This window comes from Methylobacterium aquaticum (assembly GCF_001043915.1).
Classification (GTDB): domain Bacteria; phylum Pseudomonadota; class Alphaproteobacteria; order Rhizobiales; family Beijerinckiaceae; genus Methylobacterium; species Methylobacterium aquaticum.
This window is the reverse complement of record NZ_LABX01000002.1, coordinates 1-56,973: the sequence shown is the minus strand read 5'-3', so window position 1 is coordinate 56,973 and position 56,973 is coordinate 1. Positions and strand designations below refer to the sequence as shown.

At 70.8% G+C, this 56,973-nt stretch carries 50 protein-coding genes (1 of these 50 only partly in view); 38 read left to right on the top strand and 12 right to left on the bottom strand.

The features are described 5' to 3' along the window. The 5 genes from VP06_RS00425 to VP06_RS00405 all read left to right on the top strand — a co-directional run. Positions 1-142 carry the final stretch of a D-alanyl-D-alanine carboxypeptidase family protein gene (locus VP06_RS00425; RefSeq protein WP_048461855.1) on the top strand. 1,100 nt of this gene lie to the left of the window's left edge, so 142 of the gene's 1,242 nt are visible here — the last part of the coding sequence; its start codon lies beyond the left edge, outside the window; the stop codon is at positions 140-142. A 35-nt stretch (positions 143-177) separates the two neighbouring features. Beyond that, complete coding sequence (gene tmk / locus VP06_RS00420; RefSeq protein WP_197093093.1) at positions 178-897, top strand: dTMP kinase; 720 nt, start codon at positions 178-180, stop codon at positions 895-897. Continuing rightward, positions 887-1,924 (top strand): DNA polymerase III subunit delta', encoded by a 1,038-nt coding sequence (locus VP06_RS00415; protein WP_048461854.1) that lies wholly within the window; start codon positions 887-889, stop codon positions 1,922-1,924. Before tmk ends, VP06_RS00415 begins: the two co-directional genes overlap by 11 nt. 3 nt (positions 1,925-1,927) lie before the next feature. Then, positions 1,928-2,779 (top strand): metallophosphoesterase, encoded by an 852-nt coding sequence (locus tag VP06_RS00410; RefSeq protein ID WP_048461853.1) that lies wholly within the window; start codon positions 1,928-1,930, stop codon positions 2,777-2,779. 444 nt (positions 2,780-3,223) lie between these two features. Continuing rightward, on the top strand, positions 3,224-4,642 hold the full coding sequence (locus VP06_RS00405; protein WP_048461852.1) for a sensor domain-containing diguanylate cyclase: 1,419 nt from the start codon (positions 3,224-3,226) through the stop codon (positions 4,640-4,642). 36 nt (positions 4,643-4,678) lie between these two features. On the opposite strand, the gene VP06_RS00400 is transcribed toward VP06_RS00405, so the two are convergent. Further along, the gene (locus VP06_RS00400) at positions 4,679-5,047 is read right to left on the bottom strand and encodes a 4a-hydroxytetrahydrobiopterin dehydratase (RefSeq protein ID WP_156295377.1); all 369 of its coding nucleotides are present in this window, start codon (positions 5,045-5,047) and stop codon (positions 4,679-4,681) included. 212 nt (positions 5,048-5,259) lie between these two features. Between VP06_RS00400 and VP06_RS00395 the strand changes: the two genes are divergently transcribed. The 5 genes from VP06_RS00395 to VP06_RS00375 all read left to right on the top strand — a co-directional run bounded on the left by VP06_RS00395 (position 5,260) and on the right by VP06_RS00375 (position 9,683). Next, the gene (locus VP06_RS00395) at positions 5,260-6,258 is read left to right on the top strand and encodes an ABC transporter substrate-binding protein (RefSeq protein ID WP_048461850.1); all 999 of its coding nucleotides are present in this window, start codon (positions 5,260-5,262) and stop codon (positions 6,256-6,258) included. 18 nt (positions 6,259-6,276) lie between these two features. Then, a complete protein-coding gene (locus VP06_RS00390; protein ID WP_048461849.1) occupies positions 6,277-7,011 on the top strand; it encodes an ABC transporter permease in 735 nt (244 codons plus the stop codon). Between the two features lie 2 nt (positions 7,012-7,013). Beyond that, positions 7,014-7,745, top strand: a complete 732-nt coding sequence (locus tag VP06_RS00385; protein WP_048461863.1) for an ATP-binding cassette domain-containing protein — start codon at positions 7,014-7,016, stop codon at positions 7,743-7,745. A gap of 98 nt (positions 7,746-7,843) precedes the next feature. Continuing rightward, positions 7,844-9,070, top strand: coding sequence for an MFS transporter (locus VP06_RS00380; RefSeq protein ID WP_156295375.1), 1,227 nt, complete (start codon positions 7,844-7,846; stop codon positions 9,068-9,070). A 334-nt stretch (positions 9,071-9,404) separates the two neighbouring features. Continuing rightward, positions 9,405-9,683, top strand: a complete 279-nt coding sequence (locus VP06_RS00375; RefSeq protein WP_048461848.1) for a hypothetical protein — start codon at positions 9,405-9,407, stop codon at positions 9,681-9,683. A 515-nt stretch (positions 9,684-10,198) separates the two neighbouring features. On the opposite strand, the gene VP06_RS00370 is transcribed toward VP06_RS00375, so the two are convergent. Then, entirely contained in the window at positions 10,199-11,848 is a 1,650-nt protein-coding gene (locus VP06_RS00370) for an MFS transporter (protein ID WP_048461861.1), read from the bottom strand. Positions 11,849-12,456: 608 nt separating this feature from the next. Here VP06_RS00370 and VP06_RS00365 point away from each other — a divergent pair. The 6 genes from VP06_RS00365 to VP06_RS00340 all read left to right on the top strand — a co-directional run bounded on the left by VP06_RS00365 (position 12,457) and on the right by VP06_RS00340 (position 17,438). Continuing rightward, on the top strand, positions 12,457-12,882 hold the full coding sequence (locus VP06_RS00365; protein WP_048461847.1) for a DUF4279 domain-containing protein: 426 nt from the start codon (positions 12,457-12,459) through the stop codon (positions 12,880-12,882). Between the two features lie 143 nt (positions 12,883-13,025). Beyond that, a complete protein-coding gene (locus VP06_RS33545; protein ID WP_053081469.1) occupies positions 13,026-13,502 on the top strand; it encodes a hypothetical protein in 477 nt (158 codons plus the stop codon). A gap of 180 nt (positions 13,503-13,682) precedes the next feature. Next, on the top strand, positions 13,683-14,480 hold the full coding sequence (locus tag VP06_RS00355; RefSeq protein WP_048461846.1) for a sensor histidine kinase: 798 nt from the start codon (positions 13,683-13,685) through the stop codon (positions 14,478-14,480). A 76-nt stretch (positions 14,481-14,556) separates the two neighbouring features. Further along, a complete protein-coding gene (locus VP06_RS00350) occupies positions 14,557-16,041 on the top strand; it encodes an RAD55 family ATPase (RefSeq protein WP_245290996.1) in 1,485 nt (494 codons plus the stop codon). A gap of 10 nt (positions 16,042-16,051) precedes the next feature. Then, positions 16,052-16,420 carry a response regulator gene (locus tag VP06_RS00345; protein WP_245290997.1) on the top strand — a complete coding sequence of 123 codons (369 nt, stop codon included), beginning with the start codon at positions 16,052-16,054 and terminating at the stop codon, positions 16,418-16,420. 70 nt (positions 16,421-16,490) lie between these two features. Next, a complete protein-coding gene (locus VP06_RS00340) occupies positions 16,491-17,438 on the top strand; it encodes a bifunctional helix-turn-helix transcriptional regulator/GNAT family N-acetyltransferase (RefSeq protein WP_048461843.1) in 948 nt (315 codons plus the stop codon). Between the two features lie 136 nt (positions 17,439-17,574). Here VP06_RS00340 and VP06_RS00335 read toward each other — a convergent pair whose 3' ends face one another. Both VP06_RS00335 and VP06_RS00330 read right to left on the bottom strand, forming a co-directional pair. Continuing rightward, positions 17,575-18,075, bottom strand: coding sequence for a CinA family protein (locus VP06_RS00335; protein WP_048461842.1), 501 nt, complete (start codon positions 18,073-18,075; stop codon positions 17,575-17,577). Then, positions 18,072-19,277 carry a bifunctional 2-C-methyl-D-erythritol 4-phosphate cytidylyltransferase/2-C-methyl-D-erythritol 2,4-cyclodiphosphate synthase gene (locus VP06_RS00330; RefSeq protein WP_048461841.1) on the bottom strand — a complete coding sequence of 402 codons (1,206 nt, stop codon included), beginning with the start codon at positions 19,275-19,277 and terminating at the stop codon, positions 18,072-18,074. The genes VP06_RS00335 and VP06_RS00330 overlap by 4 nt, the downstream gene beginning before the upstream one ends. Before the next feature lie 446 nt (positions 19,278-19,723). Here VP06_RS00330 and dusB point away from each other — a divergent pair, with 446 nt between their 5' ends. The 10 genes from dusB to VP06_RS00280 all read left to right on the top strand — a co-directional run bounded on the left by dusB (position 19,724) and on the right by VP06_RS00280 (position 33,277). Further along, positions 19,724-20,812: a tRNA dihydrouridine synthase DusB gene (dusB, locus tag VP06_RS00325; protein WP_048461840.1), complete on the top strand. Its 1,089-nt coding sequence runs from the start codon at positions 19,724-19,726 to the stop codon at positions 20,810-20,812. Beyond that, entirely contained in the window at positions 20,809-21,969 is a 1,161-nt protein-coding gene (locus VP06_RS00320; protein ID WP_425350873.1) for a two-component system sensor histidine kinase NtrB, read from the top strand. Before dusB ends, VP06_RS00320 begins: the two co-directional genes overlap by 4 nt. Before the next feature lie 5 nt (positions 21,970-21,974). Then, positions 21,975-23,429 (top strand): nitrogen regulation protein NR(I), encoded by a 1,455-nt coding sequence (gene ntrC / locus VP06_RS00315; RefSeq protein WP_048461838.1) that lies wholly within the window; start codon positions 21,975-21,977, stop codon positions 23,427-23,429. A 782-nt stretch (positions 23,430-24,211) separates the two neighbouring features. After that, positions 24,212-24,649, top strand: a complete 438-nt coding sequence (locus VP06_RS00310) for a Ros/MucR family transcriptional regulator (protein ID WP_048461837.1) — start codon at positions 24,212-24,214, stop codon at positions 24,647-24,649. A 109-nt stretch (positions 24,650-24,758) separates the two neighbouring features. Next, positions 24,759-27,068, top strand: coding sequence for a sensor histidine kinase NtrY-like (locus tag VP06_RS00305; RefSeq protein WP_082167070.1), 2,310 nt, complete (start codon positions 24,759-24,761; stop codon positions 27,066-27,068). A gap of 145 nt (positions 27,069-27,213) precedes the next feature. Then, on the top strand, positions 27,214-28,584 hold the full coding sequence (ntrX, locus tag VP06_RS00300) for a nitrogen assimilation response regulator NtrX (protein ID WP_048461835.1): 1,371 nt from the start codon (positions 27,214-27,216) through the stop codon (positions 28,582-28,584). A 321-nt stretch (positions 28,585-28,905) separates the two neighbouring features. Next, entirely contained in the window at positions 28,906-29,160 is a 255-nt protein-coding gene (gene hfq / locus VP06_RS00295; protein ID WP_048429571.1) for an RNA chaperone Hfq, read from the top strand. A gap of 236 nt (positions 29,161-29,396) precedes the next feature. After that, positions 29,397-30,776: a GTPase HflX gene (hflX, locus tag VP06_RS00290; RefSeq protein ID WP_048461834.1), complete on the top strand. Its 1,380-nt coding sequence runs from the start codon at positions 29,397-29,399 to the stop codon at positions 30,774-30,776. A gap of 307 nt (positions 30,777-31,083) precedes the next feature. Further along, positions 31,084-32,049, top strand: a complete 966-nt coding sequence (locus VP06_RS00285; RefSeq protein ID WP_048461833.1) for a PLP-dependent cysteine synthase family protein — start codon at positions 31,084-31,086, stop codon at positions 32,047-32,049. 67 nt (positions 32,050-32,116) lie between these two features. Then, positions 32,117-33,277 (top strand): AAA family ATPase, encoded by a 1,161-nt coding sequence (locus tag VP06_RS00280; RefSeq protein ID WP_048461832.1) that lies wholly within the window; start codon positions 32,117-32,119, stop codon positions 33,275-33,277. A 37-nt stretch (positions 33,278-33,314) separates the two neighbouring features. On the opposite strand, the gene VP06_RS00275 is transcribed toward VP06_RS00280, so the two are convergent. Beyond that, entirely contained in the window at positions 33,315-34,532 is a 1,218-nt protein-coding gene (locus tag VP06_RS00275; protein ID WP_048461831.1) for an MFS transporter, read from the bottom strand. A 716-nt stretch (positions 34,533-35,248) separates the two neighbouring features. Here VP06_RS00275 and rho point away from each other — a divergent pair. The 6 genes from rho to VP06_RS00245 all read left to right on the top strand — a co-directional run bounded on the left by rho (position 35,249) and on the right by VP06_RS00245 (position 43,070). Further along, complete coding sequence (gene rho, locus VP06_RS00270) at positions 35,249-36,562, top strand: transcription termination factor Rho (protein ID WP_048461830.1); 1,314 nt, start codon at positions 35,249-35,251, stop codon at positions 36,560-36,562. A 773-nt stretch (positions 36,563-37,335) separates the two neighbouring features. Further along, complete coding sequence (mnmE, locus tag VP06_RS00265; protein WP_048461829.1) at positions 37,336-38,649, top strand: tRNA uridine-5-carboxymethylaminomethyl(34) synthesis GTPase MnmE; 1,314 nt, start codon at positions 37,336-37,338, stop codon at positions 38,647-38,649. Positions 38,650-38,735: 86 nt separating this feature from the next. After that, positions 38,736-40,619, top strand: a complete 1,884-nt coding sequence (mnmG, locus tag VP06_RS00260) for a tRNA uridine-5-carboxymethylaminomethyl(34) synthesis enzyme MnmG (RefSeq protein ID WP_048461828.1) — start codon at positions 38,736-38,738, stop codon at positions 40,617-40,619. Further along, complete coding sequence (gene rsmG / locus VP06_RS00255) at positions 40,616-41,257, top strand: 16S rRNA (guanine(527)-N(7))-methyltransferase RsmG (protein ID WP_048461827.1); 642 nt, start codon at positions 40,616-40,618, stop codon at positions 41,255-41,257. Before mnmG ends, rsmG begins: the two co-directional genes overlap by 4 nt. After that, positions 41,254-42,102, top strand: a complete 849-nt coding sequence (locus VP06_RS00250) for a ParA family protein (protein WP_048461826.1) — start codon at positions 41,254-41,256, stop codon at positions 42,100-42,102. Before rsmG ends, VP06_RS00250 begins: the two co-directional genes overlap by 4 nt. Before the next feature lie 80 nt (positions 42,103-42,182). Next, entirely contained in the window at positions 42,183-43,070 is an 888-nt protein-coding gene (locus VP06_RS00245; RefSeq protein ID WP_048461825.1) for a ParB/RepB/Spo0J family partition protein, read from the top strand. A gap of 54 nt (positions 43,071-43,124) precedes the next feature. Here the strand turns inward: VP06_RS00245 and holA are convergent, their stop codons facing one another. The 3 genes from holA to leuS all read right to left on the bottom strand — a co-directional run bounded on the left by holA (position 43,125) and on the right by leuS (position 47,569). Then, positions 43,125-44,153, bottom strand: a complete 1,029-nt coding sequence (gene holA, locus VP06_RS00240; protein WP_048461824.1) for a DNA polymerase III subunit delta — start codon at positions 44,151-44,153, stop codon at positions 43,125-43,127. A 28-nt stretch (positions 44,154-44,181) separates the two neighbouring features. Further along, positions 44,182-44,718 carry an LPS assembly lipoprotein LptE gene (locus VP06_RS00235; protein WP_048461823.1) on the bottom strand — a complete coding sequence of 179 codons (537 nt, stop codon included), beginning with the start codon at positions 44,716-44,718 and terminating at the stop codon, positions 44,182-44,184. Positions 44,719-44,977: 259 nt separating this feature from the next. Continuing rightward, positions 44,978-47,569, bottom strand: a complete 2,592-nt coding sequence (gene leuS, locus VP06_RS00230; RefSeq protein WP_048461822.1) for a leucine--tRNA ligase — start codon at positions 47,567-47,569, stop codon at positions 44,978-44,980. Between the two features lie 182 nt (positions 47,570-47,751). On the opposite strand from leuS, the gene VP06_RS00225 reads away from it, so the two are divergent. Beyond that, positions 47,752-48,435, top strand: coding sequence for a YggS family pyridoxal phosphate-dependent enzyme (locus VP06_RS00225; RefSeq protein ID WP_048461821.1), 684 nt, complete (start codon positions 47,752-47,754; stop codon positions 48,433-48,435). Positions 48,436-48,457: 22 nt separating this feature from the next. Here the strand turns inward: VP06_RS00225 and VP06_RS00220 are convergent, their stop codons facing one another. Then, complete coding sequence (locus VP06_RS00220; protein ID WP_048461820.1) at positions 48,458-48,658, bottom strand: hypothetical protein; 201 nt, start codon at positions 48,656-48,658, stop codon at positions 48,458-48,460. A 272-nt stretch (positions 48,659-48,930) separates the two neighbouring features. Continuing rightward, positions 48,931-49,464, bottom strand: a complete 534-nt coding sequence (locus tag VP06_RS00215; RefSeq protein WP_048461819.1) for a L,D-transpeptidase family protein — start codon at positions 49,462-49,464, stop codon at positions 48,931-48,933. A gap of 104 nt (positions 49,465-49,568) precedes the next feature. Here VP06_RS00215 and VP06_RS00210 point away from each other — a divergent pair, with 104 nt between their 5' ends. Next, entirely contained in the window at positions 49,569-50,231 is a 663-nt protein-coding gene (locus tag VP06_RS00210) for a 3'-5' exonuclease (RefSeq protein WP_048461818.1), read from the top strand. A 158-nt stretch (positions 50,232-50,389) separates the two neighbouring features. Beyond that, positions 50,390-51,076, top strand: coding sequence for a response regulator transcription factor (locus VP06_RS00205; RefSeq protein WP_048461817.1), 687 nt, complete (start codon positions 50,390-50,392; stop codon positions 51,074-51,076). A gap of 244 nt (positions 51,077-51,320) precedes the next feature. On the opposite strand, the gene VP06_RS00200 is transcribed toward VP06_RS00205, so the two are convergent. Then, positions 51,321-52,409, bottom strand: a complete 1,089-nt coding sequence (locus VP06_RS00200) for an alanine racemase (RefSeq protein WP_048461859.1) — start codon at positions 52,407-52,409, stop codon at positions 51,321-51,323. A gap of 255 nt (positions 52,410-52,664) precedes the next feature. On the opposite strand from VP06_RS00200, the gene VP06_RS00195 reads away from it, so the two are divergent. From VP06_RS00195 to dapD, 3 genes are all read left to right on the top strand, one after another. Next, positions 52,665-54,188 (top strand): GGDEF domain-containing protein, encoded by a 1,524-nt coding sequence (locus VP06_RS00195; protein WP_048461816.1) that lies wholly within the window; start codon positions 52,665-52,667, stop codon positions 54,186-54,188. Between the two features lie 322 nt (positions 54,189-54,510). Beyond that, complete coding sequence (locus VP06_RS00190; protein ID WP_048461815.1) at positions 54,511-54,963, top strand: Crp/Fnr family transcriptional regulator; 453 nt, start codon at positions 54,511-54,513, stop codon at positions 54,961-54,963. 61 nt (positions 54,964-55,024) lie between these two features. Further along, positions 55,025-55,870, top strand: coding sequence for a 2,3,4,5-tetrahydropyridine-2,6-dicarboxylate N-succinyltransferase (dapD, locus tag VP06_RS00185; RefSeq protein WP_048461814.1), 846 nt, complete (start codon positions 55,025-55,027; stop codon positions 55,868-55,870). A gap of 254 nt (positions 55,871-56,124) precedes the next feature. Here the strand turns inward: dapD and panC are convergent, their stop codons facing one another. Beyond that, positions 56,125-56,961, bottom strand: a complete 837-nt coding sequence (gene panC, locus VP06_RS00180; protein WP_048461858.1) for a pantoate--beta-alanine ligase — start codon at positions 56,959-56,961, stop codon at positions 56,125-56,127. Positions 56,962-56,973 lie beyond the last annotated feature (12 nt).

Below are 56,973 nucleotides of genomic sequence, written 5' to 3'. Positions count from 1 at the left end.
GCAGGTGGTGCTCGACATGCCGCTCTACACCGCCGAGGCGGTGCCGGCCGGCACCATGACCCAGCGCGCCCTCGACGCCGCGATCGAGGTCGGCACCGGCTGGTTCCGACAGGCCCTCAGCCGGCTCACCAGCAAGTCGTGACCGACGCTCTCATGGACGGTCTCATGGACGCGCGGATGGATGCGCGCAGGCCGGCCACGGTGGCCGAAGCCGGGCTTCCCGGCTGCTTCATCACCTTCGAGGGCGGCGAGGGCGCCGGCAAGTCGACCCAGATCGCGCGGCTCGCGGCCTGGCTGCGCGCCGGCGCGGCGGGCCTGAGCCCCCGCGAGGTGGTGACCACCCGGGAGCCCGGCGGCACGCCCCGGGCCGAGCGGATCCGCGCCGCGGTGCTGTCCGGCGCCGGCAAGCCCTACGGCCCCTTCGCCGAGGCGCTGCTCTTCGCCGCCGCCCGACTCGACCACCTCACGACCCTGATCCGGCCGGGCCTCGCCCGCGGCGCCATCGTGCTGTGCGACCGCTTCAGCGACTCGACCCGGGCCTATCAGGGCGCCGCCGGCGGGCTCGACGCCGAGACGCTGGCCGCTCTGGAGCGGGTGGTGGTGGGGGCGACCCGGCCGGACCTGACCCTGATCCTCGACCTGGCCCCCGAGATCGGGCTGTCCCGCGCCCGCCAGCGCGACCGTGCCGCCAGCCGCGGCCCCGACCGGTTCGAGGCCGAGGCCCTGGGCTTCCACCAGCGCCTGCGGACGGCCTTCCTCGCCATCGCGGCCGCCGAGCCGGCGCGCTGCGCCGTCATCGATGCGCAGGGGTCCCCCGAGGCCGTCGCGCAGGCGGTCCGCGCCACGGTGGCGACCCGGCTGCCCCATCTCGTCGGCGGAGCCTCCGATGCCGCCTGAGAGGGGGGACGACGACCTCGAACCGGGCGAGATCCCGGGCGTGCCGCGCCCGCGCGAGCGCCAGGATCTCGTCGGCCAGGAGGCGGCCGAGCGCGCCTTCCGCGAGGCGATCGGCGCCGGGCGGCTGCACCATGCCTGGCTGCTGGGCGGGCCGAAGGGCATCGGCAAGGCGACGCTCGCCTTCCGGGTCGCCCGGCACCTGCTCGCCCGCGGCGACGGCGCGGGCGAGCCCGACAGCCTGGCGCTGCCGCCGGGCCATCCGGTGGCGCGCCAGGTCGCGGGCCTGTCGCATCCCAATCTCGTGCTGCTGCGCCGCCAGAAGGCTCCTGGCGCCAAGACGGTGCCGACCCAGATCGGGGTCGACGCGGCGCGACGCGCGCTCCACCTCTTCGCCGAGACCTCGGCTGACGCCGGCTACCGGATCTGCATCGTCGACTGCGCCGACGACTTGAACCTCGCCAGCGCCAACGCGCTCCTGAAGGTGATCGAGGAGCCGCCGCCGCGCTCGCTGTTCCTGATCGTCAGCCACGCCCCCGGGCGCCTGCTGCCGACGATCCGCTCGCGCTGCCGCCGCCTCGCCCTGACGCCGCTCCCGGCCGGGGAGGTCGCCCGGGTGCTGCGGAGCCTCGGGCCGGCGCAGGCCATGATGGCGCCGGAGCTGATCGAGCGGGCGGCCGCCTTGAGCGAGGGCTCGGTCGCCCGCGCCCTCGACCTCCTCGACCCCGACACGATCGCGGTGGTGGACGAGGTCGAGGCGCTGCTCGACCAGGGCGACCGGCCGGATTGGCGCCGGGCCCTGCGGCTGGCCGAGCGGCTCGCCAGCCGCGACGCCGACGCGCTCTACGCTACCGCCCTCGACACCGTGCAACGGCGGCTCGCCGCCGAGATCGCGCGCCGCCAGGGCGAGCCGCCGGCCCGCCTCGTCGCGCTCGCCGACGCCGCCGAGCGCGCCGCCCGGGCCGCCCGGGAGGCGCAGGTCTACAACCTCGATCGGCGGCCGGTGGTGCTGTCGCTGTTCGGTGCCTGAGCGATGCGCCTCTTCCCGCTCTCCGACCTGCATCTCGAGCGCCGGCCCCTCGCGGCCGTGCCGCCCCCGACGCGGCCCTTCGACGTGATGGTCTGCGCCGGCGACGTCTGGGAGGGCGCGCCGGACCGGGGCCTTCCCGCGCTCCTGCACCTCGCCGGCGAGCGGCCGGTGGTGCTGGTGCCGGGCAACCACGAGCGTTACGCGCCCGCGGGCGATCCCCGCACCGCGCCCGAGCTGCTGGCGGCGCTCCGGGCCGGGGTGGAGGCGATCAACCGCGAGGCCGGCCGCGAGCGAGTGAGGCTGCTCGAGAGCGGCGGGACCTGCATCATCGACGGCGTGCGCTTCGTCGGCGCCACCCTGTGGAGCGACTGGCGGCTCGCCGGGCGCTGGCTTGCCGCCAATGCGCCGGACCGGCCCGACGACCCGGTCGCCTTCGCGGCCGCCCGCATGACCGACCCGGCGACGGGCTCGCGGGAATACCGGGCGATCCGCCAGGGCGACGGCACGCCCTGGACGCCAGAGGCCGCGATGGCGGCCCATGCGGCCGACCGGGACGCCATGATGGCGGCGCTCGCCCGGCCGCATCCGGGCCCGACCGTCGCGGTCACCCATCATCCGCCGACGCCTGAGGCCGCCGACCGGTTCCGCGATGCGCCCGGCGTGCCCTGGTGGGTGCCGGCCTTCTACGCCACCACGCTGCTCGCCGACTTGGCCGATGCCCACCGGCCGGCCCTGTGGATCTCCGGCCACTTCCATGCCGCACACGACCTCACGCTCCACGGCACCCGCTGCCTTGCCAACCCGGTCGAGGGCCGCACCTTCGATCCGGGGCTGGTGGTGGAGGTTCCGGCCTGAGACCGGGGGCAGCGGCTGGCCCGAATGCGGCCGCTCGGCCAAGGAGGAGGCCGCGCCGGGGAGACAGTCGCTGCGCGACGGGCCGTCAGGGGATCATCGCCTCCTTCCGGGATCCGTGCGGATCCTGGGCCGCCAGGCTCTCTCGCAACACAGGACCGGCAGACGAGGGCGGGCGGATGACCCAGGCCTGCACGGTCCTGACCCACGCTGCACCGCCGTCATCACGGCAGAAGACCAATGAAACCTGTGACTGTCGATCACGGCGGCGAGCGAACACAACGTCAAGAGAATATCCTTCGCCTGGGACAATCACTGTGTCCGCCGGACTCGATTGAGCACCTCCCGCTTCGTTAGACAGTCCTCAACGAATTAACTATCATGCATGGACCCGAGACGTCGGCCCGCCACGGCCCGTGACGGGACGTCCAGCCGGGTGGGACATCCGTGACAGCCAGACAGGCAGAGTGCATCGTCGGCCTCCTCTATGCCGCGCTCGCCCTCGGCACGCTGCGCCTCGCGAGCGACGGGCGCACGATCGCGGCCGTGTGGCCGGCCAATGCCGTCCTCCTCGCCGCGATGCTCGACCGCCGCCCGGCCCAATGGCCGGGCCTGCTCGTTGCCGGCTTCCTGGGCAGCGTGACCGCGGGCGTGGCGGTGCGGGGCCTCGGCCCCGGCCCGTTCCTGTTCGGCCTCTGCAACCTCGTCGAGGCCTCCATCGCGGCCCGCCTGCTCCAGCCCACCCTGCGCGACGGCGTGCTGCTGGGGACGCCCGCCATGGTCGGGCGCTTCCTCCTCGTCTGCGGTCTCGTCGCCCCGGCGATCAGCGGGCTCGGCGGTGCGGCCACCGCCTGGTGGCTGCTCGGGCAGGCGCCGTGGGCCGCGTTCCGCGCCTGGCTCACCTGCGACGGCCTCGGCCTCCTGGTCTTCACGCCGTTCCTCTTCGCCCTCCTGCGCGGCGACTACCGGCGCTTCGTCGCGGACAAGGACTGGCGGCAGCGGGTGGAAGCGCTGGGGCTGCTGGGGCTGACCGCCGCGACCGCCGGCGTGGTGTTCTTCCTCACCACGCGGCCGCTGCTGTTCGTGCTGTTCGGTCCGGCGATGCTGACGACGTTCCGGGTCGGGCGGCTCGGAACGAAGATCTCCGTGATGGTCATCGCGGTGATCGGCTCCGTCGCGACCCTGCACGGCGACGGCCCGATCGCCGCGCTCGTGCCCGAGCCCCGCGAGCAGGCCGCCCTGCTCCAGATCTTCCTGGCCGCCCTTCTGCTGACCTGCCTGCCGGTGGCGGCAGCGCTCGCCGCCCGGGGGGCGAGCTTCGCCTCCCTGTCCCGGCGGGCCGAAATCCTGCGGGAGCGGGAGGTCGAGCTGGCGCATCTCGCCGCCACCGACGCCCTGACCGGGGCCCTCAACCGCGCGGCCTTCCGCGACGCGGCCGAGACGGCGATGCGGGAGACGGGTCCCGCGCCGCTGAGCCTCATCGCCCTCGACCTCGATTTCTTCAAGCAGGTCAACGACCGGCACGGCCATCTTGCGGGCGACCGGGCGCTGGTCCACCTGGTCTCGGTGCTGCGCGCCCACCTGCGCCGGCCGGACGTGATCGGGCGCGTCGGCGGCGACGAGTTCCTGGTCCTGCTGCCCGGAACCGACCTCGACCAGGCGGGCCTCGTCGCGGCCGGCCTGCGCGACGCCGTGCGCCGCACGCCCCTGGCGCTCGAGGACGGCACCACCCTGCTGCTCTCGATGTCCTGCGGCACCGCCCGGCACGAGCCGGGGATGCGCTTCGACGACGTCGTGCACGCCGCCGACATGGCGCTCTACCGGGCGAAGCGCGCCGGGCGGCCCGGCCTGGAGCGGCTGGCATGAGCCGGGGCTTGTGTCAGCAGGCCGACGCGAACCGGTTCAGCGATCGTACTTGATGTAGGCGAAGCGCGGATCGCCCGGCGTGCCCTCGAGCGCGCCGCCCTCCAGCCCGGGCTGCCAGCCGACCACCTCCTCGATCTTTCGCGCCAGGGCGAAGTCCTTCTCGGTCAGGCCCTTGGCCGAGTGGGTGGTGAGCCGCACCTCGACCCAGGCATAGGAGGCGGTGAGGTCCGGATGGTGCCAGGCGGCCTCGGCGAGGTGCCCGACGGTGTTGATCACCATCAGGGTGCCCTTCCAGCTGTTCGTCCGGTAGGTGCGGGTGATCCAGCCATCGGCCTCGTTCCAGGCCGGCAGGTCGGCGAGGCGCGCGGCGATCACGTCGGGGCTGAGGACTTCGTCCCTCGGCATGGCGTCCATCTCCCTGAAAAGCCCGCCCGACGAGAGTACAAGTGACCGCCGGGCCGGGTCCGCCCAGGGTGCGGCCTCGCATCCCCGCACGCAAGCGGTGGACGCCGCTGGCCGCGCCGCCTACCTCTGGGCGACGGCCGGCGAACACGGCCGGGTCCGAGGGCGGGCTTGAAGGGCCGAATCCAACGGCCGGGCAACAGGGAGAGGCATCCATGCTCTCACGGCGCGGAGTGATGGCGGCGGCCGGGCTGTGGCCGCTCGCACGCGGTGCGGCCGAGGCCCAGCCGGCCCCTGCGCCGCCCGCCGCCCTGAAGGTCGGGCTCCTGCCCTTCGGCACCGTGTCCTGGGAGGCGGCAGTCATCAAGGCGGAGGGGATCGACGCGGCGGAGGGGCTGACGCTCGAGGGCGTGCGCCTGGCCGGGAGCGACGCCGCCCGCATCGCCTTCCAGGGCGGCCAGGTCGACACCATCGTGTCCGACCTGCTCTGGGCCGCGCGCCTGCGCGCCGAGGGACGCCCGGTGAAGTTCCTGCCCTATTCCTCGACCGAGGGCGCCCTGATGGTGCCGGGAACCAGTTCGCTGACCACGGTCGCCGGCCTCGCCGGCAAGCGCCTCGGGGTGGCGGGGGGCCCACTCGACAAGAACTGGCTGCTCCTGCGGGCCCGCGCCCGCGAGAAGGACGGGCTCGACCTGGAGCGCGCGGCGCAACCGGTCTTCGGCGCGCCGCCGCTCCTGATGCGCAAGCTCGAGACCGGCGAACTCGACGCCGCGCTGCTGTACTGGACCTTCTGCGCGAGGCTCGAGGCGCGGGGCTTCCGCCGCCTGATCGGCGCCGACGGCATCGCCGCGGCCTTCGGGGTCGAAGGCCCGATCGCGCTCCTCGGCTACGTCTTCGACGAGGGCCTGCTGCAACGCCAGCCCCGCACCGTCGCGGGCTTCGCCCGGGCCTCGTCCAAAGCCAAGCAGGCGCTCGCCGCCGGGGACGCCGCCTGGGCTCCGGTGCGCCCGCTGATGGCGGCGGAGGACGAGGCGACCTACGCCACCCTCAAGCGCGCCTTCCTGGAGGGCATCCCGCGCCGGACGGCGGCCGCCGAGCGGACGGATGCCGAGCGGCTCTACGCGGTGCTGGCGCGGCTCGGCGGCGAGCGCCTGGTCGGGGCGGCCACGACCCTGCCGGAGGGGCTGTACTGGGATGGCGGGCCGAATGGCTGAGCGGCGTCCGATCGCCTGATGGCCCTCCTCGCCCGCCTTGGATCGCTCGTCCTGCTCCTCGCCGCCTGGTGGCTGGCGAGCCGCGCCGCCGATCCCCGCACCCTGCCGTCGCCGGAGGCGGTGGCGGCCTTCGTGGTGCGGGAGGCCGCCAGCGGCGATCTCCTGCGCAATATCGGCATCACCCTGTGGCGGGTCGCGGCCTCGTTCTGCCTCGCCATGGCGACCGGGGCGGTGCTCGGCATCGCGCTGGGCCGCTCGCGGACAGCCGACCGGCTCCTCGACACGCCGCTGCTCGTGCTCCTCAACACCCCGGCGCTGATCATCACGGTGCTGGCCTATATCTGGCTCGGCCTGACCGAGACCGCGGCGATCCTGGCCGTCGCCCTCAACAAGATGCCGAACGTCGCGGTGATCCTGCGCGAGGGCGCCCGCGGGCTCGATCCCGGCCTGGAGGAGATGGCCCAGGCGTTCCGGTACGACCGCCGCACCTGGATCCGCCACGTGCTCCTGCCCCAGCTCGAACCCTTCGCGGTGGCGGCGGCGCGTTCCGGCATCTCGCTCGCCTGGAAGATCGTGCTGGTGGTCGAGCTGCTCGGCCGGCCGAACGGCGTCGGCTACGCCATCTCGTATTATTTCCAGCTCTTCGACGTCGCGGCCCTGATCGGCTACAGCCTCGTGTTCAGCGCCGTGATGCTGGCGGTCGACGCCCTGCTGCTCCAGCCCCTCGACGCCCGGGCCCGCCGGTGGCGCTGACCATGTCCGACGCCCTTCTCGCCCTGACGATCCGCCGCAAGGTCTACCGCCCGGCCGGCGCCGAGCCGGTCGAGGCGGTGCGCGACCTCGCCGTGTCGATCCGGCCGGCCGAGACCCTGTGCCTGATCGGCCCCTCGGGGGCGGGCAAGACCACGACCTTGCGCATCCTGCTCGGCCTCGACCGCGCCTTCGAGGGCAGCCTCGCCGCGCGCCCCGGCTTGCGCATCGGCATGGTGTTCCAGGAGCCGCGGCTCCTGCCGTGGCGGACTGTCGAGGACAACGTGCGCCTGTCCCTGCCGCGGGCCGAGCGCGGACAATCCCTCGACGCTTTGTTCGAGGAACTGGGCCTCGGCCCCTGGCGCGGGCGCTATCCGCGGGCGCTCTCGCTCGGCATGGCCCGCCGGGTGGCGCTCGCCCGCGCCCTGGCCCTGGCCCCCGGGCTCCTCGTCCTCGACGAGCCCTTCGTCTCTCTCGACGACGCCGCGGCCTCGTCGTTGCGGGCCGCGGTGTTCGGCAGCGCGGCCTCCCGCGGCGCGGCGGTCCTGATGGTGACCCACAACGTGCCGGAGGCCCTTGCGGTGGCCGACCGGCTGCTGCTCCTCTCCGGCCGGCCGGCGAGCCTGGTGGCCGAGGTGCCGATCCCGACGGAGCGGGCGGAGCGCGGCCGCGACTGGGCGGAGGCACTGCGCCGCGACCTCGCGGCGCGGTATCCGGGGACGATCGCCGAGGGATAACCTCGCACAGCGGGGCAGGGGGTTGCAGTCCGGTCGCTCCTCGGGCGCCGGACCGGCTGCTACAGCAGGCGTCAATCCAAGAACGCGAGGAAACGCCCGTGACCCGCCCGCTGCCCGCCGACGGGCTCGATTCCGCCGCCGCCTGGCGCCGCCTCGTCGTCTCGGTGCTGCTCACCACCATCGGGGGCGTCGGCATGTGGTCGGTGGTGGTGGTGCTGCCCGCCGTGCAGGCGGAGTTCGGCGCGGCCCGCGGCGCGGCGTCCTTGCCCTACACCCTCACCATGGTCGGCTTCGCCTTCGGGGGCGTGCTGATGGGGCGGCTTGCCGACCGGTTCGGCATCCTGGCGCCGCTGGCGCTCGGCGGGGTGTGCCTGTTCCTCGGCTACGGCGCCACCGCGCTCTCGACCAGCCTGTGGCAGTTCGCCCTGGCCCACGGGATCCTGATCGGGCTCCTCGGCTCCTCCGCCGCCTTCGGGCCGCTGATGGCCGACATCTCGCTGTGGTTCGCCCGCCGGCGCGGCATCGCGGTCTCGGTCTGCGCCGCCGGCAACTACCTCGCCGGCACCCTCTGGCCGCCGCTGGTCCAGCACGCGGTGTCGGCCCATGGCTGGCGCGCCACGCAAGCCGGCATCGGCCTGTTCTGCCTCGCCACGATGCTGCCGCTGGCCCTCCTGATGCGCCGGCGCCCGCCGGTCGCGGCCGTGGAGCGGAGCGGGGCCGCGGGGGCGGTCGGCACGCTGGGGCTCCCGCCCTCGGTGCTCCAGGGCCTGCTGGTGGTCGCGGGCCTCGCCTGCTGCGTCGCCATGTCGATGCCGCAGGTCCATATCGTCGCCTATTGCGGCGATCTCGGCTACGGCGTCGCCCGCGGCGCCGAGATGCTGTCGCTGATGCTCGGCTTCGGCATCGTCAGCCGGGTGGCCTCCGGCTTCCTCGCCGACCGGATCGGCGGTCTGCCGACGCTCCTCGTCGGCTCGGTGCTCCAGGGCGTCGCGCTCCTCCTTTACTTGGCCTTCGACGGGCTGACCTCGCTCTACGTGATCTCGGCCCTGTTCGGCCTGTTCCAGGGCGGCATCGTCCCGGCCTACGCGATCATCGTGCGCGAGCTGTTTCCGGCGAGCGAGGCCGGAGGGCGGGTCGGCCTCGTCCTCATGGCGACCCTGTTCGGCATGGCGCTCGGCGGCTGGCTCTCCGGCGTGATCTTCGACCTCACCGGCTCCTACGCGGCGGCCTTCGCCAACGGCCTCGGCTGGAACCTGCTCAACGTCGCCATCGCCCTCTGGCTGGTGCAGCGCCGGGCCGGCCAGGGGCGGGCGCTTCCCGCCTGACGCGAGGCCGGACCGGGCCAGTCGAGGCCCGGTTGGTCTGGGCGACTTTGCGGCAGGAACCCGCCGGGATTTTGGCCCTCCGAAGTCCATTGCAGTCCTGGCAAAATTCGATATCAATCCAGCACCGATTCGACACGGTTGCTCCGCCAAGTGAGCGCCCCGGTGCGAAATGTCACCGCGGCGTCGCGCCCGCGTGTTTACCGTTTTCGCAACGGACACGTTTCGGCGACGCAACTCTTCGAGCCCTGGCGACTTATCCATGGCAAGAGAGTGCGGCGCCGGAGCCACTGCGCCGGACGTGCAGCTCCGCCTTCAACCGATGGGATCACCGACCATGCGTGCGCGCGCCTGCGCCCGACTGCCCCTTCTCGCCCGCGCGGCGGTCCTCCTGGCCGCCCTGGCCACGGCCGGCGCCCCGCTCTGCGCGAGCGCCGCCCCCGCGGTCGACAAGGCGCCGAAGGCAGGACCCGGCACCACCCGCGACGTCGCCGCGACGGCGAGCGTCGCCGCCCCCGCCGCGGAGGCCGACGATGCCCATTGCTCCACCGCCCGCAAGCGAATGTTCGTCGACGGCGAGGGCTGGATCGTGCGGCGGGTGACGATCTGCCGGTGATCGCACCGGACTGAACGGTGTTCGGGGCCCGTCTCGGTCGAGGCGGGCCTTTGTCGTTGGGTCACGGGCTCGTGAGCGCCTGTTCGACGTGCGAGGACGGTGCCGCGCAGGCGTTGCCCCGATACCACCCGCGACCTCATCCTGAGATGTGAAAGGGATAACGATCGACCGATACGGTTTCCGAACGATCCGTTCGGAAACCGTATCGGCAAGCCCACGCGGCGATGGAGTGAAGCCGGTTTCCGCATCGCGAAGCGATCCATCGGAAACCGTATGATCCACCAAACAGGCGCTGCGCGAAGCGAGGCGCAAAGGAGGGCTTGCGGGTCCCTCCGCGAGCCCTGGATGCCTCCTTCAAGGTCAGTCGATCATGCGCGATGTCTGATCGCCGGCCCCTCGGGACAAGGGTGCGGGTGGGAGACGCGGTGGAGCACGGAACCGGCTCCCGAACGGCAAAAAGGGCGCCCACAGCCTTCGCCGCGGGCGCCCCTCGTTCCTCACGCCATCTGGCGAGTTCAGTGCGCGGTGTCGCGCTCGTCGAAGATGTCCCGGTTCTTGGTCTCGGGCACCAGCAGGAGGCCGAGCACGAAGGTCATCAGGGCGATGACGATCGGATACCAGAGGCCGTAATAGATGTCGCCGGTCTGGGCCACCATCGCGAAGGCGGTGGCGGGAAGCAGGCCGCCGAACCAGCCGTTGCCGATATGGTAGGGCAGGGACATCGAGGTGTAGCGGATCCGGGTCGGGAACAGCTCGACCAGGGCCGCGGCGATCGGGCCGTAGACCATCGTGACGAAGAGCACGAGGACGAAGAGCAGCCCGATCACGCCGGCCACCTGCGGCCGGAAGATGTCGAACGGGTTCGCCATCTTGACGACCTGCGCGTCGCCCGCCTTCGGGTAGCCCGCCGCCTGGAGCGCGCCGGCCGCCGCCTTGTTGAACTCCGCCGCCGGGGCGCCTGCCGCGAACGGAACCTCGGTGCCGTTGATCCGCACGACCGTGGGCTGGCCGGCCGGGGCGGCCTCGGTGGTGTAGCGCACCGAGGACTTGGCGAGGTAGTCGCGGGCGAGGTCGCAGGGCGCCGAGAACACCCGGGTGCCGACGGGGTTGAACAGGCTGCCGCACTGGGCCGGATCGGCCACCACGGTCACCTTGACGCTCTCGATCGCCTTCTCGAGGGCGGGGTTGGCGAGCGTGGTGATCTGCTTGAAGACCGGGAAGAAGCTGAGCGCCGCGATCAGGCAGCCGGCCAGGATGATCGGCTTGCGGCCGATCTTGTCCGAGAGCCAGCCGAAGACCACGAAGAAGCCGGTGCCCAGCAGCAGCGCCCAGGCGATCAGCAGGTTGGCGGTGTAGCCGTCGACCTTCAGGATCGATTGCAGGAAGAACAGGGCGTAGAACTGGCCGGTGTACCAGACCACGCCCTGGCCGGCGACGAGGCCGAGCAGCGCGATCAGCGCGATCTTGGCGTTGCGCCACTGGCCGAACGCCTCGGTCAGCGGGGCCTTCGAGGTCTTGCCCTCCTCCTTCATGCGCTGGAAGGCCGGCGATTCGCTGAGCTGGAGACGGATCCAGAGCGAGATGCCGAGCAGCAGCACCGAGACCAGGAACGGGATGCGCCAGCCCCATTCGGCGAAGGCGGCTTCACCCGTGAAGCTCCGCACCGCCAGGATCACCACCAGCGACAGGAACAGGCCGAGCGTCGCCGTGGTCTGGATCCAGCTGGTATAGAAGCCGCGCCGTCCCTGCGGCGCGTGCTCGGCGACGTAGGTCGCAGCGCCGCCATACTCGCCGCCGAGCGCGAGACCTTGCGCGAGGCGCAGGATGATCAGGATGATCGGCGCCGCGATGCCGATCTGCGCGGCGTTGGGCAGGATGCCGACGATGAAGGTCGACAGGCCCATGATCAGGATGGTGACCAGGAAGGTGTATTTGCGACCGACGATGTCGCCGACGCGCCCGAACACCAGGGCGCCGAACGGCCGCACCAGGAAGCCCGCCGCGAAGGCAAGCAGCGCGAAGATGTCCCGGGTCGCCGGCGGGTAGGAGGAGAAGAACTGCGCGCCGATGATGCCGGCGAGCGAGCCGTAGAGATAGAAGTCGTACCACTCGAAGACGGTGCCGAGGGAGGAGGCCAGGATGACCTTCTTCTCCTCGCGCGTCATCGGGCGCGCGGCATCGCCGGCTTGCCCGAGGGCGGCTGAGCTTGCCATGGGGTAATGTCCTCCTTCAGGGAGCGTTTCCGTTGAGGGACGGCACGAGTCGTCCGCGCGAATCTTCGCCGCGTCGGTGACGTCGCGTTGGAAGTGAACCGGGTGACGGCGCCTTTGACGCCGGACGGGGGGATGGGACCCGCCCGCTCGTTCGTGATCCGCCGCCGACACGAATCGTTAAGCCAGCCGTGCCCATTGGCCCATCCGACAATTCGTCGTGAGACTTAGGTCGTGAGACTTCCGTCGGGGGTCGCGCGCTGACCGCGGAAGGAAATCAACGGGCGGGACGTTGGCCGTTCCTCGCCACCGCAGGAGAATCATGCCACGCTGGCCATGCTGATGACGCGATGCGTGGCTGGAATCTGCCCAATCCGGGCTCGTTCGCAGCGGAGATTTGCCGTGTCGCTCACCCGTCGACTGGATCTCCCTGATCTCGCAGCCATGGAAACTCGGCGTCGGGTGCGGTCCGGGCGAGTGGACGATCGCACTCGGATATTGCTTCAGCGTCTATGGCACGATCTGCGCCAGCATGGCCCGGATCATCATCCAGCGAGCGCCAGATGCCGGAAATCGCCCGCACCACGGTGAGCCTGCGCATCGTTGGAGATGCGCTCGATCCAGACGAGATCACGGGATTGCTGGGCGTCGAACCGACCGGCTGCGCCCGCAAGGGCGACACGCGCACCACGGCATCGGGCCGCAACGTCATGGCCCGATCCGGGTCCTGGCTGCTCAAAGCCGATGCCTTCGGCGATCTCGAGGCCCAAATCACTGCGCTTCTCAGCAAGCTTCCTGACGATCCGGCTATCTGGGTCGACCTCTCTCGCCGCTATGGGTGCGATATATTTTGTGGACTCTTCATGCGTGAGTTCAACGAGGGAACAGAGCTTCAGCCTCAAGTGCTATCGATGCTCGGCAACCGTCGACTGTGCCTCAGCCTCGATATCTACGGCTGCTTCGATGGAGAGGTTTCCACCTCAGATTGAAGTTACCCTCTTGATGGGTCAAGCCGATGCCGTCGTTGCTGACCATCCGCACTCTGCCACGGCTGGCGCACATCCCCCATGGGAACGAGGATGCCACCCAGGCATTGACCCTCAGCGAGTGCCGGGAGCCGGGAAGACACACCATGCGTCGCGACCTGATCGTCCTCACCCTGGCCGCCATCCTGGCGGGCGCCGGCGCCGAGGCACAGCCGCTGCACGGAGCGGGCCACGGCACCGTGGGACAGGCCGGGCGTCCGCACGTCGCGCCGGTGCAGACTGGCCGCGCCGCCATCTACAACGTCCGGGGCCGGCACGGCCGGGGCGGACTGGTCCACGGCCGGCGCTTGGCGGCCTATGGCGGCACCACTTTCGCGGCGCCCCTCGGCGTCTACGGCGCGAACGGGGTGCTGGAGCCCGGCCTCGTCGCCGAGCCCTCCTTCACGCTGCCGCGGCCGAGCGAACTGGTCCCCGCGGCCTGGGGCGAGGGCACCTACGGCATCCCGACCGTCGCCGGCATCCCGCCCCAGCCGAAGGCCGATCCGGTGCTCTACGTCATCAATGGCGGCGAGCGCCCGGTCGGCGGCGCCCAGGTGATCTCGGTGCAGGCCCCACGGCGCTGAGGCACCCGCCGGGCGGCCGAGCGCGGAAACCGGCGCGGGACGGCCCGGCCGGCACGAAGCGCGGGCGCTCGCCTGGGCCGCCGCGATTTGGTATGCCGGGCGGGTGATGCAGACCCAAGCCCCCGCGCCGACGCCGCAGCGCCGGATCCCCGCTCGCACCGGGCCCGCAGGCGCGCGCCGATGAGGCGGCGCGCCGGCATCTCCGATCCGGTGAGCGTGCCCGATCGGGACGAGGCCGCCGCCCTGCGCCGCGAGGTCGAGACCCTGCGCCGGGCGCTCGCCGAGCGCGATGCGTTCCTGGCCGGCGTGGCGCACGAGTTGCGCAACCCGATGACCCCGATCCTCGGCCAGGTCGAGCGCCTGGTCGCCGCCGCCGCGCGCGAGGCGCCGGACGGCCGGGTCGCGCAGGGGCTGGCGCAACTGCGCTGGCTCGTCGAGCGCTACATCCGCCGGGCGACCACGCTCCTCGACGTCTCCCGGGTGCAGGCCGGGCAGCTCGTGCTGCTCGCCGCCCCGGTGCCCCTCGCCGAGGTGGTGGAGGAGGTGGTGGCGTCCTTGAGCCCGATGGCGGCCCATGCCGGCAGCACGATCGCGGTGGCGGTGCCGGACGACCTCGTTCTGTCCTGCGAGCGCCTCGCCCTCGACCAGATCCTCGACAACCTGCTCACCAACGCGATCAAGTACGGCGACGGCGGCGCGATCGCGGTCTCAGGCGTCCGGCAGGACGGGGCGGCGCGGATCCGGGTGAGCGACCGCGGCATCGGCATCGCGCCGGCCGACCAGGCCCGCATCTTCGAGCGGTTCGAGCGGGCGGTGGGCGATCCCGGCCTGGCGCCGATCGGCTTCGGGGTCGGCCTGTGGCTGGTGCGCCGCCTCGCCGAGGCGATGGGCGGCGCCGTCGCCCTCGACAGCCGCCCGGGCGACGGCGCGACCTTCACGGTCACGCTTCCCCTCCACAAGTCGGCGATCGACCGCTAAGCGGAGAGCGTCGAGCGAAAGAGCACGGCAAGAGAGCACGGCAAGAGAGCACGGAATGACGGGGGCGGGACCCAGCATGGGACAGGCCGGTGCCTATGGGGAGCTGGAGCGGGTCCCGACCGGGATCGCCGGCCTCGACGACATCCTCGGCGGCGGGCTGTTTCGCGGCGGCGTCTACATCGTCCAGGGTACGCCGGGCTCGGGCAAGACGATCTTCGGCAACCAGGTCTGCTACAGCCATGCGGCGGCCTCGCCGGAGCGCCGGGCGCTCTACGTCACGCTGCTGGCCGAGAGCCATGCGCGGATGCTCGGCCACATCGCGCCGCTCGGCTTCTTCGCCCCCGCGCTGATCCCCGACCGGATCACCTATCTGAGCGCCTTCCGCACCTTGCAGGGCGAGGGGCTCGCCGGCCTCCTGACCCTGCTGCGCCGGGAGATCGCCGTCCGCGAGGCGAGCCTCGTCGTCCTCGACGGATTGGTGGCGGCGGAGGAGAGCGCCGCCTCGACCCTGGAGTTCAAGACCTTCATCCACGAATTGCAGACCCAGGCCGCCGCGTCCGGCACCACCGTGCTCCTCCTCACCAGCGCCTCGGCGGGCGCCGACATGGTGGCGGCCGAGCACACGATGGTGGACGGCCTCATCGCCCTGTCGAGCCGGCTCTCCGGGTGGCGGGCGGAGCGCGATCTGGAGGTGCGCAAGTTCCGCGGCAGCGGCTTCCTGCGTGGCTACCACAGCGTCCGCATCACCGATGACGGGATCCGGGTGTTTCCGCGCATCGAGGCGCGCTTGCGGCTGCCGAGCCGGCGCGACCATGTCGAGGGGGCGCCGCTCACCACCGGGTCGCCCGCCCTCGACGCGATGCTGGGCGGCGGCCTGCCGCACCATTCCACCACCCTCGTCGGCGGACCGGCCGGCATCGGCAAGACCACGCTCGGTCTCCAGTTCCTCGGCGCCGACCCAGGGGCCCCGGGCCTGATCTGCGGCTTCTACGAGAGCGAGGCGGCGATCGGCGCCAAGGCCCGGGCGCTCGGCCTGCCCGTGGCCGGCCTGATCGCGGCGGGCCGGGTCGGCGTGCTGTGGCAGCCCGCCACCGAGGGGCTGATCGACGAGATCTGCGCCGATCTGCTGGGGATTGTCCGGAACCGGGGGGTCCGGCGCGTGTTCATCGACGGTCTGGATGCGATGTGCCGGATCGCCGGGGACCAGGACCGGATCATCCGCATCTTCGCCGCCCTCACGGCGGAGTTCAGGGCGCTGGGCGTGACCGCGATGTACACCCGGGAGACCGACCTGCGCGGCACCTTCCTCGACGCGCCCTCCGGCGCTCCCTCCCTGCGGCAGACCTCCAGCGTCGCCGAGAACGTGGTGCTGATGCGCTCCTGCGCCCTGCACTCCGGCGTCCACCGCCTGATCGCCGTCGCCAAGGCCCGGGACGCCCGGATCGACCCACGGTTGCGCGTCTTCGACATCCGGCCGGGCGGTCTGGCGATCGACGACGGCCCCGAGCGGGCCGAGGCGATCCTGGCCGGCGGCGACGCCCCGAGCTGCGGCGGGGAGTAGGCCCGTGGCGATGGTGCTCATCGTGGACGACGAGTTCGGGATCGCCGAATTGCTGGACGCCGTCCTCTCCGACGACGGTCACACGGTGGTCACCGCCGCCAACGGGCGGCAGGGGCTCGCGCGCGTCGCCGCCGCCCGGCCCGACCTGATCTTCCTCGACTTCATGATGCCGGTGATGGACGGGCCGGCGATGCTGGCCGCCCTCGGCGGCGATCCGGCGACGAGCGGGATCCCCGTGGTGCTGATGAGCTCGATGCCGGAGGACACCGTGCGGGAGCGGGCGTCGGGCCACGCCGTCTTCTTGCGCAAGCCGTTCCGGATCCGGCAGGTCCACGACCTCGTGGCGGCGCTGCTGACGGAACGCCCCGGCGATAAGTGATTCCGTCAACTATTGACCGAGTCAACTATCTCGGCGATCCTGCCATCCCGAACCGGAGGGGGGACCGACGATGCGCGCGGATGGCGTCGACGAGGCGATGATTGCGGCTTTGCGGGCCTTCGGCCGGTTCTACACAAGGCAGATCGGACTCCTGGAGGAGGGGCTGCACCGCAGCGCCTTCTCGCTCACCGAAGCGCGGGTGCTCTACGAGCTCGCCCACCGCGATCGTCCGACCGCCTCGGTCCTCGGCCAGGATCTCGGGCTCGATGCCGGCTATCTCAGCCGCCTGCTCAAGCGCTTCGAGGAGCAGGGCCTCCTGACCCGCCGGACCGCCGCCGAGGACGGGCGGCGCCAGGTCCTGGCCCTGACGCAAGCGGGGCAGGCCGCCTTCGCGCCGCTGGACGAGGCGTCGCGGGCGGAGGTCGGGGCCTTGCTGGCGCGGCTGCCCTCCGCCGACCGGGCGGCCCTCGTCGGCGCCATGGCGCGGGTGCGCCGCCTCCTCGGCGATCCGCCGGAAGGGCCGGCGATCCTGAGGGACCTGCGACCCGGCGATATCGGCTGGATCACCCACCGCCAGGGCCTGCTCTATGCCAGCGAATACGGCTTCGACCTCACCTTCGAGGCCCTGGTGGCGGAGATCCTGGCGGCGTTCGTGCGCGACTTCGACCCCGCGCGGGCCGGGGCCTGGATCGCCGAGCAGGGGGGCGAGGTGGTGGGCAGCGTCTTCCTGGCGCCGGCTTGCGCCGGCGCAGGACCCGCCCCCGAGACCGTGGGGAAGCTGCGCCTGCTCTACGTCGAGCCCTCCGCCCGCGGCCAGGGCCTCGGCCGGCGCCTCACCGCGGCCTGCATCGAGGGCGCCCGCGCGCGCGGCTACCGGCAGCTGAGCCTATGGACCAACGACGTGCTGGGGACGGCGAGACGGATCTACGCGGAAGCGGGCTTCCGTCTGGTCGAGAGCGCGCCGCACCGCTCCTTCGGGCAGGACCTGGTCGGGGAGACCTGGATGCTGGACCTGTGAGGACGCCCCCTCATACCAACGGCCCAAGATGCTGACGCATCGGGCCGTTGACCCATCTCGAATTTTCGATGTCAAGCCAGAGGCTTGGCGAAAATTCGAGAACAGAACCAAAGGTCGTTTTCAACGACCGTTGGTATCACACCTTCTCCAGCGCCATCTCCAGGAAGCCGAGCGCATCCTCGACGGCGCAGCGCCGGACCGCGGAGCGGCCGAGATCGCCGTAGCGGCGCTCGATGTGCCGGGTCGCCCGGCCGGCCGCGACGAGGCCGAAATGCACGAGGCCGACCGGCTTCACCGGCGTGGCGCCGCTCGGGCCGGCGATGCCGGTGATCGCCAGCGCCACGTCGGCGCGGGAATGGGCCAGCGCGCCCTCGGCCATCGCCCGGGCCACCGGCTCGCTCACCGCGCCATGGGCCGAGATCAGGTTGAAGTCGACGCCGAGGATCTCGGCCTTGGCCTCGTTCGAGTAGGTGACGAAGCCGCGCTCCACCACCTGGGACGAGCCCGCCACCTCGGTGAGCAGGGCGGCGACGAGGCCGCCGGTGCAGGATTCGGCGGTGACGAGGCGCGCCTGGCGCTCGCGATAGGCGGCGATCAGCACGCTCGCCCGGGTGACGAGGGCGGCATCGAACATCACGCGCGCGCCTCCGCGGGAAGCCGGATCGTGGCCGCGGCCTGAGCCGCCAGCCCCTCGGCCCGGCCGACGAAGCCGAGCTTTTCCGTCGTCGTCGCCTTGATCGAGACCGCCGAGAGCGGCACCCCGGCGATCGCGGCGATCCGGGTCCGGATCGCCTCGCGATAGGCACCGATGCGGGGCGCCTCGGCCAGGACCGTGATGTCGAGATGGTCGATCACCCCGCCGCGCTCGGTCACCCGCCGCACCGCATCGGCGAGGAACTGGTCGGAGGAGGCGCCGCGCCAGCGCGGATCGCTCGGCGGGAAATGGACGCCGATATCGCCGTCGGCGAGCGCGCCCAGGATCGCGTCGGTCAGCGCGTGCAGCACCACGTCGCCGTCGGAATGGGCGAGCACGCCGCGATCGGCCGGGATGCGCACGCCACCGAGCCAGACGTGGTCGCCTTCCGTGAAGGCGTGCACGTCGAAGCCGGTGCCGAGGCGGGTCAGAAGGGTCATGGCGGAATCGTCCCCGGATGCGGGCGAGAAGGCGCGGTCGGCCTCGACGAGGTCGGCGGCCTGGGTGATCTTGCGGTTGCGCAGGTCTCCGGGGAAGACCGCCACCGGCAGGCCGGCCCATTCGGCGAGCGCCCCGTCATCGGTGAAGCCGTCGAGCCCTTCCGCCGCGGCGCGTCCATGCGCCTCGTGCAGGAGGGCGAACCGGAACGCCTGTGGGGTCTGCACGGCGCGCAAGGATTCCCGCTCCGGGGTCGCGCGCACCCGCCCGTCGGGCTCGACCACCTTGATCGTGTCGCTCACCGGCACGCCCGGCACGGCGGCGCCGTGGCGTTCGGCCGCCGCGATCGCCCGGTCGATCAGCGCCGCGTCGACGAAGGGGCGGGCGGCATCGTGCACCAGAACCAGGTCGGGGGCGCCGTCCCGGGCGAGCGCGGCGAGCCCGGACCGGACCGAGCCCTGCCGGGTCGCGCCCCCCTCGGCCGGCCGGGCGAGCTTGGCCCGCGCCTCCGGCGCAAGGTCGTCCAGGCACTCGTCGTAGAAGGCGGCGGCGTCGGCCGCGATCACCACCTGGATCCGCGTGATGCCCGGATGGGCGGCGAGCGCCGCCAGGGTCCGGGTCAGGACGGCCTGGCCGCCGACGCGGCGATACTGCTTGGGCGTGTCGCCGCCGACGCGGATGCCGCGCCCCGCGGCGACCACCACCATGGCGATCTGGGGAAGTGTCAAAGAGGTCGCTCCCGGAATCTCCGCTCCTTACCGGCGGCGGCCCGGCGAGGCAAATGCACCTGGGGAAGGGCGGTGCCGCGTGGGAAGACCAAGCGATGGGAACGGGTGCTTTCGGAGCGAGCCAGGCCAAGGGCAACGGCCAAGGGCAACGGCCATGCGCCACAAGCCAAGGGCAAGGCAAGGGCAAGGGCGAGCGATCTCCGCCTCGCGGCGGCCCGGACCCGTCCGCCATGCCGCATCGCAGCAAAGCCGGACGCCACCGCTTCCATTCCGCCGCGACGCCCCCTTATCCTGACCCGAACCAGCGCGGAGCACGGGCCTGCGGCCCGGGACAGGGCCACTTACCACCCGTTTCGCAGGCAATTCGGGGATCGAAGCCCGAACGCGCTTGCGTATGAAGGGGTTTTGGCTATTTGCTGTGCAGAATGACGACTGACCATTATTTGAGCGCAGAGGCACCGGGGGCCGGGCCGGCAGCGCTGCCAAGAAAGGCCCTGTCGGCAGAGTCCCTGCCCGCCGGGGCCGCGTTGGCGCGCGGGGCACTCTTGGCGCCCCTGTCGGGCGTCACCGACCTGCATATGCGCCGCATCGCCCGCCGGCTCGGCGCCACCGCGACCGTGTCCGAGATGGTGGCGGCCGAGGATTTCGCCCGCGGCACCGAGGAGGCGCGCCTGCGGGCCGAGGGCGAGGGCGTGCTGCCTCACATCGTCCAGCTCGCCGGCTGCGACCCGCGCTGGCTGGCGGAAGGCGCACGCCTCGCCGAGGCCAACGGCGCCGACGTGATCGACGTCAACATGGGCTGCCCGGCCAAGGCCGTGACCGGCGGCCAGGCCGGCTCGGCCTTGATGCGCGACCTCGACCAGGCCGAGCGGCTGCTCGCCGCGGTGCGGGGTGCAGTGTCGGTGCCGGTCACCGTGAAGATGCGGCTCGGCTGGGACGACGCCACCCGCAACGCCCCGGACCTCGCCCACCGGGCCGAACGGCTCGGCTACGCCGCCGTCACGGTGCATGGCCGCACCCGGCAGCAATTCTACACCGGCCGGGCCGACTGGGCGGCGATCCGCACGGTCCGCGAGGCGGTGGCGATCCCGGTCGTGGCCAATGGCGACGTGGCGAGCCTCGACGAGGCCCGGGCCTGCCTCGCGGCGTCGGGCGCCGACGCGGTGATGATCGGCCGGGCGGCGGTCGGGCGGCCCTGGCTCGTCGCGGCGGTCGCCGCGGGGCTCGTGGGCGAGACGGTCGCGGAGCCCGACGCCGCGGCAAAAGCCGAGCTGGCCGCCGAGCATTACGAGGGGCTGCTCTCGCTCTACGGCACCCGGATGGGGGTGCGCCACGCCCGCAAGCACCTGGCGGCCTATGCCGACCATGCCGGCGGGCTCGAAGCCCCCGAGCGGACCCGGCTTCTCACCACCACCGACCCGGCGGAGGCCGCGCGGCTCCTGCGGCGCGCCTTCGCGGGACCGGCCGCAGGGCCTGAGAGTCAGGCCGCACGGCTCGCGCTGCGGGCCGCATGAGGATGAGCGATGCGCCCGCACCCCCAGCCGCCCGCACCCGGAAGGCGTCGGTCATGAGCGGCCCGACGAGCGAGATGATCATCAACGCCCTGCCGCTGCCCGTCCTGACCATCGGTCCGGACGAGCGGATCCTCCAGGTCAACATGGCGGCGGAGCACTTCTTCGACTATTCGCGCCGGATGATGCAGCGCCAGCGCCTGCGCGACATCATCCCGTTCTCCTCGCCGATCATCGCGCTCGTGAACGAGGTGCGCCGGCGCCGGGCCAGCGTCAGCGAGTACCGGGTGGAGCTGGCCTCGCCGCGCACCGGCATCGAGCGCAGCGTCGACGTCTTCGCGACCCATCTCGACGACGACCTCGTGGTGCTGATGCTCCAGGAACGCACCATCGCCGACAAGATGAACCGCCAGCTCACCCATCGGGGTGCGGCCCGCTCGATGGTGGCGCTCGGCGCCATGCTCGCCCACGAGATCAAGAACCCGCTCGCCGGCATCCGCGGCGCCGCCCAGCTCCTCGAGCAATCCGGCACCGAGGACGACCGGCTGCTGACCCGGCTGATCTGCGACGAATCCGACCGGATCGTGCGCCTCGTCGAGCGGATGGAATTGTTTGGCGACGAGCGCCCGGTCGAGCGCGGCCCGGTCAACGTCCACGGCGTCCTCGATCAGGTGAAGCGCTCGGCCCAGTCGGGCTTCGCCCGCCACATCCGCTTCGTCGAGACCTACGACCCGTCGCTGCCGCCGGTGCTCGGCAACCGCGACCAGCTGATCCAGGTCATCCTGAACCTCGTCAAGAACGCCGCCGAGGCGATCGGCGCCGACGCCGTCGACGGCGAGATCATCCTGTCGACCGCCTTCCGCACCGGGCTTCGCCTCCAGGTGCCGGGCTCGCGCGAGCGGGTCAGCCTGCCGATCGAGGTCGCGGTGCGCGACAACGGCCCGGGCGTCTCGGCCGAGCTGTTGCCGGACCTGTTCGACCCCTTCGTCACCACCAAGGCGCAAGGGTCCGGCCTCGGCCTCGCCCTGGTGGCCAAGATCGTCGGCGACCATGGCGGCATCGTCGAGTGCGATCCCGCCCCCCGCCGCACCACCTTCCGCGTCCTCCTGCCGATGTCGCATGCCCGCGACGGGCGCGAATCCTCCGCCGAGACCGAGTGAGCGCCATGCCGAACGGACACATCATCGTGGCGGACGACGACGCCGCCATCCGCACCGTGCTCAACCAGGCGCTGTCGCGCGCCGGCTACGAGGTCCGCTCGACCGGCAACGCCGCCACCCTGTGGCGCTGGGTGGCGCAAGGGGAAGGCGACCTCGTCATCACCGACGTGGTGATGCCCGACGAGAACGCCTTCGACCTCCTGCCGCGGATCAAGCGGGTGCGGCCCGACCTGCCGATCATCGTGATGAGCGCGCAGAACACCTTCATGACGGCGATCCGGGCGTCGGAGCGCGGCGCCTACGAGTATCTCCCCAAACCCTTCGACCTGAAGGAGCTGACGGCGATCGTCGGCCGCGCCCTGTCGCGCCCGCGCGGCAACGCGGCCCCGGGCGCTCCGCCCGAGAACGAGGACATTCCCCTCGTCGGGCGCTCGCCGGCGATGCAGGAGATCTACCGCTCGCTCGCCCGTCTGATGCCGACCGACCTCACCGTGATGATCACGGGTGAGTCCGGCACCGGCAAGGAGCTGGTGGCGCGCGCGCTCCACGATTACGGCCGGCGCCGCTCCGGGCCGTTCGTGCCGGTCAACATGGCGGCGATTCCCCGCGACCTGATCGAATCCGAGCTGTTCGGCCACGAGAAGGGCGCCTTCACGGGCGCCACCGCCCGCTCGGCCGGCCGCTTCGAGCAGGCCGAGGGCGGCACGCTCTTCCTCGACGAGATCGGCGACATGCCGATGGAGGCCCAGACCCGGCTCCTGCGCGTGCTCCAGCAGGGCGAGTACACCACCGTCGGCGGCCGGGTGCCGATCAAGACCAATGTCCGCATCATCGCGGCGACCAACAAGGACCTCCGGGTCTCGATCCAGCAGGGGATCTTTCGCGAGGACCTGTTCTTCCGCCTCAACGTGGTGCCGTTGCGCCTGCCGGCCCTGCGCGAGCGCTCCGAGGACGTGCCGGACCTGGTGCGCCACTTCTTCGTGCTGGTCGAGCGCGAGGGGCTGACGCGCAAGCAGCTCGACGGCGACGCGATGGAGAAGCTCAAGCGCTACCGCTGGCCCGGCAACGTGCGCGAGCTGGAGAACCTGGTGCGGCGCCTGGCGGCCCTCTACCCCCAGGAGACGATCACCGGCCCGGTGATCGAGGCCGAACTCGACACCCTGCCGCTGGCCGCCCCCGCGCAAGCCGGCACCCGCAAGGGGGGCACGGAATCCGAGGGCCTGTCGGCGGCGGTGGAGCGGCACCTGTCGGAGTACTTTTCCCATTACCGGGACACGCTGCCGCCGCCCGGCCTCTACCACCGCGTGCTGCGCGAGATCGAAGGGCCGCTGATCGGGGCGGCCCTGGCGGCGACCCGCGGCAACCAGATCCGCGCCGCCGAACTGCTCGGCGTGAACCGCAACACCCTGCGCAAGAAGGTGCGGGACCTCGATCTCCAGGTCTTCCGTACCCCGCGCTGAAGCAAGGACCGGCCCGCGCCACCGCGGTATTTCGACGCATTTGGCCGGATCACCCCTCGTTCGAGGCTGCGAACAGGGATAATCTGGCAAAGTGGGGCCATCGACGACGCGACATGGCCCGTTTTGGCCTCGCGCGCGTCCGGCCCGGGCGTGCGACGAGAGCCCGGCGCTGCGCAGCCCGGCGCCATCTTCCCTGATTCCGTTTCTCCCGTGATTCCGTTATCGGCATCGCACCATCGACGAACGTCGTCTCGTCCAGGCCAGAGCACAACCAAAAGTCGATGTGTCTCGTCTCGCCGCGGGAACACTTCGCAACGTCTTGTGAGGACATGGCGCCGGTGCGGGCCAGGAGCCACCCCATAGACGCGCGGGCCTCTCGCTGCGGTGTCGACAAATCCGGCACCGTTGCGGCGGCCGGCAGAGGCCGGCCCGGATTGGACTGTCACGGGTCGATCGACCTCCCGTCGACGTATCCGATCATTGTTTTTACTCATTCTGAGTCGCGGGACGATGCGTCCCGGAAATCGCGCCTCCGCCCCGGCACGGCACGCCGGCACTTCCGGCAACCCTATGCCCGATAAGGATTTTTCTGTGCTGCCAGCGTCCGCCGGATCCCCATGGCGGCTCCCGACCGGCCACACGGCCGGGTCGCCTGCCCTTAGGAAATGGGGCAGAGATAATCCAATGCCGTCTCTTGTGTTGATCGTGACTCCTTGCAGTTGACGGAAACTGGCGTAACATCCATCACCTCGGATGGGGGCCCGCACTTCTCGAGGACCGCAATGAGTTCAGCTGACCACGTCGAAACGCCTCAAATGATCGGGCTGGTGTCCGATATTGTCTCGGCCTACGTGTCGAACAACAGCGTGCCGGTGGGCGAGCTGTCGAGCCTGATCCGCAGCGTCCACGAGGCGGTGGCGAGGCTCGGCTCGGCCACCCTGGCGGAGCCCGAGCGGCTGACCCCGCCGGTGCCGATCAAGAAGACCGTCACGCCCGACTACCTGATCAGCCTGGAGGACGGCCGCCGGTACCGGACGCTCAAGCGCCACCTGGCCGGCCGCGGGCTCACCCCGGAGCAATACCGCCAGAAATGGGGCCTGCCGCCGGACTACCCGATGGTCGCCGCCAACTACGCCGCCCAGCGCTCCGAACTCGCCAAGAGCATCGGGCTCGGTCAGAAGCCGGTGATCCGCCGCCCGCGGGCGAACCAGGCCGCCTGATCCGCACGGGGCTCCCCCGGGCCGGTCGGCGCCACCGCCGCCGGCCCCGATTGCCGCCGCACCGGCATCCGTATTAATTTCGCCACACTGTAGTGGCCTTGCACCACGGATGCTGTTCACACGTCGCCCCCGGGCTTCGGCGCCCCCCTCCGGCGCGGCCGGCCACACCGCCCGGAGGCTCCCGCCCGGGTTGCTTCAGGACGCCGCGCCGCGGGGTCCGGGCTGGTTCGGTGCGCTCGCGGTCATCGTCGCCCTGGCGCTGGCCCTCGCCACCTTCCTGATCCTGGTCGGCGCCACCGCGATCGCCCCGACCCACACGGTGGTGGTGGCACTGCTCCTCAGCAACGTCGCCCTGGTGCTGCTCCTCGTCGTGGTCATCGCCTGGGAGGCGCGGGTCTTCCTGCGCGCCCGGCAGACCAACGCGGCCGCCGCCCGGCTTCATACCCGCATCGTCGGCCTGTTCAGCCTGATCGCGACCCTGCCGACGGTGCTGCTCGCCGTGGTGGCATCGATCACCCTGGAGCGCGGCCTGTCGCCCTGGTTCTCGGACCGGATGCGCAGCGTCGTGCTGATGTCGGTCGACGTGGCCGACGCCTACCTGACCAACCAGTGCCAGAGCCTCGCCCGCGAGGCCCGCATCCTCTCCGACGACCTGACCCGGGCGCGCCCCGCCTTCGACGTCGAGCGCGCCTGGTTCGAGAACTTCCTGACGGCCCGGGCCGCCTCCCTCGGCCTGCCGATCGCCCGGATCATGCGCTCGCCGACCGAGACCGTGGCGCGGGCCAATATCGACATCCTCAAGGACCCGCCGCTGCCCTCGGCCAGCGACTTCGAGGAGGCGGCGAAATCGGTCGACGCGACCTGCCTGCTGCCGCGGGAGGGACGGGTGTTCGGCACGCTGATGCGGCTGCCGGCCTATGACGACGCCTTCCTGCTGGTCGAGCGCGAGGTGACGCGGCTGGCGGTCGAGTTCCCGGGCGTGTCGCGGGCCGCCGCCACCGAGTTCCTGACCATCGATGCCGGGCGGCGCAGCGTGCAGATCGCCTTCGCGACGATGTTCGCGCTGATCGCCCTGATCGCGCTGCTCTCGGCGGTGTGGTTCGGGCTCAACTTCGCCAACCGCTTCGTGGCGCCGATCCGCCGGCTGATCAACGCCGCCGACCAGGTCGCGTCGGGCAACTACTATGCCCAGGTGCCGTTCCGGAAGACCGAGGGCGACCTCCAGCATCTGGGCGAGAGCTTCAACAAGATGACCCAGGAGCTGAGCCGCCAGCGCGCCACCCTGATCGAGCAGAGCGAGCAGATCGACAGCCGGCGCCGCTTCACCGAGGCGGTGCTGGCCGGGGTGCCGGCGGGCGTCATCGGCATCGACGGGCGGGGCGTCATCACCATCGCCAACCCGTCGGTGGAGCGGATGCTCGGGCGCTCCGTCGCCGACCTCGTCGGCGAGCCCCTGGAGGCGGTGATCCCGGAACTCGGCGGCCTGCCGGGGGATACCCGCTCCCGCCCGACCCAGCAGCAGATCCAGATCGCCCGCAACGGCCGCGAGCGCACCATCGACGTGCGGACCACGAGCGAGCAGTCGCAGGACGGCGACCGGGGCTACGTCGTCACCCTCGACGACATCACCGACCTCGTCACCGCCCAGCGCACCTCGGCCTGGGCCGACGTCGCCCGCCGCATCGCCCACGAGATCAAGAACCCCCTGACCCCGATCCAGCTCTCGGCCGAGCGCATCCGCCGCAAGTACGGGAAGGTCATCACCGCCGACAAGGAGATCTTCGAGCAGTGCGTCGCCACGATCGTGCGCCAGGTCGACGACATCAAGCGGATGGTGGACGAGTTCTCGTCCTTCGCGCGGATGCCCAAGCCGGCGATCGCCCGCAACGACCTGACCGAGATCGTGAAGCAGAACCTGTTCATGATGCGGGTGGCGCATCCCGACGTGGCCTTCACGTTGCAGGAGGGCCCGGCCCGGGTCAGCGCCGCCTTCGACACGCGGCTCCTGTCCCAGGCGATCACCAACATCCTCAAGAACGCCGTCGAGGCGGTGCAGGCGGTGCCCGAGGCGGTGCGCGGCGAGAGCCTGGTCGCGGTGCGGCTCTACGAGGAGGGCGAGGCGGCGGTGATCGAGATCACCGATACCGGCAAGGGATTCCCGGCCGAAGGGCGCCAGCGGCTGCTCGAACCCTATATGACCACCCGCGAGGGGGGCACGGGCCTCGGATTGGCGATCGTGAGCAAGGTCTTGGAAGAGCACGGCGGCGGCATCGAGCTGAACGACAACCCGCACGGGCGCGGCGGGCAGGTGCGGATGCGGGTCCTGCGCGAAGTGCGGCGCGACGAGCCGGCGGCCGAAGCGAGCAGGCCGGCGCGGCCCGCCCCCACGCCCGAGACGTCGCCGGAGCCCGCCGCGTGACGCCGGCCCTCCCTTGCCGGGAGCGGCGCCCTCCGGATCGCCGCCGTGATCACCGCCATTTTCGACACCGCCACATTCGTCACAGCACGGGGTGCCGCGCGGCCGTCAGGCCCGCCGCCCGCGTCGCGGGGAGGCCCGACAAGCCATGAGCGCCGACATTCTGATCGTCGATGACGAGGCCGACATCCGCGAGCTCGTCGCCGGCATCCTCGACGACGAGGGCCACCGCACCCGCACCGCCGGCTCCTCCGACGAGGCGCTGGCGGCGATCGAGGCGCGCCGCCCGCATCTCGTCTTCCTCGACATCTGGCTCCAGGGCTCGCGCCTCGACGGGCTCCAGGTGCTCGACGTGATCAAGGCCCAGGCGCCGGACCTGCCGGTGGTGATGATCTCGGGCCACGGCAACATCGAGACCGCGGTCTCGGCGATCAAGGCGGGCGCCTACGACTTCATCGAGAAGCCGTTCAAGGCCGACCGGCTGATCCTGGTCGCCGAGCGGGCGCTGGAAGCCTCGCGCCTCAAGCGCGAGGTGCGCGACCTCAAGGCCCGCTCCGGCCAGGCGAGCCGGATCGTCGGTGCCTCGGTGGCGGCCAACCAGCTGCGCCAGACCGTCGAGCGCGTCGCTCCCACCAACGCCCGGGTGATGATCTCGGGGGCGCCCGGCTCCGGCAAGGAACTCTCGGCCCGCACCATCCACGCCGCCTCGTCGCGGGCCAACGGGCCCTTCGTGGTGATCAACGCCGCCACGATCACCCCCGACACGATGGAAGCCGAGCTGTTCGGCGTCGAGGCGGCCGACGGCAAGCCGCGCCGGGTCGGCGCGCTCGAGGAGGCCCATGGCGGCAGCCTCTACATCGACGAGGTCGCGGACATGCCCCGCGAGACCCAGAACCGCATCCTGCGGGTCCTCGTCGACCAGAACTTCCAGCGCGTCGGCGGCACCACAAGGGTCCATGTCGACGTGCGGATCATCTCGTCCTCGTCGCGCGACCTGGCGGAAGAAATCGCCGGCGGGCGCTTTCGCGAGGATCTCTTCCACCGCCTGAGCGTCGTCCCGATCCGGGTGCCCTCGCTCGCCGAGCGGCGCGAGGACGTGCCGGAGCTGATCGCGTTCTTCATGGAGCAGATCTCGGCCGCCACCGGCCTGCCGCAGCGGCGCATCGCCGCCGACGCCATGGCGGTGCTGCAATCGCACGACTGGCCCGGCAACGTCCGCCAGCTCCGCAACAACGTCGAGCGGCTGATGATCCTGACGCAAGGAGATCCCGAGACCGAGGTGACGACCGAGATGCTGCCGAGCGAGGTCGGCGCGCTGGTGCCCACCACCCCGAGCGGGGCGGGCGGCGAGAAGCTGATGAGCCTGGCGCTCCGCGAGGCGCGCGAGATCTTCGAGCGCGAGTATTTGGTGGCGCAGATCGCCCGCTTCTCCGGCAACATCTCCCGCACCGCCGAATTCATCGGCATGGAGCGCTCGGCCCTGCACCGGAAGCTCAAGTCGCTGGGCATCGGCGCCTGACGAGGACGACCCGCCCACGACGAATCCCGCGATCAGGCGTCCGGAACCTCGCCCGTGGCTCCACATTCCTGCGTGCCAAGCCCGGGCCTTTCTGCTAGGGCGGCCTGTGGCCGGGGCGCGACAGGATCGCGGGCGCGGCCGGATGCGCCAGATGCGGCGGCCCGGGGATGTTCCCTGCGGCCAGTCTGCACTTGCGCCCGGGCGAGCTTCACCGTGTAATGGGGCGGCCGGCTCCCGGGGCGGCGCGCCGCGCCTCCCGCAACACAACAACACGGACCGACCCGTCGACAGGACTGGCAGCGGGTTCAAAGGACAAGAAGAATGGCGGGCGAACGCGCTCAGAATCTGCAAGACACCTTCCTCAATCACGTTCGCAAGAACAAGATTCCGCTGACGATCTTTCTGGTCAACGGCGTGAAGTTGCAGGGTGTCGTGACCTGGTTCGACAACTTCTGCGTGCTGCTGCGGCGCGACGGCCACTCGCAGCTGGTCTACAAGCACGCGATCTCGACGATCATGCCCGGCCATCCGGTGCAGTTGTTCGAGCAGGGCGAGGAGGGGGCCGAGAAAGCCTGATTCCACCCCACCGAACCGGCGCGCGCGGCGTGGCTCCGGGAGAAGCCCCGCAGGCGCGTCCGTGCCAGTGTCCAGGCCGCACCGCGCGGCCTGTTTTTTGTCTACCCGCCGACCCCCTCGACGGACGACGCGCGAATCCCGCGCCGTGGAGGCACCCGGCCGCTTGATTCTCGTGCGCCGCCATCCAACCTGTGTCCGATGGACTCCCGACCGACCAGGGAGCAGCCGGAGACACGATGGAACCGCGGATACCGGGCGAGATCCGCCTGCAACGCCAGGCCGAGCCGGAGGCCGCGATCGCGGCCGAGACCCGCACGCTGGTGATCGGCCCCTACCCGACGAAGCGTGATGCCCATGGCGAGCCGCGGCTGCCGCTCGCCCGCCTCGACGAGGCGGTGGGCCTCGCCGCCGCGATCGAGCTCGACGTGGCCGACCGGCTCCTCGTCACCATCCAGCAGATCCGGCCCTCGACCTTCCTCGGCAAGGGACGGGTGGAGGAGATCGCCGGCCAGATCGAGGCCGACGGCATCCGCCTCGTGGTGATGGATTGCGCGCTCTCGCCGGTGCAGCAGCGCAACCTGGAGAAGGCGTGGGGCGTCAAGGTCATCGACCGGACCGGGCTGATCCTGGAGATCTTCGGGCGGCGCGCCTCGACCCGCGAGGGCACGCTCCAGGTCGAGCACGCCCATCTGGCCTACCAGCGCAGCCGGCTGGTGCGGTCCTGGACCCACCTCGAGCGCCAGCGCGGCGGCTTCGGCTTCCTCGGCGGCCCGGGCGAGACCCAGATCGAGGCCGACCGCCGGATGATCCAGGAGCGGATGACCCGGATCGAGCGCGAATTGGAGACCGTCACCCGCACCCGCGGCCTGCACCGCCGCTCCCGACGCCGGGTGCCGTACCCGATCGTGGCGCTGGTCGGCTACACCAATGCCGGCAAGTCGACCCTGTTCAACCGCCTGACCCGGGCCGAGGTGCTGGCGGAGAACATGCTGTTCGCCACCCTCGACCCGACCGCCCGCGCCATCACGCTGCCGCATGGCGAGACCGCGATCCTGTCCGACACGGTCGGCTTCATCTCCGACCTGCCGACCATGCTGATCGCCGCCTTCCGGGCGACGCTGGAGGACGTGATCGAGGCCGACATCCTGCTCCACGTCCGCGACATCGCCCACGAGGACGCGGAGGCGCAAGGCGCCGACGTGGCGCAGGTGCTGGCCGAACTGGGCATCGAGCCCGATACCGACCGCATCATCGAGGTCTGGAACAAGGCCGACCTCCTCGATGCGGCCGAGCGCGAGCGCCTGCTCAACCTGAGCCGGCCGAACGGCGCGAAAGGCTCCGGGCCGGTGCTGCTCTCGGCGCTCACCGGCGAGGGCATCGACCGCCTGATGAGCCGGATCGAGGCCCGGATCGCCGCCAGCCGCACCAGCTTCGCGGTGATCCTGGAGCCGGCGCAAGGCGCGGAGCTGCACTGGCTCTACGAGAATGCCGAGGTGCTCGACCGCCGCGAGGACGCCTCCGGCGACCTGCACCTCGTGATCCGGGTCGCGCCCGAGAAGGAGCCGCGGTTCCTGAACCGGTTCGGGGCGGCGCGGCGGTTGCGGGGGGCTGGGTAGACGTTCACCGCCCATCCCCGTGCGGGATCTCCCACTCGGCGTCACCTCCCCGCATGACAGCCGATACGGTCGATCTGATGCGGCGCAAGGAGCCGCAAACGCGCTTCCAGGGCCTCGAACAGGGGTCACAGGGTGACCGGCGCCGTCTCGACGGACGACGGTGATCGGATCCTTGCGGGCAGCGAACGCACGGTCGTGGGTGTCTGGCGCGATGGCGCAGCCTACGAGGTCGAGGTCGCACCGCCGTCCGGTGTCCTAAGCGGACGAAGCGTTGGCCTGCCAACGCAAGTCTGCTTAGAATCGCGCAATGCACCCAACGTCGCCACGCCCGACTTTCTCGGCCGCGAAGATCACGCCGTCGGCCCTTGATCTGATCGGCAACACGCCGCTGCTCGCGCTCGATCGCGTCCACCCTGGGCCCGGCCGCCTCCTGGCCAAGGCCGAGTTCATGCAGCCCGGCGGGAGCGTCAAGGATCGGGCGGCCCGCGCCATCATCCTGGCGGCGCGCGAGGACGGACGGCTGGCCCCGGGAGCGCCCGTGGTCGAGATGACCAGCGGCAACATGGGCGCCGGCCTCGCCGTAGCCTGCGCGGCTTTGGGCCATCCGCTCGTGGTCGCGATGTCGTCCGGGAACAGTCCCCAGCGGGCGCGGATGCTGGAAGCCCTGGGGGCCGAGGTCGTGCTGGTGCCCCAGGTTGACGGAGCCCCCGGGCACGTCACGGGCGCCGACGTGAACGCGGCGGCGGATGCGGCCCGGCGCATCGCGGCGGAGCGAGGCGGCTTCTACGTCGACCAGTTCCATGCGCCGGACGGCGCGCGCGCCCACGCGGAAACGACCGGGCCGGAAATCTGGGAGCAATCCTCCGGCCGGGTCGATGCCTGGGTGGCCGCCGTGGGGACGGGGGCGACCTTCCTCGGGGTGGCCGCCGCCTTGCGCGCGCACAACCCCCGCGTGCTCTGCGCCGCCGTCGAGCCCGAAGGGTGCCAGCCCCTGGCGGGGCTGCCGGTCACGAAGCCTCGCCACCTCATCCAGGGCACGAGCTACGGAAGCGTCCCCCCGCATTGGAGCGACGGCGTGATGGACCTGTCCATCCCGGTGACCGATCGGGAGGTCGATCGCTGGCGCCGGGCGCTCGCGACGCAGGAAGGTCTGCATGTCGGCTACTCAGCCGCCGCCAACGTCGCTGCGGCCGCCGCACTGCTGCGGTCCGGACGCCTCGCCGCCGCCGCGACGGCCGTGACCGTGCTCTGCGACACGGGCCTGAAATACTGACGCGGGCGGCGTCCGCTTGCCGCGATCCTGCACCGTCGGCCGTCGACAGGGAACCGAACGAGACGCCATGCCGATCCACCGCCTCGCCATCTCCGGCTACCGCAGCTTGCGCGACATCGTGCTCGGCCTCGACCGGCTGACCGTGGTGACGGGGGCCAATGGCAGCGGCAAGTCGAGCCTCTACCGCGCACTTCGGCTCCTCGCCGAGGTCGCTCAAGGGAGAGCGATTCCGTCGCTTGCCCGGGAAGGCGGCTTCGCCTCGGCCCTGTGGGCCGGGCCGGAGACGTTCGGGCGCCAGGTCCTGACCGGGACGCGCCGGGTCGAGGGCACGGTGCGGCGCCATCCCGTCGAGCTGAAGCTCGGCTTCTCCAACGACGATGTCGGCTACGCCATCGCCCTCGGCCTGCCGGCGCCGTCCTATGAGGGCACGTTCTTTTCCCAGGACCCGGAGATCAAGGCCGAGAGCGTCTGGACCGGGCCGATCGTCGGGCGGGCGAACGTCTTCGCCGAGCGGCGCGGGCCGCTGGTGCGCCTGCGCGACGGCACCGGCACCTGGACCGAGGCCCTTCACGATCTTCCCGCCTTCGACAGCCTGATGACCCACGGCGCCGATCCCCGCGACGCCCTCGACGTGCTGATGCTCCGCGAGCGGATGCGGGCCTGGCGCTTCTACGACCATTTCCGCACCGACCAGGACGCCCCGGCCCGCCGGCCGCAGATCGGCACCCGCACGCCGGTGCTCGCCGGCGACGGCGCCGACGTGGCGGCGGCGATCCAGACGATCATCGAGATCGGCGACCGGGGCGCCCTCGACGCGACCATCGCCGAGGCGTTTCCGGGTGCGTCCCTGTCGGTCGCGAGCAACGAGGGCCAGTTCTCGCTCGAACTGCGCCAGCACGGGTTGCTGCGCCCGTTGCGCGGGACCGAGCTCTCGGACGGGACCCTGCGCACCATCCTGCTCGCCGCGGCGCTGTTGTCGCCGCGTCCGCCCGAGCTGATGGTCCTCAACGAGCCCGAGACCAGCCTGCATGCCGACCTGCTGGCGCCGCTGGCCAAGCTGATCGCGCGGGCGGCGGAGGGCACGCAGGTCCTGGTGGTGTCGCACGCCGCCGCCCTGGTGGCGGCCCTGGAGCGGCAGGGCGCGGCCCGCATCACCCTCGACAAGCGCCTCGGCGAGACTCTGGCGCCGGACCACGACCCGCCATCCTGGACTTGGCCCAAGCGGTAGACTTGCCCCAAGCGGTCCACTTGGCCCAAGCGGTCGATCACGCGGCGGCGAAGTGGCGCCCGCGCAGATGCCCGAGGAAGCGGCGCCGCACCAGGAGCAGGACGCCGGAGATGCCCAGGCAGTAGAGCCCCATACCGGTCACGATGCCGGCGAACGGCATGCCGGCATCGATGAGCAGGCCCGACAGGAACGGCCCCAGGGCCGTGCCGAGCACCATCATCGCCACGATGGCGCCGCGGATCGCCCCGAGATGGCGGGTGCCGTAGACCTCCGGCCAGAGGGCGCCGAACAGGGTCAGCGAGATCCCGTCGGTGACGCCGTAGAGCAGCATGAAGGCGAAGGCCGCCCATGGTGCGCCAACCCCGCCGAGGGTCAGGCAGGCGAGGCCGAACGGCACCAGGTAGAGGGGCAGCAGCGCCAGGGCGGAGAACCGGTCGACGAGGCGGCCGGCGACGAGCAGGAAGACGAAGGTTGCGGCCGCGTAGGGCGGAAAGGCGGCGGCCAGCACCTCCGGCGGCCAGCCCCGGCTCTCGGCCAGATGCACCTGGTGGAAGAAGATCGTGTTGCTGATGAAGGAGGGCGGCAGCATCGCCAGCAGCAACAGGTAGAGGAAGGGATCGGCCAGGGCTTGCGCCCGCGTCGCCCCCTCGGCCGGGCCGGTGCGCGCGGTCTCCTCCGGCACCCGCTCGCGCCGCACGAGATGGTGGGCGAGCGGCAGGGCGACGAGGACCAGAAGCGATGCGATCGCGAGCCAGGCGCCGCGCCAGCCGAGGAGGGCGGCGGCGGTGACGAAGGCGAGGGGCAGACAGGCCTGGCCGGCATTGAGCCCGAGCGCGGACAGCGACACCGCCCGGCCGCGCTCTCCCGAGAACCAGCGCCCGAGGAGCGTGTAGGCGGTCTGAAGCATCAGCCCCTGGCCGGCGAGGCGGAGCAGGAACAGGCTCGGGGCGAGGACGAGGAGGTTCGGCGACAGGCCGAGGCCGACGGCACCCATTGCCAGAAGGCCCACCGCCAGGCTCACCACCCGTTGCGCCGGCCAGCGGTCGATGAGCCCGCCGAGCCCCGCGAGCGCCAAAGCCGCGGCCAGGGTGACGCCGGCATAGAGCGCCCCGAACGACCCGTCCGACAGCCCGAAATCCCGCCGGATCGCCCCGCCCGACAGGGCGACCACGAAGGTCTGGCCGAAGCAGCCGCAGAACAGGAGCAGGAACCCGGCCGCGAGCCAGCGCAGGTTGGCCGTGAGGAAGGGGGGCATGGGGAGTGGGGTAGCGGCGGGATGGGCTTGCCGCAACGGCCATCTTCTGTGAGGCGGAACGATTCTGCGACGCTGATGCCCGTGGAGAATCAGCGCGCTCATGTCCGCTTCTCACGGTCAGTCCGGGCTCCGCTGCGCGGCCCCGGAATGAGTCGGAGGATGTCAATCCATTCGATGACGCCATATGTTATACCAACGGTCGTTGAAAACGACCTTTGGTGCCGTTCTCGAATTTTCGCCAAGCCCAAGGTCCCGGACATCTGGGCTTGACATCGAAAATTCGAGATGAAGTCAACGGCCCCGCCGATCCCGGGCCTGCCCGAGATCGAATCGATGCGTCGGCATCTTCGAGCGTTGGTGTTCATGCGGCGGTACGACGACTGCGCCGATCGTTCACCCTGCTTGGGACGCCGACGCTGGAGCCTCCCTCTCCTGCGGTGTCATCACGCCGCGCCGTTCACCACATTTCCCCGATCGGGGACTTGAGTCGACGACGAGGACCCGCTACATAAAGTCGTTCCCTCCTCCATCGTCACGTCACGTCGCATCCAGGACCCTTCGGTTCCTCCGCGCGACCTCCGGGACAATCAGGCGACGATTTCGCGACCGGTGCCCGTCTCGGCCACCCCGTTGCTTCCGCTCAGTGCCGCGCCCTGCGGCAGCCGGACTTGTCCTGACATGACGCTCCCCGCTTCGCCCCCGCACCCCGATATCCCATGATCGAAGACACTCTCGCCCCGATCGAGACCCCGGCCGCCCCCGCCATGCGCGAGGTGAAGCTTCAGGATCTCAAGTCGAAGACGCCGACCGAATTGCTCGCCTTCGCTGAGGAGGTCGAGGTCGAGAATGCCTCGACCATGCGCAAGCAGGAGCTGATGTTCGCGATCCTGAAGCAGCTCGCTGCCAAGGACGTGGAGATCATCGGCGCCGGCACGGTCGAGGTGCTCCAGGACGGCTTCGGCTTCCTGCGCTCCTCCGACTCGAACTATCTGCCGGGCCCTGACGACATCTACATCTCGCCGACGCAGATCCGCCGCTTCGGCCTGCGCACCGGCGACACCGTCGAGGGGCCGATCCGCGGCCCGAAGGACGGCGAGCGCTATTTCGCGCTGCTCAAGGTCAACACCATCAATTTCGAGAATCCGGACAAGATCAAGCACAAGGTCCATTTCGACAACCTGACGCCGCTGTTCCCCACGCAGCGCTTCAAGCTCGAACTGTCGGAACCGACCCGCAAGGATTTCTCGCCCCGGATCATCGACATCGTGGCGCCGATCGGCAAGGGCCAGCGCGCCCTGATCGTGGCGCCGCCGCGGACCGGCAAGACGGTGCTGATGCAGAACATCGCCCAGTCGATCACCCTGAACCACCCCGAATGCTACCTCATCGTCCTGCTCATCGACGAGCGGCCGGAGGAGGTCACCGACATGCAGCGCTCGGTGAAGGGTGAGGTGATCGCCTCGACCTTCGACGAGCCGGCAACCCGCCACGTCCAGGTCGCCGAGATGGTGATCGAGAAGGCCAAGCGTCTGGTCGAGCACGGCCGCGACGTCGTCATCCTCCTCGACTCGATCACCCGGCTCGGCCGGGCCTACAACACCGTGGTGCCGTCCTCCGGCAAGGTGCTGACCGGCGGCGTCGACGCCAACGCCCTCCAGCGGCCCAAGCGCTTCTTCGGCGCCGCCCGCAACATCGAGGAAGGCGGCTCGCTCACCATCATCGCGACCGCGCTGATCGATACCGGCTCGCGGATGGACGAGGTGATCTTCGAGGAGTTCAAGGGCACCGGCAACTCCGAGATCATCCTGGACCGCAAGGTCTCCGACAAGCGCATCTTCCCGGCGATCGACATCACCCGCTCCGGCACCCGCAAGGAGGAACTGCTGGTCCCACCGGACGCGCTCAAGAAGACCTATGTCCTGCGCCGCATCCTCAACCCGATGGGCGTCACCGACGCGATCGAGTTCCTGCTCGACAAGCTGCGCCAGACCAAGAGCAACGGCGATTTCTTCGACTCGATGAACACCTGATCGGGCTGTCGCAGCCGCCAGATTACCCTGATGGTGTCACGCGGCGCCCCGCCTGGGGCGCCGCTGTCGTTTGGGGAGAGACGGTGTCCCCTCCTCCGTGATGCGGAAGCGTGAGGGATGGACCACAGCCCTCGCGTGGCGGCTGCGTCGCGACGCCCGGTTCTCTCACCCGCGTCCGAAGAGACATCCAGACGACGCAAAGATCCCTGGAACCCGCCATCGAGGCTCGGCAGCGTCGATCCCGCGCGATCGATGCAGGGCCGGCACCTCTCGGGATGGCGTCGCGGGTGGCGCAGACCGCTCGCAGCGTTCTTTGCCTCTGTCGTGGCCTCCTCTCAGCAGACTTGCGTCGGCATGCCCACGGTCCAGCACGGAGCGGTGATATGAAGCGCCCTTCCCACCCTCGCCCTGATCCTGTGGTACGGGCCCGCACGACAGGATCAGGGCAAGGGTGGGCGAGCCCCGCACCGGCAAGATTCACGCCGCTGTCGTGTCCGGGTCCGGTCGTGTCCTGCATCGCAGGCCAATGCGTCGTCCGCGCAGGTTCTTGTTTGGTCGCAGATTTCTGTCGCAGAATCGGCTACCCCTGTTGCGAGATTTGCTGAGAGCATTGTCCGACGACGCGGCAATCGGGTCGTCGCCGATCATGCGGCACAATCAACAACCGAAAGCGGCGGCCGATTGCAATGCGATCGGGGCTGCTGTCGCCACGGCGCGGTGGTGCTGCCTCGGCGCGCCCCTCATCTCCTTCGTTCCGGCTTGCGACTCGCCCGATGCTTTCCCCCGATACCATCTTCGCCCCCGCCACCGGTTATGGCCGCACCGCCGTCGCGGTCGTGCGGATCAGCGGGCCGCAGGCCGGACCAACCCTCGCGGCCTTGATCCGCGCAAAGCTGCCCCCGGCGCGTCGTCTCTCGCTGCGCAGCTTGCACGAACCGACGACCGGAGAGTTGCTCGACCACGCCCTCGTCGCCTGGCTGCCCGGTCCCGCCACCGCCACCGGCGAGGATATGGCGGAACTGCACGTGCACGGCGGACCGGCGGTGCGGGCCGCGATCCTGCGCAGCCTGGGCGCCCTTCCAGGTCTCGAGCCGGCACAGCCCGGCGCCTTCACGCGGCGGGCCTTTCTCAACGGCCGCATGGATCTCACCGCCGTCGAAGGACTGGCCGACCTGATCGATGCCGAGACCGAGGCTCAGCGGCGCCAGGCGATCCGCCAGCTCGACGGCGCCCTCGGCCAAGCCGTCGAGACATGGCGCGAGACGCTCCTCGACGTGCTCGCCGGGACGGAAGCCGCCCTGGACTTCTCCGACGAGGGCGATGTCGACGACGACGTGCTGACGGAAGCCGGGCGTGTCACCGCCTCCCGAGTGCGCGATGCGATCCAGGCGGCGCTTGCCGATGGCCGCCGAGGTGAGCGATTGCGGGACGGGTTCACGGTGGTGCTCGCCGGTGCGCCCAATGCCGGCAAGTCGACCCTCCTCAATGCCCTCGCCCGCCGCGATGTCGCGATCGTCTCGGAGATTCCCGGCACGACCCGAGACGCGATCGAGGTCCGCTGTGATCTCGGCGGCCTGCCGGTCCTGCTCGTCGACACGGCGGGACTGCGCGACAGCACCGATGCTATCGAAGCCGAGGGCGTGGCACGCAGCCGGCGCCGCATCGACCAAGCCGACCTGGTGCTGTGGCTGTGCGAACCCGGCGGTGACGCTCCCCCTCCCCTCTCGGTCCCCGCCCTTGTCGTCGCCACCAAGGGCGACCTGTCAGAGTCGGTCTCGGACAATGCCCTCACGATTTCGGCGCTCACCGGCGCCGGCCTCGGCACCCTGCTCGCAGAGATCGAGCGCATCGCCGCAACGTCACTCGGCAGCGGCGACGCGCTGGTGACCCGCGAACGCCAGCGCCTTGCCTTGGAAAGCTGTCGCGACCATCTCGACCGCGTCGCGACAGACGGGGCTCGATTGCCGGCCGAGCTGGTGGCCGAGGATATACGCCTCGCGATCCGGGCCCTCGGCGAGGTGGCGGGACGCGTCGGCGTCGAGGACATGCTGGATCGCCTGTTTTCCAGCTTCTGCATCGGCAAGTGACCGACCGGAGGCGGTGTTTTCACGTGAAACGCGGGACGATGCGACAGCGTGATTGACGCCGTCATCCGGCATCCCCTAATCAGCGCATGCTTTCCGATGATTCTTCCCCCTACGACGTGATTGTCGTCGGCGGCGGCCATGCGGGCGCCGAAGCGGCCGCCGCCGCCGCGCGTTACGGTGCTCGCACCGCCCTCGTCACGCATCGCCGCGACACCCTCGGGGCGATGTCCTGCAATCCTGCCATCGGCGGCCTCGGCAAGGGTCACCTCGTGCGCGAGGTCGATGCCCTCGATGGTCTGATGGCGCGGGTCGCGGATCGTGCCGGAATCCAGTTCCGGCTGCTCAACCGCCGCAAGGGACCGGCCGTGCGCGGACCACGCACGCAGGCGGACCGCAAGCTCTACGCCCGGGCGATGCAGGCATTCCTCGCAGACATCCCGAACCTTGCGATCATCGAAGGCGAAGTCGCGGACCTGACCGTGATCGATGGCCGGGTCGCCGGCGCCGTGCTCAAAGATGGCCGCGCCGTCCCTGGCCGCGCCGTGGTCCTGACCACCGGGACGTTCCTGCGCGGACTGATCCATATCGGCGAGGTCACGATCCCGGCCGGCCGGATCGGCGAAGGTCCGGCCATGGGTCTGTCCACGACTCTCGACCGGCACGGCTTCGCCCTTGGCCGCCTGAAGACCGGGACGCCGCCACGTCTCGATGGCCGCACCATCGATTGGCACGGGATCGACAAGCAGGCCGCCGACGACGACCCGGTCCCGTTCTCAACTCTCACCGCGCGCATCACCACGCCGCAGATCGAGTGTGGCATCACCCGGACCTCCCAGGCGGCGCACGATTTGATCCGCGCCAACCTGCACCGCTCGGCGATGTATTCGGGTGGCATCACCAGCCGGGGCCCGCGCTACTGCCCATCGATCGAGGACAAGGTGGTGCGCTTCGGCGACCGCGACGGCCACCAGATCTTCCTTGAGCCGGAAGGTCTCGACGATGTGACCGTCTACCCGAACGGCATCTCGACTTCCCTCCCCGAGGAGGTACAAGCCAGCATCGTCCGTCTGCTGCCCGGTTGCACCCGCGCGGTCATCCTGCGCCCCGGCTACGCGATCGAGTATGATTACGTCGATCCGCGCGAACTCGACCCGACACTTCAGACCCGCCGCATCCGGGGCCTGTTCCTGGCCGGTCAGATCAATGGCACCACCGGCTACGAGGAGGCCGCCGGCCAGGGGCTGGTGGCCGGGCTCAACGCGGCCCGCCTGGCTGGCGCAGTCGAACTCGCGGTGTTCGACCGGGCCGAATCCTATCTCGGCGTGATGATCGACGACCTCGTCACCCATGGGGTCAGCGAGCCGTACCGCATGTTCACCTCTCGTTCGGAATATCGGCTCAGCTTGCGGGTCGACAATGCCGATGAGCGTCTGACCGGCCGTGGCCTCGCCCTCGGCTGCATCTCGCCGGTGCGGGCCGCGCACGATGCCACGCGGCGTGCAGCGCTGGACGACACGCGCCGGATGCTCGAGAGCGTGAGTCTCACCCCCACGGAGGCGCAGCGTCACGGCATCACCCTCAACCGCGATGGCATCCGCCGCTCGGCATTCCAGCTTCTGTCCTATCCGGAGATCACCTGGGATCAGTTGGCCGTTGTCTGGCCGCAGCTTCGGGATGTCCCCCCTGCCCTCGCCGACAGGCTCTGCACCGACGCGACTTATGCGGTCTATCTCGACCGGCAACGGGCCGATATCGCGGCGTTCCGGCGAGACGAAGCAATGGTGCTGCCAGCCCTGCTCGATTACGGCACCATTGCCGGCTTGTCGAACGAGCTGCGATTGAAGCTCGACACGGTCCGCCCCGTCACCCTCGGCCAAGCCGCCCGTATCGAAGGCGTGACGCCGGCAGCCCTCACCTTGCTGGCGGCTCATGCACGCCGCCGCCCCGCCGCTCAGGTCCCGGCCGAATGACCAAGGCTCCTCCCGGCCGTGACGCGGTCCTGCGGGACGCCGGCGTTTCACGTGAAACAGCCGCAGCCCTCGATCTCTACGTCGCCCAGCTCACCCGCTGGCAATCGATCAAGAACCTCGTCGGGCCTTCGACCCTGGCGGAGGTCTGGACCCGTCACGTCGCCGATTCGCTTCAGCTCCTCGCCCTCGCCCCCGAAGCCACCCGCTGGCTCGATCTCGGCAGCGGCGCCGGCATTCCTGGGCTGATCCTGGCGATTGCTGGTCGGGAGCGACCCGGCTTCCGCGTCGATCTCGTCGAGAGCAACGGCCGGAAAGGCGCCTTCCTCCAGGAGACCGCGCGCCTCACAGGCGCGCCCGCGAAAATCCATGTCGCCCGGATCGAAGCGGTGGTCGCGGGCTTCACCGGTTCGCAGATCGTCACCGCCCGGGCCCTCGCGCCACTGTCCCAGCTCCTCACCTGGACCGAACCGCTGTTGAAAAAAGGCGCCACCGGGCTGTTTCCGAAGGGCCGTGATGTCTTAACGGAATTGACCGAGGCGGAGGAAAGGTGGAGATTTACCGCGGATCTGATCCCGAGCCGGACCGATTCTGACGCGCGAATCGTCCGCATCTCCAGCGTGAACGGCCTTCTCTCATGATCGCGGACCCCCCCGAGTCGCAGGTGAGCGGCAGCCCGCCGCCCCTGCGCATCATCGCGCTCGCCAACCAGAAGGGCGGCGTCGGCAAGACGACGACGGCGATCAATCTGGGCACCGCCCTCGCGGCGATCGGCGAGCACGTCCTGATCGTCGATCTCGACCCACAGGGCAATGCTTCGACGGGTCTCGGCATCGATCGGCGCCAGCGCCGCCTCTCGACCTACGACGTGCTCGCCGGCGAGGCGCCTCTGTCCGAGGCGGTCCAGGCAACCGCCGTGCCTCGCCTGTCGCTGGTTCCGTCCACGATGGATCTGCTCGGCCTCGAAATGGCGATGGCGAGCGCACCGGACCGGGCGCAGCGCCTGCGCCGCGCGCTGGAGCCGCTCGACCGGGGCGAGGCGCCGGAGCACCAGCGCTTCACGTATGTCCTGATCGACTGCCCGCCCTCGCTCAATCTGCTCACCCTCAATGCGCTCGCGGCCGCGCATGCGGTGCTGGTGCCGCTGCAATGCGAGTTCTTCGCCCTCGAGGGCTTGAGCCAGTTGCTGCGCACCGTCGAGCAGGTCAAGGGCGCCCTGAACCCGCGCCTGGTGATCCAGGGCGTGGTGTTGACGATGTTCGATCCGCGCAACAACCTGTCGGCGCAGGTGGTGGCCGATGTGCGCGAATTCATGGGCGACAAGGTTTATGAGACCATGATCCCGCGCAATGTTCGCGTCTCCGAGGCGCCGTCCCATGGCAAGCCGGTGCTGCTCTACGATCTCAAATGTGCCGGCTCGCAAGCCTATCTGCGGCTCGCATCCGAGATCATCCAGCGTGAAGGCCGCCTGCCGGCTGCGGCCTGACACCGTGTCGATCCCGGGTCCGCCCGCGATCGGGAATCCTGCGCCGTTGGTCGAGTGGAGTCGATGAGAGGATGAAGGGTATGGCGGAGGAGGGAGCGCGTCCGCGCCTCGGGCGGGGGCTCGCGGCGCTGATCGGCGATTTCGGCGAGGAAACCCCAGCGGCTGCCGAGAAGCCGAAGGCCGGCCAGCGGCGCGTTCCCATCGAGTTCCTGCGGCCGAACCCGCGCAACCCGCGTCGCCATTTCGCCGAGACCGAACTCGAGGAATTGTCGGCCTCGATCCGCACCCGCGGGGTGATTCAGCCGATCGTGGTCCGGGCGCTGGCCAATATGCCGGACGCCTTCGAGATCGTCGCCGGCGAGCGGCGCTGGCGGGCGGCGCAACGGGCCGGGCTGCATGACGTGCCGGTGGTGACGGTCGAGATCGACGACCGCACCTCGCTCGAATACGCCATTCTGGAGAACGTTCAGCGCGCCGATCTCAACGCCATCGAGGAGGCGGCGGGCTACGAGCGGCTGATGAGCGAGTTCCGCTACACCCAGACCGAACTCGCCGAGATCATCGGCAAGAGCCGCAGCCATCTCGCCAACACCCTGCGCCTGCTGCAATTGCCCGCCAGCGTGCAGGACCACGTCATTGCCGGCACGCTCACGGCCGGTCATGCCCGGGCGCTCCTCGCCGTCAAGGATCCGGACACCGTCGCCCGCCGGGTGATCGAGGACGGCATGACGGTGCGAGAGGTCGAGGCCCTGGCCGCCGGCGAGCAGACCGGCACCGGCCCGAGGCCCGGCCGACCGCGCAAAGCCGCTATCGAGAAGGATGCCGATACCCGCGCGCTCGAACGGCGCCTGGAAGACGCCTTGGGGGTCGTGGTGTCGATCGAGGCCAAGGGCACCGGCGGCGAGGTGCGGCTGCGCTATGCGAGCCTCGACCAGCTCGACGGGCTGTGTCGTCGGCTTGAAGCGTGACGAATGCGGAGCCGGGCCCATGATGCCCGGCTCCGACAGAGGGGAGGGGGGTCGTCAGCCCCGGCGTGCAGCCTCGCTGGCGAGACGCAAGAAGAGATCGGCCGCAATCGCGTGAGAGAAGTTGCCCCCGGCTCGACGGGCCTGGAGAACCGCCTCCTGGAGCAGTGACGCGGCCCGGCGCAGGGAGGCCGGATTCCAGCGGGCGAGCTGACTCTCGACGATCTTCTGGCGCCGGAAATGCAGGCCGCGCCAGCCCGCCACCATGGCGCTCGGGCTCTTGCCCTCGCCGTCGAGGCGCGTGGCGAGCAGGGTGAGAGCGTGGCGCAAGGCGCCGCCGAGCATCACCGAGGCATCCATGCCCTCGATCTGGAAGCGCCGGTAGCTCCGCTCCGTCTCGGCGATCCGCCCCGCGAAGGCGGCGTCGATCAGAGCATTCAGCATCGATCCCGAGACATCGCTGCCGATCGCCTCGACATCGTCGATGCCGATCTCGCCTTGGCCGCGGGCGTAGAGCGCCAGCTTCTCGATCTCGCCGAGGCTGGCTCGCCGGTCACCGCCGAGGCCACTGACGAGAAGATCGCGAGCCTCGCGGGTGATGCGCAAGCCGTCGGCCCGCAAGGTCCGGTCGATCAGGTCGGCGAGCGTCCCGGCATCGTCCGGATAGCAGGGGATCGCCAGCGCCCGGGGCGAGCGCTCGCAGACGACGCGCAACGGGGCCGATTTGGCGAGATCGCCGGCCTCGACCACGATGCGGGTATCGGCGCCGTCCTGCTTCAGAGCAGCCTCGACCGCGGGCGCGTAGTTGCGGCTGCCAGGTCGCACCCAGACCGCTCGTTTGCCGCCGAACAGCCCAACGGTTGCGGCCTCGTCGACGAGGCGACCGGGATCGCTCGCCAGCACGTCGCCATCGAGCTTGACCAGAGCGAAGGGGTCGGACGGGTCGTCGACCGCTGCCTCGGCCAGCAGGCGGGCGCGCTCGGTGACGAGACCGGTATCCGGGCCGTAGACCAGGATCACGGCGATGCGCGGATCGGGACCGCGGCGCAGCAGCCCCTCCACCTCTCCGGCCTTGACGGCCGTCACGACACGCCTCCGGTGGTCATCGGTGCGCTCAGGGCTGGGTCGCCAGGATCGCGGCGACGCGGGTCTTGATCTGATCGGACAGGAGCTTGGCCAGGCGGATCTCGGCGTCGCGGGCGGCGCGCAGGCTGGCGAAGCGCTGGGACGAACGGTCGTAGGTGGCGGTTCCTTGCGCAACGCCCTCGGTGATGGTGCGATCGCCGGCGAGAGTCTGGACCTTGTAGGAGGCGGTGCCGACCAGTGTCGCCGCCTCGGCCCGGCCGGTGATCGAGCTGACGATCGGCGTCTGCACCGTCTCGCTCGCCGCGAGGCTCAGCCGGTACTTCTTCTCGGTCGGCGTGCCCGAGCCGTCGAGGTCGAAGACCAGCTCGCTGCGCAGGTAGTGCCCGAGGCGTTCCTGGCCCTGCGCCGTCCTGGCCGGCTCGACCTGGATCGACGCCAGCACGGCGCTCAATGGGGCGCCGGAGGCGGTCGGCCCATAGAGCGGCCGGAAGCAGGCCGAGAGGCCGAGCGCCAGGGTGGCGACGAATATGAGGTTCCGCGCCGTCTTCGCCGTGCTGCCTGCCATGAAGGTCCGTCCTGCCACCGCGTGATTCTGTACCGCTACCTGACGCCGTTACCGCTACGCTGAAGTCCTGCCAAGAGGGGTGACCCACCGATCGACCATCCCTCTTGGGCGGCCAGGATTAGGACGTTGATCTAAAGACTCTCTGCGGCGACAGCAGGGCCGTGAGCCGGGCGCTCGGTGAAGATCGGGGATGACACGAGAAGGGCCCGGCAATCCGATGATCGCCGGGCCCGTCATGGTCGAACCGTGATGCGGTCGATCAGACCACGATGTTGACGATGCGCAGCGGCACGACGATCACCTTGCGCGGTGGCTTGCCCTCCAGGGCACGGTGCACCGGTTCGAGGGCCAGCACGGCCGCCTGGACGGCCGCCTGGTCGGCGTCCCGCGCGACGGTGACGTCGGCGCGCTTGCGGCCGTTGATCTGCACCGGCATGGTCACGCTGTCCTCGACCAGGAGGTCGTTCCGGAGCGTCGGCCAGGCGGCTTCCGCCACCAGGCCGTCCTGGTTGAGCGCCGTCCAGCAGGTCTCGGCCAGGTGCGGCATCATCGGGGCGATGAGCTGCACCAGGATCAGGGTCGCCTCGCGCAGGGCAGGGGAGGGGGCGTGGCCGCGCTCGGCGTTGACCGCCTCCTGGAGGCTGTTCGCCAGCTCGTAGATATGAGCCACGCAGCGGTTGAAGCGGAGACGCTCGATATCGTCGCCGACCGCCGCCAGCGCCTTGTGCGCCGCCTTCAGCACCGCCTCGCTGCCGGCGCCCGCCGGCTCGTTCCCGCCCGTGGCGACGTCGCTGACCATGCGCCAGACCCGCTGGACGAAGCGCGAGGCGCCCTGCACGCCATCCTCGGTCCAGATCACGTCGCGCTCGGGCGGCGAGTCGGAGAGCATGAACCAGCGGGCCGTGTCGGCGCCATAGGACGCGATGATGTCGTCCGGATCGACGACATTCTTCTTCGACTTCGACATCTTCTCGATCGCCCCGATGGCGATCGGCGCGTCTGTTTTCACGTGAAACGCTCGCCGGGCGCCGTCCTCGCTGACGATCTTGACGTCGACCGGCTGCACCCACGCCCCATCCGCGTCGCGGTAGGTTTCGTGGACCACCATGCCTTGCGTGAACAGGCCGGCGAAGGGCTCGTCGAGCCCGGCCCACCCGGTCGTGCGCATCGCCCGCATGAAGAAGCGGGAATACAGCAGGTGCAGGATCGCGTGCTCGATGCCGCCGATATACTGGTCGACCGGCAGCCAATGATCCGCCACCGCCTTGTCGGTCGGCGCATCCTGAAGCCACGGCGCGGTGAAGCGGGCGAAGTACCAGGACGAGTCGACGAAGGTGTCCATCGTGTCGGTCTCGCGCCGGGCCGGCTTGCCGCAGGACGGGCACGGCACGTTGCGCCACGCGGCATCCCGCTCCAGCGGATTGCCGGGCACGTCGAACGACACCTCCTCCGGCAGGCGCACTGGCAGGTCCGCGACCGGGACCGGCACGACGCCGCAGGCATCGCAATGGATGACTGGAATCGGGCAGCCCCAGTAGCGCTGGCGCGAGACACCCCAGTCGCGCAGGCGGAACTGCACCCGACGCTTGCCGACCGGAGCGCCGTCGCGGGTCTCGGCCTCCAGGCGATCGGCGACAATCTTGAACGCCTCGTCGGTGGTCATCCCGTCGAGGAAGCGCGAGTTGATCATCCGGCCGTCGCCATCATAGGCGGTATCGGTGATGACGAAGCTCGCGGCGTCCTGGTCCGGCGGGCAGACGACCGGCGTGTTGCCGAGACCATACTTGTTGGCGAAGTCGAGGTCGCGCTGGTCATGGGCCGGGCAGCCGAACACCGCGCCGGTGCCGTAATCCATCAGCACGAAATTCGCGACATAGACCGGCAGGGTCCAGGACGGGTCGAGCGGGTGGCGCACCCGCAAGGCGGTATCGAAGCCGAGCTTCTCCGCCGTGTCGATCGCGGCCTGCGCGGTGCCCATGCGCCGGCACTCGGCGATGAAATCCTGCAAGGCCGGGTTATCCTTCGCCACCGCGGCGGCGAGCGGGTGGTCGGCGGCGACGGCCAGGAACTTGGCGCCGAACAGCGTGTCGGGCCGGGTCGTGTAGACGGTGACCTCGCGGCCGGCGCCCTCGGGCGCGGTCTCCAGGGCGAAGCGCAGCTCCAGCCCTTCCGAGCGTCCGATCCAGTTGCGCTGCATCAGCCGGACCTTCTCCGGCCAGCGCTCCAGCGTGTCGAGCCGGTCGTCGAGGTCCTGGGCAAAATCGGTGATCTTGAAGAACCACTGGGTCAGCTCGCGCTGCTCGACCAGGGCGCCGGAGCGCCAGCCGCGCCCGTCGATCACCTGCTCGTTGGCGAGGACCGTATGGTCGACCGGATCCCAGTTCACCTTGGCGGTGCGGCGCGCGACCAGCCCGGCCGTCAGGAAGTCCAGGAACATCCGCTGCTGGTGCTTGTAATAGTCGGGATCGCAGGTCGCGATCTCGCGGCTCCAGTCCAGCGACAGGCCCATCGATTGCAGCTGCGCCCGCATCGTCGCGATGTTGGCGTAGGTCCAGTCCCGCGGGTTGACCTTGTTCTGCATCGCGGCGTTCTCGGCCGGCAGGCCGAAGGCGTCCCAGCCCATCGGGTGCAGGACGTTGAAGCCCTTGGCGCGCTTGTAGCGTGCGACGACGTCGCCCATCGCGTAGTTGCGCACGTGGCCCATATGGATACGCCCCGACGGGTAGGGGAACATCTCGAGCACGTAGTATTTCGGGCGCGGATCGTCGTTGCGGGTGCGAAAAATCTCCCGCTCGGCCCACACCTGCTGCCAGTGGGGCTCGGAATCCTTCGCGTTGTAACGTTCGGCCATGGCGGCGTCTTTGCGACCGGTCGGCGCCGGCGCCGAGAGCACCGGCGGCAGGGATGAAGGGAAAACGTCACGGCCGCAAACGGTTGAGCTTGCTCGGCGCGGCGCCGGCGGACTAGGACACGGTTTGGTCCCGAGGGTCAACAATCAAGCAGGGCGGCGCGCCGCCGGAAAGGACAGCGGTCATGATCGACCCGCAAACCATTGTGGCGAACTTGGCCGAGATCCACGACGAGATCGCCCGGACCGCGCAGGATTGCGAGCGTGATCCGGCGGAAGTGGCCCTCATTGCCGTGTCGAAGACGATCCCGGTCGAGGGCATCCGGCCGGCCATCGCGGCAGGCCAGCGTCTTTTCGGCGAGAACTACGTCCAGGAGGCCAAGGCCAAGTGGCCGGGCTTGCGCGAGGAGGCGGAGGGGATCGCCCTGCACCTGATCGGGCCGCTGCAATCGAACAAGGCCCGCGAGGCGGTGGAGCTGTTCGACGTGATCCACACCCTCGACCGGACGTCGCTCGCTGCCGCCCTGGCGAAGGAGATCCAGCGCAGCAACCGACACCCCACCCTGCTGGTGCAGGTCAATACCGGCGAGGAGCCGCAGAAGGGCGGGGTGGCGCCGGGCGCGGTCGATGCGTTCTTGGCCGAATGCCGGGACACGCATGGCCTCACGGTCTCGGGGCTGATGTGCATCCCGCCGGCAGAGGACCCGCCCTCGGCGCATTTCGGCCTGCTGGCGGCGATCGCCCGCCGCCACGCCCTGCCGATCCTCTCGATGGGAATGAGCGCCGACTACCCGGCGGCGATCCAAATGGGCGCGACCCATGTCCGGGTCGGCAGCGCGATCTTCGGAGCGCGCCAGCCGAAAGGCTGACGCGATCAGATGGTTTGGCGGATCAGTTCGCGTGCAGGCAGCGGATCTCTTCCCGTGCCTGCTCCAGGAAGCGGACGCGGTCCTCGTCCGTGAGCAGAATGGGGGAATTGGGCAGCCCGTCTCGGTAGCGGGTGGAGCTGTCCCAGAGGGTGCCGCGCGCCCCCTCCGCCGCGTGGATCTGGCGGGCACGAACGATCTCGGTCGCGGTGTAGGCGTTGAGCATGCGTCTCTCCCGGCGTCCGATATGGCTTTTGTGTGGCGAGCCAGACCCTACAGGATGTGGTCGTCCCACGCGAGTGTGGCAGCGTTACCAAAAAAAGAGTTTTTTGTGCCCCGCATCCCGATCGGCGGAGGAAGCTCTCGCGACTTGGCGGCGCTGTCGGAGCACAGCTTGCCTCAGCCGATGGCGCCGAAGCGGTCGCCGGTCGGCGGCAGAACTCTGCGATAAAGCAAGAATCCAAGCAGACCTGCGTTGGCCCGCCGACGCAGGTCTGCTTAAATCGTGAGACAGGTGCCCGGCCCGAGGCGGCGCAGGAGCCGGACGAGGTCCGGACGGCGCAGGGCGACGCAGCCCTCCGTCGGCCGGAAGCCGGGGCGGGCGACATGCAGGAAGATGGCGCTGCCGCGGCCGGGCCGGATCGGGCCACGGTTGTAGTCGAGGTCGATCACGAGGTCGTAGAGCCCGTCGTCGCGCCACAGCCGCTCGGCGCTGATTCCGGGCGCGGGCAGGGGGATCGGGCGGTTGTAGCGCCGGTCGCGGGGATCGTCGCACCAGCCATCCTCCGGGCGGAGGCGGCGCAAGGGGAGGGGGCTCGCGGGCCGCACCCCGAGCCGGTCGGGCCGGTAGAAGCCGCCGCGCAGGCGGAACGTCCCGTGGGGCGAGGCGCCGTCGCCCTCACGCTTGTCGCGCCGCTGTCCGCCCTTGCCGAGGGCGCAGGGAATCAGGACCGGGCCGGCGATCAGGGTGCCCCGGCGCCGGTCGAGGGGATTCGGGCGGACCCGCAGGTGCGGGAGGGTGGTGCGCTTCATGGGCTCCGTTCTACGGCGATGGGTCCGGACCCGTCGAGGGGACCGTGACAGGACGTCCCGCCCGGCGGAGAATGCCGGAGCCTTCGCATCTGAGTCCCCCCGCCATGACCGCGCCGATCCCCGCCTCCGATGCCGCCCCGGACTGGCTCGGCTGGCTGCCGCCGCGCCTCGTCGCGGTGGATGTCGAGACGACGGGACTGGCGGCGACCGACCGGGTGGTGAGCTTCGGCGCCGTGGCCCTCACCACCGCCTCCCTGGCCACCGCGGAGCCTGAAATCACCTGCCATCATCTCATCTTCGATCCCGGCCGGACGAGCCACCCGATGGCCGAGGCGGTGCATGGCTACGACGACTGGCTGCTGCGCCACCAGGACCCGGCCGGGATCCATGCGGGCGCCCTGGCGGACCTCCTCGCCAGGGCCGACCTGATCGTGGCCCACAACGCCGCCTTCGATCTCGGCATCCTCAACCGCGAATTCGCCGCTGCCGGGCTGCCGCCGGTGGCCTCGAAGGTCTACTGCACCATGGAGGCGTATCGCCGCCGCGGCGAGAAGGGGAGGGCGGCCCTCGATGCAGTGTGCCGGCGCATCGGGCTCAGTCGGGCCGGCGCCCGCCACGGCGCGCTGGAGGATGCCTGGCTGGCGCTCCGGGCCTATCTCTGGCTCCAGGCCTGCCCGGTGGCGGTGGCGCGCCCTCACCTCGCCGCGCCCGGCAACCTGCGTCCCGCTCCGCCGCGCCCCGAGGGTCCGCTGCCGCCCCGCGCATGAGGCCGGCGCCGTGGACAGGCGGGGCTCCGGCCTTGCCGCGGCTTGGCGCTCCGCTACTCTGCCCCGCAACGCTGCCAGGCTGCGCTCCGTCCGGGAGCGTCGCTCTGGCCGGCGGCGGGACCTCGCGCCCGTCCGCCTTCCTCGAGAGTGCCGGTTCGATGTCGAACGCCCACCGCCTGCTCGTCGTCGACGACGATCCGACCCTGCGCGACACCCTGACCGAGCAGCTCGCCCTCTCGGACACGTTCGAGGTGGTCACGGCCGAGACCGCCCGCGGAGCGATGGACCGGGTCGCCGCCGAGCGGGTCGACCTCGTGGTGATGGATGTCGGCCTGCCCGATCTCGACGGGCGCGAGGCGGTGCGGCAGATGCGCCAGGGCGGCTTTCGCGGGCCCGTGATCATGCTGACCGGCCAGACCTCGGATTCCGACACCGTGCAGGGACTGGAGGCCGGTGCCAACGACTACGTGACGAAGCCGTTCAAGTTCGCGGTGCTGCTCGCCCGGATCCGCGCCCAGCTGCGCCAGTACGAGGCGAGCGAGGATGCGGTGTTCCAGATCGGCCCCTACACCTTCCGGCCGGGCGCCAAGCTCCTCGTCGGCGAGCGCGGCTCGAAGCTGAAGCTCACCGAGAAGGAGACCGCGATCCTGCGCTTCCTCTATCGCGCCGGGCGTCAGGTGGTGGGGCGCGACACGCTGCTCGCCGAGGTGTGGGGCTACAACGCGCAGGTCACCACCCACACCCTGGAAACCCACATCTACCGCCTGCGCCAGAAGATCGAGCCGAACCCGGCGACCGCCTCGATCCTAGTGACGGAGGGCGGGGGCTACAAGCTGCTGCCGTAGGCACAGCGGATGGCCGAGTCGCAGGCGGACGGCCGCGGGCCATCGAGAGTTCCAGGGCCATCCCACCCACGCCCTCGTCCCGAGATGTGGCGCGATCGACAATCGCGGAGCCGCGAAGGAGGGCTCCAGACGTCTCCGAGATCCCTGCCCCCTTCGAACCCTCCCTCCGGTCGCGATCTTTGATCGCCAGCACCTCACGATGAGGGTGTGGGTGGGAATGGCGCTGGAACGGAGTCTCCGTTCGCTACGCGATCATCCCCCGGGCTTCCACGGCCAGCGTCCCGACGATGTCCCCGTCGCGCACGGTCACCATCGCGTCGACCATGTTGACGACGACGCAGACGTGGTTGGGCACCACCTCGACCAGGGTGCCGACCGGGGGCCGCGCCGAGCACGCCGAGAGATCGAGGAAGCCGTGCTCCTCCGCGAAAGCTCCAATGCGGGCGCCCGGATGATCGGGCAGGAGACCGAACCCGTCGAGCCCGCCGCCGGAATCGCTGGTGAGCGTCTTGGACCCGGCATCCAGGATGCCGCGCTCGGGCCCCGCCCGGCTCACCACCCGGGAGAGCACCACGAGCGCGCAATCCTCCGGGCCGGCGACGCCCGCCGCCATCATCATGCGGTCGTTGAAGATCACCGTGCCGGCTCGGTGCTCGGTGGCGCCGCGGACCTGGCCGAGGTCCGGCAGGTTCGGCGTGCCGCCGGTCGAGACGATGCGCGCGGTCAGGCCGTGCGCGGCCAGGCCCGCCTGCGCCTCGTCGAGGAACGCTTGCGCGCCGGCGGCGGCGCCGGCCGGGGGATAGAGGAGCAGGCCCGCGAAGGCGAGGCCGGGCCGGCTCGCGATGTCGCGGGCGAGCGCCACCGCCTCGGCCGGAGTCTCGACGCCGGCGCGCTTGCGGCCGGTGTCACATTCCACCACCACGTCGAGCGTGCGGCCGCCCGCGCGCGCGGCCTCCGGCAGTCCCGCCACCGTGACGGGATTGTCGGCCGCGACGGCGATCCGGGCGGGGCTCTCGCGCAGGAGCCGGCCGAGGCGGCCGATCGCGTGCGGGCCGATCAGGTTGTAGCTGATCAGGATGTCGTCGATCCCGGCCCGGGCCATCACCTCGGCCTCGCCGATCTTCTGGCAGGTGACGCCACGCGCCCCGGCCTCGATCTGCATCCGGGCGAGGACCGGGCTCTTGTGGGTCTTGATGTGCGGGCGATTGGCGAGGCCCGCCGCATCGCAGGCGGCCTGGAGCCGGGCGATGTTGCGGGCGACCCGGTCGAGGTCGATCACGACCGAAGGAGTGCCGTAGCGGCGGGCGACCTCCTCGCGCAAGGCGGGACTCATCATCGCGGTGCCCCCCTGCGGGTCGTGGGCGGAATCGTGTCGGCGCGCATCGTGGACCCTCCTGCGGCGGTTCTGGGGTGCGGGATCGTAGCCGCAAACGGTACGGGACACGATCCGGGCCTCCCACCCAGCTGCAAATCAGCCCTGCCCCCGTCCATGTGGCTTAGGACGTTCGGCTATTCCTGGAGGGCAACCCGATGTTAGACATCTCCTAATACGGAGGGAGGATCACTGGCACCGCGCAACGGAGCGTCGATGCACCCCGGCCCTCGCAGGCAACCCTCCACCGCGTCCCGCACGCTGGCCGGGTCGATCGTCGTCGCCACCCTGGTGATCGGCGCGGTTTCGGGGCTGACGGTCATGCAGATGCGCTCGAGCGCCTGGGACCAGGTCGGCCAGGTCTCGCAGAGCCTGCTGGAATCGGTCGAGCACATGGTCGACCGCAACATCGAACTCTACGACCTGTCGCTCCAGGGCGTGGTCGACGGCCTGCACAACCCGGAGGCCGACGGCATCGCGCCGAGCCTGCGCCAGGTGGTTCTGTTCGACCGGGCCGCCACCGCGAAAGGTCTCGGCGCGATCCTGGCCCTCGACGCGCAGGGGCAGGCTTTCGCCGATTCGGCCGCCGTCGTGCCGCGGCGGCTGCGCTTTCCGGACGCGGATTTCTTCCTTGTCCACAAGGAACGGGAGGATGTCGGGCTCTATATCGGCACGCCTTTCAGGACGGAGCCGGACGGGCACTGGGTGATCCCGCTCAGCCGCCGCCTCGCCTATGCGGACGGCGCCTTCGCGGGCGTCGTCGTCGGCACGATCGACATCGGCTACTTCGATACCCTGTTCGGCCGGCTCAGATCGGGCGACCAGACCCACATCGCCGTGTTTCGCGAACGCGGCGAACTCCTGGTCCGCAACCCGATGCTGGCGCACGCGATCGGCAAGGACCTGACGGCAGCGCCGTATTTCCGGCACTTCCTCCAAGAGCGCTCGGGCCAGTTCGTCGCGGTCAGCGATACCGAGGCGGTCGAGGGCCTGTTCCATTTTACCCGGATCGGCAACCGGCCGCTCATCGCCGCGGTGATGGTGCCCACGCGGGTGATCGCCGAGCTGTGGCGGCCCAAGGCGATGGCGATCGTCGCCGTGGTGGCCTTCCTGTGCGGCGGCCTGATCGGGCTGACCCTCGTGCTCCAGCGCGAGCTGGAGCGGAGGGCCCGTGCCGAGGAACGAGCCCTTGCGGCCAACCGCGATCTCGCCCGCCTCGCCCATACCGACGGGCTCACCGGCCTGCCGAACCGGCGCCATTTCGACGAAGCCTTCGCGCAGGCGCGCGCGGAGGTCGCGCGGAGCGGCCTGCCCTTGTCGCTCATCCTCCTCGATGCCGACCGGTTCAAGCGCTACAACGACACCTACGGCCATCTCGCCGGGGACGAGGTTCTGCGCGCCATCGCCCGGGTGCTGCAACGCCAGGTCCGCGAACCGGGGGAGACCGCCTGCCGGATCGGCGGCGAGGAATTCGCCGTGCTGCTGCCGGGGGCGTCCGGTGCGGAGGCCGTCGCCCGAGCCGAGCGGATCCGCCAGGCCACGGCCCGCCTGCAAATCCCGCATATCGGGAACGAGGGCGGCGGCGTCACGGTGAGTCTCGGCGTCGCCGAGGCCCTGTCGGACGAGACGGATGGACAATGCTTCTCGGCCGCCGACGCGGCCCTCTACGAGGCCAAGCGCCAGGGACGCAACCGCGTGGTGTCACGGTCCTGCGGCGGGGACGACATGCGGGTCGCGTAATACCAACGGTCGTTGGAAACGACCTTTGGTGCCGTTCGCGAATTGTCGCCAAGCCCCAGGGTCCCGGACATCTGGGCTCGGCATCGACACTTCGAGATGGAGCAACGGCCGCGTCGATCCCGGGCCTGCCCGAGATCGAATCGATGCGTCAGCATCTTCGGCCGTTGGTATAAGCGGGAGGATTGTGGCAGGCGGTGCCGGAGGCCGGCCGGCACATGGCACGGGCCGGCCGGATCGGCTAAGCAGGACGCTGGTGGGAGCTTGGGCGGGCCGGCCGGACGCGGATGAATGCGTCTGCACGGCAGGGGGGAGAGCGGGGCCGTTGGCGCTCGACGACGACATCGCGATTCTGGAAGCGGCGCCGCTGTTCGGCCTGATGAACCGGGATGCCTTGCGGCTGATCTCGTTCGCGGCCGAACGTCGGCGGCTGGAGCCGGGCGCCGTGCTGTTCACCCGCGGCGAGAGTGCCGAGGGCGGCTTCGTGGTGACCCGCGGCACGGTGGTGCTGGAGCCCCGCGGCCCTCACGGGACCCGGGTCGAGGCGGGGCCCGCCGCGCTGATCGGCCAGGCCGCCCTGTTCTCCGCCCTGGAGCGGCCGACCACCGCGCGGGCCGGCACCGCTCCGGTCGAGGTCATGGTCGTCACCCAGGCGGTGATGCGCCGGATGCTCGAGGTGTTTCCGGACGCCGCCACGGTGATCCACGACGCGCTCGCCGACGAACTCGCCGCCCTGACCCGCACCTTCGCCGGCAGCCGCGCCGCCGACCCGACGTGACAGCACCGCAACGGCTTTGGTAGACGGGGCGCCGATACGCACTCCCGCCTGGACGCCTCTCATGTCGCATGCCGATCTCGCCCGGACCATCGAAGCCGCCTGGGAGGACCGCGCCGGTATCGGCGCCGAGACGCACGGGCCGGTGCGCGAGGCCGTCGAGGCTGCCCTGGCGCTGCTCGATTCCGGCCAGGCCCGCGTCGCCGAGAAGTCCGGCAACCACGACTGGCACGTCAACCAGTGGCTCAAGAAGGCGGTCCTGCTGTCCTTCCGCCTCAACGACATGGCGCTGATCGAGGGCGGCCCGGGCGGCGGCGGCTGGTGGGACAAGGTGCCGTCGAAGTTCGAGGGCTGGGACGCCGCACGCTTCCGTGCCGCCGGCTTCCGGGCGGTGCCGGGCGCCGTGGTGCGCCGGGGCGCCTACATCGCGCCGGGCGCGGTACTGATGCCGTCCTTCGTCAATCTCGGCGCCCATGTCGGCGAGGGCTCGATGATCGATACCTGGGCCACGGTCGGCTCCTGCGCCCAGATCGGCAAGAACTGCCACATCTCCGGCGGTGCCGGCATCGCCGGCGTGCTGGAGCCGCTCCAGGCCAACCCGGTCATCATCGAGGACAATTGCTTCATCGGCGCCCGTGCCGAGGTGGCCGAGGGCGTGATCGTCGGCGAGGGCAGCGTGCTCTCGATGGGCGTCTATATCGGCGCCTCGACCAAGATCATCGACCGGGCTACCGGCGAGGTCTCCTACGGCCGCGTGCCGCCCTACTCGGTGGTGGTGTCGGGGACGCAACCCGGCAAGGCACTGCCGGACGGCACCCCCGGCCCGTCGCTGTACTGCGCAGTCATCGTCAAGCGCGTCGATGCCGGCACCCGGGCCAAGACCGGCATCAACGAGCTTCTGCGGGACTAGAGCACTGCCCGATCACGTTGCAATCGGGCAGTGCTCTAGGTCTTTGATTTTGACGCATTTTCTACGACGAACCGGTATCCACTTCGTCGGAAAATGCTCTAGAGAAGCTTCACGATTGCGTTGCCATCGCGAAGCTTCTCTCGCTCTTTGATTTTGACGCATTGCCTACGACGAACCGGTGTCCACTTCGTCGGAAAATGCTCTAAACGTCCCGTTGCGGGACCTTTAAAGCTCCCCAGCGTCGCGGTCTTCTCTCAGACCGCGACGTTGTCGATGAGGCGCGTGCGGCCGAGATAGGCCGCCGCCAGGACCCGGGCCGGACTCTCGACCCGCTCCAGCGGCGCCAGGGTCTCGGCATCGTTCACCGACAGGTACTGCACCGGCCCGAACCCGGCCGCCTCCAGGGCCGCCCGGCCCTCCGCCAGGGCGGGCGCCGTCGCCGCGCCACCACCCACGGCCTCGGCCACTCGTTGCAGGACGGCATGCATCGCGGGCGCCACCCGCCGCTCCTCGTCCGAGAGGTAGCGGTTGCGCGACGACAGGGCGAGCCCGTCGGGTTCGCGCAGCGTCGGCGCACCCTCGATCGCCACCGGGATGTCGAGATCGCGGGCGGCGCGCCGGATCACCTGGAGCTGCTGGAAGTCCTTCTCGCCGAAGACCGCCCGGTCGGGCAGGCATTGCAGCAGGAGCTTCGTCACCACGGTGGCGACACCGGCGAAGTGCCCGGGGCGCAACGGCCCGCACAGGACCTCCGTCAACCCGGTCACCGTCACGGTGGTGGCGAAACCCGGCGGGTACATGGTGGCGACATCGGGCAGGAAGGCGGCATCGGCCCCGATCTCCGCCAGGAGCGCGAGATCGGCCTCCAGGACCCGCGGGTAGCGTGAAAAATCCTCGTTGGGGCCGAACTGGGTCGGGTTGACGAAGATGCTGACCACGACCCGTCGGCTGCTCGCCTGCGCCTGCCGCACCAGGGACAGGTGCCCCTCGTGCAGCGCCCCCATCGTGGGCACCAGGGCCACGCCCTCGCCGGCCGCCCGCCAGGCCCGCACCTGCGCCCGCAGGGCGGGGACGTCGGCCAGCCGGAGGATGGGGGCGGGAGG

Bases quoted from the DNA above. Each gene is read 5' to 3' on its own strand.
- VP06_RS00355 (WP_048461846.1), top strand. From the start codon at position 13,683: ATGAGGCGGCGCGCCGGCATCTCCGATCCGGTGAGCGTGCCCGATCGG.
- VP06_RS00385 (WP_048461863.1), top strand. From the start codon at position 7,014: ATGTCCGACGCCCTTCTCGCCCTGACGATCCGCCGCAAGGTCTACCGC.
- VP06_RS00375 (WP_048461848.1), top strand. From the start codon at position 9,405: ATGCGTGCGCGCGCCTGCGCCCGACTGCCCCTTCTCGCCCGCGCGGCG.
- hfq (WP_048429571.1), top strand. From the start codon at position 28,906: ATGGCGGGCGAACGCGCTCAGAATCTGCAAGACACCTTCCTCAATCAC.
- VP06_RS00305 (WP_082167070.1), top strand. From the start codon at position 24,759: ATGCTGTTCACACGTCGCCCCCGGGCTTCGGCGCCCCCCTCCGGCGCG.
- VP06_RS00320 (WP_425350873.1), top strand. From the start codon at position 20,809: ATGAGGATGAGCGATGCGCCCGCACCCCCAGCCGCCCGCACCCGGAAG.
- mnmG (WP_048461828.1), top strand. From the start codon at position 38,736: ATGCTTTCCGATGATTCTTCCCCCTACGACGTGATTGTCGTCGGCGGC.
- VP06_RS33545 (WP_053081469.1), top strand. From the start codon at position 13,026: ATGCGTCGCGACCTGATCGTCCTCACCCTGGCCGCCATCCTGGCGGGC.
- VP06_RS00415 (WP_048461854.1), top strand. From the start codon at position 887: ATGCCGCCTGAGAGGGGGGACGACGACCTCGAACCGGGCGAGATCCCG.
- VP06_RS00390 (WP_048461849.1), top strand. From the start codon at position 6,277: ATGGCCCTCCTCGCCCGCCTTGGATCGCTCGTCCTGCTCCTCGCCGCC.
- VP06_RS00285 (WP_048461833.1), top strand. From the start codon at position 31,084: ATGCACCCAACGTCGCCACGCCCGACTTTCTCGGCCGCGAAGATCACG.
- VP06_RS00395 (WP_048461850.1), top strand. From the start codon at position 5,260: ATGCTCTCACGGCGCGGAGTGATGGCGGCGGCCGGGCTGTGGCCGCTC.
- VP06_RS00310 (WP_048461837.1), top strand. From the start codon at position 24,212: ATGAGTTCAGCTGACCACGTCGAAACGCCTCAAATGATCGGGCTGGTG.
- dusB (WP_048461840.1), top strand. From the start codon at position 19,724: ATGACGACTGACCATTATTTGAGCGCAGAGGCACCGGGGGCCGGGCCG.
- ntrC (WP_048461838.1), top strand. From the start codon at position 21,975: ATGCCGAACGGACACATCATCGTGGCGGACGACGACGCCGCCATCCGC.
- VP06_RS00350 (WP_245290996.1), top strand. From the start codon at position 14,557: ATGGGACAGGCCGGTGCCTATGGGGAGCTGGAGCGGGTCCCGACCGGG.
- VP06_RS00195 (WP_048461816.1), top strand. From the start codon at position 52,665: ATGCACCCCGGCCCTCGCAGGCAACCCTCCACCGCGTCCCGCACGCTG.
- VP06_RS00280 (WP_048461832.1), top strand. From the start codon at position 32,117: ATGCCGATCCACCGCCTCGCCATCTCCGGCTACCGCAGCTTGCGCGAC.
- VP06_RS00345 (WP_245290997.1), top strand. From the start codon at position 16,052: ATGGTGCTCATCGTGGACGACGAGTTCGGGATCGCCGAATTGCTGGAC.
- VP06_RS00205 (WP_048461817.1), top strand. From the start codon at position 50,390: ATGTCGAACGCCCACCGCCTGCTCGTCGTCGACGACGATCCGACCCTG.
- VP06_RS00275 (WP_048461831.1), bottom strand. From the start codon at position 34,532: ATGCCCCCCTTCCTCACGGCCAACCTGCGCTGGCTCGCGGCCGGGTTC.
- leuS (WP_048461822.1), bottom strand. From the start codon at position 47,569: ATGGCCGAACGTTACAACGCGAAGGATTCCGAGCCCCACTGGCAGCAG.
- VP06_RS00370 (WP_048461861.1), bottom strand. From the start codon at position 11,848: ATGACGCGCGAGGAGAAGAAGGTCATCCTGGCCTCCTCCCTCGGCACC.
- VP06_RS00200 (WP_048461859.1), bottom strand. From the start codon at position 52,409: ATGAGTCCCGCCTTGCGCGAGGAGGTCGCCCGCCGCTACGGCACTCCT.
- VP06_RS00235 (WP_048461823.1), bottom strand. From the start codon at position 44,718: ATGGCAGGCAGCACGGCGAAGACGGCGCGGAACCTCATATTCGTCGCC.
- VP06_RS00245 (WP_048461825.1), top strand. From the start codon at position 42,183: ATGGCGGAGGAGGGAGCGCGTCCGCGCCTCGGGCGGGGGCTCGCGGCG.
- VP06_RS00365 (WP_048461847.1), top strand. From the start codon at position 12,457: ATGCCGGAAATCGCCCGCACCACGGTGAGCCTGCGCATCGTTGGAGAT.
- mnmE (WP_048461829.1), top strand. From the start codon at position 37,336: ATGCTTTCCCCCGATACCATCTTCGCCCCCGCCACCGGTTATGGCCGC.
- VP06_RS00225 (WP_048461821.1), top strand. From the start codon at position 47,752: ATGATCGACCCGCAAACCATTGTGGCGAACTTGGCCGAGATCCACGAC.
- VP06_RS00210 (WP_048461818.1), top strand. From the start codon at position 49,569: ATGACCGCGCCGATCCCCGCCTCCGATGCCGCCCCGGACTGGCTCGGC.
- VP06_RS00410 (WP_048461853.1), top strand. From the start codon at position 1,928: ATGCGCCTCTTCCCGCTCTCCGACCTGCATCTCGAGCGCCGGCCCCTC.
- hflX (WP_048461834.1), top strand. From the start codon at position 29,397: ATGGAACCGCGGATACCGGGCGAGATCCGCCTGCAACGCCAGGCCGAG.
- VP06_RS00215 (WP_048461819.1), bottom strand. From the start codon at position 49,464: ATGAAGCGCACCACCCTCCCGCACCTGCGGGTCCGCCCGAATCCCCTC.
- VP06_RS00220 (WP_048461820.1), bottom strand. From the start codon at position 48,658: ATGCTCAACGCCTACACCGCGACCGAGATCGTTCGTGCCCGCCAGATC.
- rsmG (WP_048461827.1), top strand. From the start codon at position 40,616: ATGACCAAGGCTCCTCCCGGCCGTGACGCGGTCCTGCGGGACGCCGGC.
- tmk (WP_197093093.1), top strand. From the start codon at position 178: ATGGATGCGCGCAGGCCGGCCACGGTGGCCGAAGCCGGGCTTCCCGGC.
- VP06_RS00340 (WP_048461843.1), top strand. From the start codon at position 16,491: ATGCGCGCGGATGGCGTCGACGAGGCGATGATTGCGGCTTTGCGGGCC.
- ntrX (WP_048461835.1), top strand. From the start codon at position 27,214: ATGAGCGCCGACATTCTGATCGTCGATGACGAGGCCGACATCCGCGAG.
- VP06_RS00330 (WP_048461841.1), bottom strand. From the start codon at position 19,277: ATGGTGGTGGTCGCCGCGGGGCGCGGCATCCGCGTCGGCGGCGACACG.
- rho (WP_048461830.1), top strand. From the start codon at position 35,249: ATGATCGAAGACACTCTCGCCCCGATCGAGACCCCGGCCGCCCCCGCC.
- dapD (WP_048461814.1), top strand. From the start codon at position 55,025: ATGTCGCATGCCGATCTCGCCCGGACCATCGAAGCCGCCTGGGAGGAC.
- VP06_RS00400 (WP_156295377.1), bottom strand. From the start codon at position 5,047: ATGCCGAGGGACGAAGTCCTCAGCCCCGACGTGATCGCCGCGCGCCTC.
- VP06_RS00250 (WP_048461826.1), top strand. From the start codon at position 41,254: ATGATCGCGGACCCCCCCGAGTCGCAGGTGAGCGGCAGCCCGCCGCCC.